The organism is Lentzea jiangxiensis (assembly GCF_900104175.1).
GTDB lineage: Bacteria > Actinomycetota > Actinomycetes > Mycobacteriales > Pseudonocardiaceae > Lentzea > Lentzea jiangxiensis.
On the sequence record NZ_FNIX01000016.1, the window covers coordinates 112,451 to 166,035 of the forward strand.

A 53,585-nucleotide genomic window follows, 5' to 3' on the forward strand; every position below is an offset into this window, starting at 1 on the left:
CGGATCTCCTGCTCACTCACGACGCGACCCTCCCCGAACTGTTGTCGAGCTTGTCCACGATGGTGCGCAGTGTCGCGAGACCGCGCGCCGTCTGGCTTTTGACCGTTCCCTCGGTGCACCCCATCGCCACCGCCACCTCGGCGACCGAGAGGTCTTCGAAATAACGCAGCACGAGCACCGCCCGTTGCCTCGGAGGCACCTGCAGCAACGCGGTGTGCACGAGCTCACGCGCCCACAGCTTCGCGCTGGTGGTGTCCGGGTCCACGGTGGCGTCGGCGGCGTCGGGCAGCTCCCCGTCGCGCTGCTCCGCCCTGCGCCACGGCCTGCGCTTCTCGTCCAGCCACGTGCGCAGCAGCACCTTGCGGGCGTACGCGATCAGGTTGTCGAGGTCCTTGATGCGCTTCCAGGCCATGTACATCTTCATGAGGCTCGACTGCATCAGGTCTTCAGCCGTGTGCCAGTCGCCACAGAACAGATAGGCAGTGCGTCGCAAAGACGCGGCATTGGCTGCCGCGAACTCGCGAAAGCCCTGCTCATCGGCCTTGCGCATGCGATCCCCTCTCGCGTCCTCACCCAGGGGAACGCGTCAGGGGAACGCGAGGTTGCATCACGTGTGACGCGAAAGGGCCGAACGGAGCATCCTCGCCGCGACGCCTCTCGGGTCCGGCTTCAGCTCGATGAACGCGTTCACCATCGTGCCGTCCACGAGCGCGATCAGCTCCTCGACGCGCTCCCTCGCGATGTCGCGGCCGGCGCGGTGGAAGATCTCGGCGATCAGCTCGTGCAGCTCCTTGGACAGCACGTGCATCAACGGGCGCAGGTACGGGCGGCGGCCCGTCGCGACGAGGCGTTCGTAGCGCAGCAGGATCGGCTCGGTGTCGGTGACGTCCTGGCCGACCAGCAGGTCGAGGACGAGCTCGACGAGCACGTCGTCGTCCGCCAGCCGGTCCGAGATCGCCGCCAGGCGCTCCCGGCAGCTCGCCAGCTCGGCGCGGCCGTGGAACTCGACCGCCGCGGTGATCAGCTCGTCGAGCGAGTCGAAGTAGTACGTGGTCGACGCGAGCGGCAGACCTGCGCGTTCGGCGACCGCGCGGTGCCTGACCGCGTCGAACCCGCCCTCCACGAGCAGTTCGGACGCGGCCTCCACGAGAGCCTGCCGCCTGCGCTCACCCTTGGGGGTTGCTGCCGTCATAGTCGCGCCAGGGTACTGGGCGGCAGGTCAGAACCTCGGGGCCAGTGCGTCCGCGAACCGCTTGGCCTGGCCCTTGAGCTCCCCGTCGCCCTGGGTGAACACGTAGAGGTCCTGACCGCGGGCGGTCTTGGCCCTCTCGGTGCCGACGGGACCCTCGAACGGGTCGGGCGTGACGATCGCGGTGATCGTCAGGCCGTCGATCTTGTACGCGGCCGCGCGGGAGGCCGGTGAGCAGGTCACCGCCGGCGGGATCGCGGGAACCGGTGAGACCGAAAGCTCGGCGGCGAGGGCGTCGGCGAGCTCCCGGTCCACACCTGCGCAGCCCTGCACTGCGCGTTCACCAGCGGTGAAGCTGGTGCTTCCCGGCGCTGTCCCGTCCCCCTGCGTGGACGGGGCGTCGCCAGGGAAGTCGTTGTTCGGCGGAGGCTGTGCCTCCATCAGGGTCATCGGCGATTGTGCCGTGTCGGTGCCCTGCTGCCCAGAACCGGCGACGGTCGAATTTCCGCCGTCCTGGCCGTACCAGGAGTTGGCAGCGAGGACGCCGCCGAAACCCAGGACGACGACCAAACTGGTGCCGGCGGCGATCGAGCCGCGCCGGCGCAGCGTGGCTCGGCGCGAGGCCGTCCGGACGTCGCCCGCGTCGAAGGACGCCGGTGGCGCGTCGTGCGCGGCGTCGCGGAACAGGTCCGCGAGCTTCTGCTCGTCCATCTCCTACGTCCTCCTCTCGCCGGTCACGACGCCGGTCGCAGGTCGTCGATGGCGTCGCCCAGAGCTTCTCGCAACGCCGCCAGCCCGCGGGCGGTCTGACTCTTCACAGTTCCTTCCGAGCACTTCAGCGTCTCGGCCGTGGCCGTCACGTCGAGGCCCTCGAGGAACCTCAGCACGAGCACGGCCCGTTGCCGGGGCGGGACTCTGCGCAAACCCTTCATCAACGCCTCGCGCGTCGCGACCGTCTCGCCGACCTCGGTGCCGGTCGCCGGAGCTTCCGGCATCTCGTCGGTGAACTTCTCGCGCCGCCACGGACGGCGCGACTCGTCGATCACCGCGCGCACGACGGTGCGGCGGACGTAGGCGTCGAGGGCCTGCTTGTCCCGGATCTTCCGCCACCTCCTGTGCACCGCCACGAAGGCCGTCTGCGCGAAGTCGTCAGCGCGGTGCCAGTCGCCGCACAGCAGGTATGCCGTTCGGCGCACGGCCTCACGGCGAGCCACGAAGTACTCCGCGAACTCCTGCTCGTCGCGCTGATCCACGCGGACTGCTCTCCGCTCGTTCCTCGAGTTGCACTGACAGGACGGAATCTGTGCCGACAACGGTTGCACGAACCTCGCGGGAGAGCTACATCACCCCCTCCGTCCCCGGCGGGATGTGGTGGGATCGGGGGTGTGACCCCCATTGACCTGCGCTCCGACACCGTCACCCGCCCGGACGACGAGATGCGCCGCGCCATGGCGTCGGCCGAGGTCGGCGACGACGTGCTGGACCACGACCCGACGATGGCGGCGCTGGAGGAGCGCGTCGCGGCGTTGCTCGGCGTGGAGGCGGCGCTGTGGGTCCCGTCCGGCTCGATGGGCAACCTGATCGCCCTGTACCTGCACCTGCAGCGCGGCGACCGGTTCCTGGCGCCGTTGGGCGCGCACGTGCTGGACGCCGAGCTCGGGACCGCCGCGTGGCTGGCCGGCGGGATGCCGCACGCGCTCCACTCGCTGACTCCCGAGGCCGTGGTCGCGGCCGGTGGCGGCGAGTCGCCCTACTACGGACTGCGCACGACGTTGTTGTGCCTGGAGAACACGCACAACGCGGCCGGCGGCACGGTGACGACCGCCGACGGGCACGCCGCCCTGGTGGCGGCGGCGCGGTCCATCGGACTGGCGGTGCACCTGGACGGCGCCCGGCTGTGGAACGCGTCGGTGGCGCTCGGGGTGGAGCTCCGCGAGCTGACCGCGGGGGTCGACACGGTGCAGGTGTGCCTGTCGAAGGCGCTCGGCGCCCCGGTCGGCTCGGTCGTGGCCGGGTCGTCCTCGTTCGTCGTCGAGGCGCGGCGGGTGCGCAAGATGCTTGGTGGCGGGGTGCGGCAGGGAGGCGTGCTGGCCGCCGCCGGGCTGGTCGCGCTGGACCGGATCCCGCGGCTCGCGCAGGACCACGCCAACGCCTCGGCGCTGGCCGCCGGGTTGCGTTCAATCGGCTGGGACGTGCCGGAGCCGGCGACGAACATCGTGCTGGCGTCGGTGCCCGACCTCGACAAGGCGCTGCTGTCGTTGCGCGAGATCGGGGTGCTCGCCAGTCCGATGTCCGGCAAGGTGCGGTTCGTGACGCACGGGGACGTCAGCCAGGCCGACATCACCGAGGTGCTGCGGCGGGTCGGGGAACGCGCCTGATGCGCTGGGTCGTGTTCGACTTCGGCGAGGTCATCAGCCGGCGCAACCCGGCGCTGCCCGCGATCGCCGACCGGCTCGGGGTGCCGCTGACGGACTTCGAGGCCGCGTACTGGAACCGCGACGCCTACGACCGCGGCTGCTCCGACGAGGAGTACTGGACGACGATCGGGTCGTCGCTGGGGCTCACGTTCGACCCCGCCGCCGTGCGGGAGCTGACCGCTCTCGACAACGCCGGGTGGCTCGACGAGCCGGTGGCGGAGACCGTGGCGCTGATCGAGGACCTGGCGGCGCTGGACGTGCCGCTCGCGCTGCTGTCGAACGCGCCGTCGACGTTCGCGAGGCTGGCGGAGGAGGTGCCGTGGTCCGGGCACTTCCGGCACCTGGTGTTCTCCGGCGACCTCGGCTTCGCCAAGCCCGACGCGGCCATCTGGGAGCACACGTCGTCCGTGATCGGGTCTTCGGACGTGATCTTCTTCGACGACCGCGAGTCCAACGTGGAGAGTGCGGCCGCCGCCGGCTGGGACGCCCGGCTGTGGACGTCAGCCCTCGCTGCGCGCGCTCAGCTCCGCACGGAGTTCCGCGATCTCGGCGCGTAGGTTCCGCAGCTCCCGCGCGGTCTCCTGCTCGGCGTCCTCGACGCCGCGCAGCTTCTCCACGAGCCAGCTCGCGATCGTGCCGGTGATGACACCGAGCAGCGCGATGCCGCCGACCATCAGCAGTCCGGCGACCAGCCGCCCCTCACCCGTGACGGGGTAGCGGTCGCCGTAGCCGACCGTCGACATGGTCGTCAGCGTCCACCACAACGCGTCGCCGAACGTGGTGATGCTGGCGTTTTCCGCGTGCCTTTCGGCGTCCAGCACGGCGAGGCTCGCACAAAACGCGACAATGATCGTCACGCCTGCCACGTAAACGCCGACCCGTTGCCTGATCTTGTGCTGGAACTTCTTGTTGAGCAACGTGACGACGGTGATCAACCGCAGAACGCGGAGCTGCCGGACCATCGGCAGAATGACCGCGGCAAGATCGAAAAGATGCGTTCTGAGGAACTCCACCTTGTTCCGCGCCAGCGTCAGCCTCGTGATGAACTCGGCCGCGAACAGGGCCCAGACCAGCCACAACACGATCTCCAACGGCGCGTGCATCGCACCGTGGTCGTCGAACACCTGCCAGGCGTAGGCGGCGAGGAAGAGCAGGGCGAGTGCCGTCAACGGCCACTCGACCTTTCTCTCCCACCGCTCGAGGCGGGCCTCGTTCGCCAGCAACACCGCCCCATGGTGAGCGGTGTGCACGAATTAATCCAGGGTCATCGCTTGGATTTGACCGCGCCGTAAGCCGCGGTGCCCGCGAGGAGTAGTCCCCCAACCACAGCGAGCCAGAAAAGTCCTTTCACCACGGCCCCGACGACGGCCAGCAGGATCCAGACCGCCACCAGCCACCCGATGATCGCCCACATGCGACCTCCCCTCTGCTGCCTGAACGTCGTGCCGCCCGGTTTTGTTGCGACGCGGCTCGCGGTTCCGGATCACAGCCAGGCCTTCAGCCGCCGCAGCGCCTCCTCGACATCCTGCGTGGCCCCGGCGAACGACATCCGCACGAAGTGGTGCCCGTCCACGGGGTCGAAGTCGATGCCGGGCACGATCGCCACGCCCGTGTCGTCCAGGAACCGCCGGCAGAACGCCATCGAGTCGTCCGTCAGGTGCCGCACGTCCGCGTAGACGTAGAACGCCCCGTCCGCCGGCGCGAGCTTGTCGATGCCGAGGTTCGTCAGCCCCTCCAGCAACAGGTCCCGGTTCACCTTGTACCGCTGGAGGTGCAGCGCCGTCTCGGCGTACGAGTCCTCGTGGAACGCCTGCACCGCCGCGTACTGCGCCAACGCCGGCGGACACAGCGTGAAGTTGCCCGTCAGGCAGTCCACGGCCCTGCGCAGCCGCTCCGGCAACAACATCCACCCGAGCCGCCACCCTGTCATCGCGAACGCCTTCGAGAAGGAGTTGACGACGATCGCGTCCCGGCTCGTCTCCCACGCGCACCGCAGCGGCTCGCCGTAGCTGATCCCGTGGTAGATCTCGTCGCTGATCAGCTGGACCCCGTTGCCCGCACACCACCGCGCGATCGGCGCGACGTCGGCCGCCGTCCCGGTCGGGTTGGCCGGACTGGCCACGATCACACCCTTGAGCCCGGGATCCAACATCTCGACCGTGGGCTGGAACCGCGTCTCCGGCCCGCACGGCAACTCGACGACCTCACACCCCAGCGCCTTGAGGATGTTGCGGTAGGCCGGATACCCGGGCCGGGCCAGCGCCACCCGGTCCCCGGCGTCGAAGGCCGCGAGGAACGCCAACGTGAACGCCCCCGACGACCCGGTGGTCACCACCACGTCGTCCGCGGACACGTCGAGGTCGTACTGCCGCCCGTAGTGCCCGGCGATCGCCTGCCGCAGCTCCAGGATGCCGAGCTGCTCGGTGTACCCCAACGCCTGCTCGCCCAACGCCTTGACGGCAGCCTCGCGCACGGGCAGCGGCGCGGGGCTCGACGGCTGCCCGGCGGCCAGGGAGATCACGTCCCCGTGCGTGCGCTGCCTGCGAGCGGCGGCGGACAACACGTCCATGACGTGGAAGGGCGGGACGTCGGCGCGGGCGGCCACGGTCAGCATGCCGCCAGGCTAACTCCCCTGCACGCGGTGAGACCCCCGACCGAGCGCGCCGCCACACCCGGCCACCCGACCACACCGCCTCAGGCCGAGCCGACGTCGATCAAGCCGCGGCAGGCCGAGTCGCCGCAGACCGAGCCGCCGTAGATCAAGTCGCCGCAGATCAAGTCGCCGCAGACCGGGCCGGTGCACTTCGGATCCTGCTGGCGTGCTTCGGGTCCTGCTGGCGTGCTTCGGGTCCTGCCGGAGCCGTCCGGACCACCACGCCCTCGGCCCTTTCACCCCCTCGCCCCGCCCGTCACCTCCGGTCCGCAACCCCCCGCGCTTCCGCATATGCGGGAGAAACAAAACGGCGTTTCAGGACATCGACCACCCGACAGGGTGTGGACAACTGAAACCCGGCACATTTCCGTCACGACCTACCGGACGGAGAAGCGCCGGGTTCCGGACAAAGCTCACCCGATCAAGCGATGGCTAATACCCTTGGTAGCCGCCGCCCTGGGCCATTGCCTTCAGACCGGGGTGACCTTCAAAACCGCCGTAGCGCGAGAACGTGTAGCGGACACCGGCGATGATGTTGTCGATCGGGTTCCAGATGTCGTCGTGGCCGGGCAGCTTGTGCGCGTTGAACGTCGAGTCGATGCACTGCATCAAACCCTTGGAGGGCGTGCCCGCCTGGGCGTTGGAGTCCCAGAGGTTGATGGCGTGCGGGTTGCCGCTCGACTCCTTTTCGATGATCTTCCAGATCTCGTCGATGTTCTCCTCGGTGACGGGGATGCCGTTGGCCTGGAGGATCTTGATGGCCTCGCGGATCCACTCCTCGACGTTGCCGGGAGGCGGGCTGCCCGAGGGCGGGCCACCGCTGGGACCGAGGCCACCCATGCCGCCACCGCCTCCGCCTCCGCCACCACCGCCGGAAGCACCGCCGCCGGAAGCGCCACCACCACCGCCTCCTCCGCCGCCGCCACCGTGGTCAGCAGCGGGCCGGGGTTGCGGCTCCGAGGGTGTGGCGGAAGACGCCTTGGTCGAGTCGTCGGGCGGTGGGGTCGGTGCCCATTCGACCGGCTTGTTCGGGGCCGGGGTGAACGGCTGCGTGTTCGGGTCCGGGACGGACGAGAACTTCGGTGCGAGGGCGCCGGGGCGGCCCTTCAAGGCGCCGGCGGCGGACGACACCGCGTTTTCCGCTTGGGAGACAACGGGGTTGGCGTCGGCCAGGGCTTCGGCGCAGTAGCCGCGGATGATGCTGTCGACGTCCTCCTGCGGCTGGTTGTGCAGCTGCTGGCGGGTCTTTCGGGCGCGGCTCAGGAGGGTTTCGCAGATGCGGCTCATCGAGGACTTCGCGGTTTCCAACGCGTTCGCGGCCGCCTCCAGGTCGGCCGCGGCGCCGTTGAGGGCGTCGGTCATCGAGGTGCCGCACTTCGTCACGTTGCCCATGTAGGCGACGAAGCCGTCGGCGGACGTGCCCTGCCAGGCGCCGTCGAGCTGGCTGACCGACCTCTGGAGGACGTTCGTCTGGTCGCCGCACTTGCCCGCCGCCTGCTTCCAGCGGTTCGCGATGTCGCGCACGGCCTGCGGTTGTGCGGTCTCGACCTTGTCCGCGAGCGCGGCCAGTTCCGCGCCGCCGGGCAACGCCGCGACTTCGTCCATCGCGCTCACGTCACACCGCCCTCATGGAGTTCTTGTTGGCTTCCTCGACGTCGTGGACGGAGGTCTGGATCGCGTCGAGAGCGTTCTCGACCTTGCGCAGCACCTTCTCGGCCGCCTCGAACTCCTGCGCGCCCGCCTGGTCCATCGCGGTCACCGCGCCCGAAACAGCACCGGACGCGCCGAGTTTCCCGAAGATGTCCGGATTGCCGTACTGGTTGGAAAAGCCGTCACCGATCGCGCCGAATTGTCCGGCCTGACTGCTCACGGTCGTTCGGCACTGTTCCATGGCTTCGGTGTTGAACTGCGTCACAGCCACGCGCGCCTACCCCCTCAACGTCTGCTCGATGACCTTAGAACGAAGGGCACCGGGTGGTGCGCCGATTCGCTCTTTCGAGACGGCGGTGCCCGCCCGCCGAGTTCGACGGGCGGGCACCGACGGGGGTTCCGCGTTCAGGCTTCTTGCAACAGTTCCCAGACGGCACTCGCGAGCCGGTGGTTGTCGACGGGCGTGATGGTGCACCACTGACGGCCGTCGCTGCTCGGCTTGAGCTGGCGGAGGTAGCGCCCGTTGTGCGTGTCGTGGAAGGAAACCACGCGTCCGGCGCGCCGTCCGTTGCGCTGCACGCCGAACTGGCCGCGCGTGGACATGCCGTCGAGCATCCCGGCGAGCTCCTGGGCGTCACCGAGGCGCATGCCCTGCCGCTCCAGCATCGTGATCATCCGCTGCGCGTCGAGGCCGACGTTCTTGGCGGCGGCCACCAGTTCGTCGTACGGCATGCTGATCGACCGCCCGAACCCGGCCGGCATCTCACCGGCGACGGACACGGCCGCCTCGGCGAGCGCCGTGCCGCGCGCCTCGATCAGCCACATCTCGTCGCGGTCCTGCACGGCGAGGATCGCCTCGTCGCCGATCGCCGCCGCGAGGCCGCTGATCTGCCGGTCGGCCCAGATCCACAGGTCGATGGACACCTGCGGGTTCGCGAGCAACGCGAACCCGTCGGCGAGCTCCGGCACCACCCGGCCGTTGGCGGCGAGGCCGCGCGCCTCGAGCGACTCCCAGGCCCGCTTCACCACCTCGAACTTCTCGGTGTGGGTGACGGAGGGAATCCGCGTGTCCAGCGCGACGTGCGCGGCCGGGAGGCGTTGCGCCTCCCAGACCACGGCGAACTCCACTGTGGACAGAACCACAGAACCTGGTGCGCTCAACGGACCTACTTGTCCTTCGGGTCTTCGCCGATGACGGACTGAACCACCATGCGGTCGTCACCGAACATCTCGTCGGAGTCGACACCGTACTTGCGCACGTGCTCGCCGTCCTCCTCACCCTCGCCCCTGGCGGCGCTCGCCGCGGGGGACATGAGCGAGCCGGCACCCTTGCCACCGACGGCACCCTTGCCCGGCGCGGCCGCACCGGGGCGGTTCGCCTCGGGCCCGACACCGGCGGCACCGCCGGGCGTCATCGCACCCTTGCCGGCCGCACCGGTCCCACCGGCGCCGGGACCACCGGCGCCACCAGCACCGCCGCCACCGCCCTTGCCGGCACCGATCGTGCTGGGCGCACCCTTCGGCCCGGCGGGCGCGATGGGCGTCTTGGGAGCCTGGCTGGGCCCACGACCACCGCCGACGACCTGAGCCCCGCGCGCACCACCCGTGGTGCCGGCGAGACCGGCAGCCGCAGCCGCCGCGGCCGCCACACCGATCGACGGGACGCCGAAGGGCTTGGGCAGACCGGGGCCGGCCGCGATCGGGCCCTGCGTGCCGGTGCCCGGGAGGACGCCGGTGCTGTTGCCGGGGATGCTGGGGGTGGGGCCGAGCGGGACGCCGGGCGAGCCGGGGCTGCCGGGCGAGCCCGTGAAGCCGGGGCCGCCGGGGCCGCCGCCGGTGATGCCGGGAGTGCCGCCCTGGGGCAGGCCGACCGGAGGTCCGACGGGCGTGGCGACGGCAGCGCTGGCGACCACGATGTCCGGGGCCTGCTGCGGTGCGCGGAAACCGTCCAGCGAGGTCTGGCTGCCGGAGACGTACCCGTTCAGGCTGTCGATTGCCTGCTGCCGTGCCCTGTTGGTCGCCTCGACCTCCTTGGCGTGGTCGGTCTCGACCCCGAAGAATCCGCCGACCTTGTCGCCGAAGTTCTGTTCGGTGTCGCCGCGGAGGGTGTTGGACGGCGGAGTGCTGTGGCGAGCCTGACTGGTGCTCTCACCCTGCTGCGTCATCGCCTGGGAGCTCTGGTTCGTCGCCTGGGTGCTCTGGTCGAGACCGGCGGCGACGACGTCCGTCTTCTGCTTGCGGTTCTCGCCGGCCGCGCCACCCCAGGTGATGTCGAGGTCGTCGAGCTGCTTGCGGATCTCCCGGTCGACCGACTCCAGGGTGTTGGCCAGCGAGCGCAGCGCCTCGGACGCCTGACCGAACCGAGAAGCCATCGAGCTGCTCGACAGTTTGGCGACCTCGTCAGCGAGCTGCTGGTTGGACCAACCGTCGAAGTTCCAGTCAGTCAGCTGTCGATAACCCGACATGACTCCCCCTCACTTCAATGTCTTCAGTGTCGCGAGCGCGAACCCGGCAGCCTTCTCGGCGTTTCCGCACAGGAAGGACTGGTCCTTCTGCTTTTCGGTGGTCGTGGTCGGGATGTAGCTGACCATCAGCTGCTGACCATCGGCAACGTCGACAGCCACAGAGCAGTCGAAGCCCGTGCCGCCCTTCAGCGTGATCTCGATCGCACCGAAATCCGCGATCTTGATGACTTTGCCGTCGGTGTTCCCCGACCCTTCGATCCAGTAGGAAACGCCTTTGTGCGTCACCGCACCTACGGTGTAACCGAATCCGCCATCACCCGAATACCGGCAGGCCGACGACTGCTGGCCTTCCACCAGGTCCGCCATTCTGGGAGTGGCGGTGCTCACGCCGATCTGCTTCATGACGTCCGTCGTGAGCAGCTTGCACACATCCACGGAATCGACCTTCAAGGTCGACGGACGTGCAGGCAAGTCACCCGTGGGATCACTGGCGGATGAGCTGCTGGTCGGCGCAGCGGCCGTGGGATTCCCCTTCTCGACGCCGGGTGTGCAGGCCGAGATCGCCGCCGCGCAGATCAACATGGCGACCAGCTTGGAGCGACGCATCATCACAGTTTCGACCCGAACGTCGCAGTGATCTCCTCTTCGGTGAAACCGTACTGCCGGGCAGACGCCTCCAACTGGTCGGACAGGTTCTTCAAGGCGTCGATGTACGCCGAGATCCGATTGCCGTACGAATCAGCGTGGAACACGAGCCGGTCGTTCCAGGCTTCGACGACGTCCGTAGTGACCTTGTCACCGCCGGCGGTCCTGATCCGCAACAGGTCGACCTTGTCCTGGTACTCATCCGACAGCAGTTTGTACTGGCTGTAGATGATCTTCCCCGCCTTCAGGACGGTGTCCTTCTCGACGTGGAACTTCTGCGTCCCACCGCCGCTGGAAAAGCTCTCCGAGACTCGATCCATGACCGAGTTGGCGGCCTTCAGAGCGCTGACGGCACCGGCCACCGCGCCACCGGCCACTCCCGCGACGGCACCGAGAACGGCATCCGCCCCCGCGTTCTCCTGTGTCACGACGTCCTACCCCCGTACGGTTGGTAACGGTTCGGTCCCGCTTCGCAGGCTACCAACGCCCACGTAAGACGCACCTGTGGTTGGACGAAGACCACCCTTCGTCGGTTCCACGTCACTCCGCGCACGAACCGGGCCGGTGAGGTCCGGGGACCGGCGAGGCGACCGGATCGGGCACGAGAAGTCGGGTGAGGGTGCCGCGAGGCCCATAGCGTTGGGGACGTGCTGGAACGACTCAACGAGGCCATGGCCCGCATCGAGGAGGACCTCGGGCGGGAGGTCGACGTCAAGGGGCTCGCGCGGATCGCGGGGACGAGTGAGTACCACTTCCGACGGATGTTCAGTGCGCTCGCGGGGCTTCCGCTCAGCGAGTACATCAGGCGCCGGCGGCTCACCATGGCGGCGAGCGAGGTCCTCAGTGGACAGGACTCCTTGCTCGACATCGCCGTCCGGTGGGGTTACGGGTCCAACGAGGCCTTCGCGCGGGCCTTCAAGGCCATGCACAAGATCGGGCCGCAGGAGGCCCGGGCCACGAAGAAGGCGTTGCAGTCGCAGCAGATTCTCACGTTCAGGCTGGTTGTCGAGGGGAGTACGAGCATGGAGTACCGGATCGTCGAGAAGGACGCGTTCCAGGTCGTCGGGCGGGGGACGCGGGTGCCGCTGGTGCACGTGGGGATGAACCCCGCGATCGTCGAGTTCGTCAAGGGCATCGGGATGCCGGCGCTCGAGCGGATCAAGGAGCTGGGTGACGGGGAGCCGGCCGGGATGCTGGCGCTCACCTACAACCAGGAGGGGGTCGAGGAGGGTTCGATGCTCGACTACTTCCAGGGCGTGGTGAGCAGCCGGGAGGCGCCGGAGGACCTGGAGACGCTTTCGGTGCCGAAGCACACGTGGGCGGTGTTCAAGGCCGATGGGCCCTATCCCGAGACCATTCAGTACATGTGGCGGGACGTCTACACGCAGTGGTTCCCGTCCAACAACTACGAGAGCGTCGAGGGGCCGTCGATGCTGCACACGCGGATCGACGGCGAACGGGCCGAAGCGGAGTTGTGGATCCCCGTCACCAGCTGAGGACGAGGCGTTCCATCACGTCTCGCAGTTCCAGGACCGAAAGCCAGGAGTCGGGGACCACGGCGACGCCGTCCCTCGCTCCCAGGATGTTTCCGCAGATGGAACCCGTCGAGTCGCTGTCACCCGAGTGGTTCACGGCGAGGCGGATCGCCGAGGGGAAGTCCGGCGCGACCAGCGCGGCGTGCAGGCCGATGGCGAGGGCCTCCTCGCCCACCCAGCCGCCGCCGAGCTCGGACTCGATCTCCTCCGGCGTCAACGGTCCGAGGCCCATCACCTTGTCCAGCAACGAGGTCTGTTCCTCGTGGCCTTCCCAGCGGACCAGTTCGGCACGCGCGACGGCGACGGCCGACGGCAGGTCCGCGCCGGCGAGAAGGGCTTGCACGATCACCGCCAGGGCGCCTGCGGACAGGTAGCCGCTCGGGTGGTGGTGCGTCATGCGGGCCGTGCCCACGGCGAGTTCGAAGACCTCGCGCACGTCCTGCGACCAGACGGCGACGGGGGCGGCGCGCATGACGCCGCCGCAGCCCTTCGAGTCGTTCTTCTCGTTGTGCTTCAACGCGGTGATGCACGTGTGGCCCGGCGCCCGCCTCGAGTGCAGGCGCCGGTCCGCCACGAGCCAGCCGTCGGGAGCGACCTCCGGGCCGCCCTGCGTGTGCAGCCAGCGCCCGTAGGCGGCCCGCACGGTCAGCAGCGGGTCGACGCCGTGCTGCCGGGCGAGCAGGAGGCCTTCGAGGGTGAAGAGCACCATCTGGGTGTCGTCGGTGATCTCCAGCGAGGGCAGGTCGACGACGCCTTCCGGACCGTGCTGGCGGCGGATCACGTCGATCGACGAGAACTCGACCGGCGCTCCGAGGCCGTCGCCGACGGCCCCGCCCAGCACGCATCCCAGCAGGCTCACGGCAGCGTGATCTTGCCGTCGACGGCCTTCGAGGCGATGTCCGAACGGTGGTGCGAGCCGGTGAGGTGGATCTCCGCGATGCGCTTGTAGGCGCGTTCGCGGGCCTTCGCCAGCGACTTGCCGGTGCCCACGACCGACAGCACGCGGCCACCGGACGAGACGACGGCGCCGTCCTCGCGGCGGCGCGTGCCGGCGTGCAGGACGCCCTCGGTCTCGGAGCCGGTGATCACGTCACCGGTGCGCGGCCGGTTCGGGTAGCCCTCGGCGGCCACCACGACGGTCACGGCGTAGCCGTTCTCCCACTCCAGGGCGGGCAGCTCGGAGAGCGTGCCGTTGGCGGCGGCGAGGAACAGCGCGGAGATCGGCGACTTCAGCAGGGCCAGGACGGACTGCGTCTCCGGGTCGCCGAAGCGGCAGTTGAACTCGATGACCTGCACGCCGGACGACGTCAGCGCCAGGCCCGCGTACAGCAGGCCGACGAACGGCGTCTCGCGGGCGCGCAGCTCGTCGACGACGGGCTGGACGCACCGGGAGACGATCTCCTCGACGAGCCCGTCGGGAGCCCACGGCAGCGGCGCGTAGGCGCCCATGCCGCCGGTGTTCGGGCCCGCGTCGCCGTCGCCGACGCGCTTGAAGTCCTGCGCGGGGATCAGCGGCACCACGGACACGCCGTCGGTGACGCAGAACAGCGACACCTCGGGGCCGTCCAGGAAGGACTCCAGCAGCACCGGGTGACCGCCGTCGAGCAGCGTCATCGCGTGCGCGCGGGCGGCGGCCAGGTCGGACGTCACCACGACGCCCTTGCCGGCGGCGAGGCCGTCGTCCTTCACGACCCAGGTCGGGCCGAAGCGCCCCAGGGCCGCGTCGAGGCGCGCCGGGTTGTCCACGACCTCGCTGTGGGCGGTCGGCACCCCCGCGGCGTTCATGACGTCCTTGGCGAACGCCTTGGACCCCTCGATGCAGGCGGCGGCCTTGGACGGGCCGAAGCACGGGATGCCGAGAGCGCGGACCGCGTCAGCGGCCCCGACGACCAGGGGTTGTTCGGGGCCGATGACGACTAGGTCGGCCTTCCACTCCTTCGCGAGGGTGGCGACCGCCGAGGCATCCGCGACGTCGACGCCGTAGATCTCGGCGTGTCCCGCGATACCCGCGTTGCCCGGCGCGCACGCCAAAGCAGTCAGCTGCGGGTCGCGTGACAACGCGAGGACAAGGGCATGCTCACGGGCTCCAGACCCGATGACCAGGACGCGCACGATTCCTGAGCGTAGTTCAGCCGAGCGCCTGCTTCGCCCCAGGGTGCAGCGGGACGGGGTCGGAGGAGGCGGCCTTGGCCTTGTCGATGTCCTTCACGGCCGGGTGAACCTTCTCCAGGTCAGCCTTCTTGTCGAAGATCAGCCTGGTCACCGCGCACGCGTTGTTGGCCGCGAAGTCCTCGCGCACGAGCAGCAGGTTCGGCACCACGATCGTGGGAACCTCGGCCGCGCCGTAGGTCGCGGCCGGGATCGGCGCGGTGTCGTACACCGGGCTGATCTTCTTCATCTCCGGCAGCTGCGGGGTGATGTCGAGGAACTTCACCCTGTCCTTCAGGGACGTGGTGATGTCGGTGATCTGCGGCGTCGGCAGGCCGCCCGACCAGATGAGGCCGTCGATGCTGCCGTCCTTCATGCCGTCCGCGGTCTTGGTGAGGTCGAGGCGCTGCGCCTGCACGTCGGTGTCGATGTTCAGCCCGGCCGACTTGAGCAGGCGTCCCGCGATGACCTCGGTGCCGGACTTGGGCGAGCCGGTCGAGATCCGCTTGCCCTTCATGTCGGCCACGGAGTTGATGCCGGAGTCCGCTCGGACGAGCACCTGCGTGTAGTTCGGGTAGATCCGCGACAACGCCGCGATCTTCTGCTTCTGCCCGTTGAACGCCCCGGTGCCGTTGACGGCGTCCGCGGCGGTGTCCGCCAGCGAGAACGCGATGTCGTACGTGCCGCCGACGAGCTGCTGGATGTTCTGCACGGACGCGCCCGTCTCCGCGGACGACGCCTTGAGCTTCGAGTTGTCGCTGATCAGCTTGGCCAGACCACCGCCGACCACGAAGTACACGCCGCCGGAGTTGCCGGTCGCGATCGTGATCCGGCCGTCGGACGCCTCGCAGGACGCTCCACCGCCGGAGGCGTCCGGTGTGGTGGGTGTGCGCTTGCCGCCACACCCTGAGACCACGAGCGCCAATGCGATCGCACCGATCGCGTACTTACGCAGCTGCATCACGAACCCTCCCACGGGTGACCAGGTGTACCGCGACGGCCACCACGAGGAACCCGGCCCCGATGGCGATCGTCCACGGCTGCAGGTAGAGCAGGAACAACGCGGCCGGCACGCACAGCGCGCGTTCCGGCCAGCGCGCGGGACCGAACAACCAGCCGCCGGTCAGCACGGCGAGGGCGGCGACGCCCAGCGCGGACGCCCCGAACGCCCACACCGAGTCGAGCAGCGGCCCGCGCAGCAGCAGGGCGGAGCCCGCGTCGGTCAGCACGAACGCCAGCGGCACGAGGAACGCCGGCAGCGTGTACTTCCACGTCTGCCACATCGTCTTCATCACGTCGCCGCCGGTCAGGGCCGCCGCGGCGACCGCGGCCAGCGCCGTCGGCGGCGTCACCTCGGACAGCACCGCGTAGTAGAAGATGAACATCGCGGTCTCGGCCGGCTCGACGCCGAGCGTGATCAGCGCCGGCCCGATGACGACCCACGAGATGATGAACGACGCCGTCACGGGCACGGCCAGGCCGAGCACCGACACCGCGACGGCCGCGAACACCGCCGTCAGCATCAGGACCACGACCTCGGACGACGACAGCAGCGACGCCAGGTCGACCAGCGACCCCGCGAGCGCCTGCCCCAGGCCGGTCTTGGTGATGGTCGAGGTGATCACACCGGCCGCCGCGCAGACCGCGATCACGGGGAACGCCGAGCGCACCCCGACCGACAGCGCGTCGGCGATCAGCCGGAGCCAGTCACGCCGGTGGTTGATCAGCGCGAAGAGCGCCGCCACGCCGGTCGCGTAGACGACGGCCTTGTAGACCGGGATGTCCAGCGCGAGGAAGACGATGATGATCCCGAGCGACAGGAAGTGGTACCAGCCGAGCTTGAGCACGTCGAGGAAGCGGGGCGCGTCCACGTCGACCGGCTTCGCGCCGAACCGCCGCGCGTCGGCCTCGACCGCCAGCGCGATGCCGAGGTAGTAGAGCAGCGTCGGGATGATCGCCCAGATCAGCACCGACAGGTACGAGACCTGCAGGTACTCGGCGATGATGAACGCCGCCGCACCCAGCGTGGGCGGCGACAGGATCGCGCCGATGCCGGAGGCCGCGAGCAGTCCGCCCGCGTTCTCCTTGGGGTACCCGGCCTTCTGCAGCATCGGCCACGTCACGGCGCCCAGCGACACCGTGGTCGCCGTGCCCGAGCCCGAGACCGTGCCCAGCAGGAACCCGGCGGTCGCCGCGGTGCGTCCGGGTGCCGTCCGGGACTTCCTGAACGCCGCGAAGCTCACGTCGACGAAGAACTTGCCCGCGCCGGACGCGTTCAGCACGGCGCCGTAGATCGTGAACAGCACGATGTAGGTCGCCGCGACGTCCAGCGGCGTGCCGTAGAAGCCGCTGGCGTCGTTGAAGAAGCCGTTGATGATCTGCGGGAAGTCGACGCCGGAGTGCGCGATCGACCACGCCGGCGGCAGGAACCCGCCGTAGTAGGCGTAGGCGATGAACGCGAGGCACACCAGCGGGAGCACCCAGCCGGTCGTGCGGCGGCACGCCTCCAGGACGAGCACCAGCAGCACCGAGCCCGCGAGGACGTCGAGCGTCGTGAGCTGGCCCTGCCGGTTCAGGAACTCGTCGTAGCCCCCGAACAGCGGGTAGGCGCCCGCCAGGAACGCGAGCCCAGCCAGCGCCCAGTCCCACCAGGGAGGCGTGTGCCCCTTGCCGTAGGCCAGGAACACCAGCGGCAGCGTCACCGCGAGGAAGATGATCAGGTAGTACTGGCTTCCCTTGGCGAACGGGAAGAACACCTGCTTCAGCACGAGTAGCGCGATCAGCAGACCGGCGATCCACAGCGCCCGCTCCCACCGGGGTGAGAGCGAACGCGACGGCATCTCCTCGTCGTGCTCCGCGACGATGCGGGCGAGGTCCGGGTTGGCCACGGACCGACCGTACTGTGGGGCCGATCACAGGCGTAGAGGATCATTCCAAAGGAACTGCAAAGAGTCCCGGCGACCGTCCACACGGCACGCGCGGGACAGCGCTCCCGCCATTGCGCAGAATGAGCGGCATGGTCGGGCCTGAACTGCTGCTGCTGTTGCTCGGTGCGCTGGTCGTCACGTCCGTCGCACGACGCCTGAACTGGTCGGCGCCACTGGTGCTGGTCGCGGTCGGGCTCGTGGTCTCGTTCATACCGGGCGTGCCGGAGTTCGAGCTGGACCCGCACCTCATCCTGCTGGTGGTGCTGCCGCCGCTGCTCTACAGCGCGGCGCTCGACAGCTCCTACCTGAACATCCGCGCGAACCTGCGGCCCATCGGCCTGCTCGCGGTCGGGCTGGTGCTGTTCACGACGCTCGTCGTCGGCGTCACGGCCAAGCTGGTCTTCCCGGAGATGCCGTTCGCGGCCGCGCTGGTGCTGGGTGCCGTGGTGGCGCCGCCGGACGCCGTGGCGGCGGTGGCGATCGGGCGCAAGCTCGGCCTGCAGCGCCGGGCGATGACGTTGCTGGTCGGCGAGAGCCTGATCAACGACGCCACCGCGCTGACGGCGTTCAAGGTCGCGGTGGCGGCCGCGGCGGGCGCCGCCATGCACCCCGTCGAGGGCGTCGGCCTGTTCCTCCTGGTCACCGCCGGCGGTATCGCGGTCGGACTGGTCGTCGGCGTGGTGGTCAGGTTCCTGCGCAGGCGGCTCTGCGAGGGCGTGCTGGAGAGCGCGCTGGGGCTGCTCGTGCCGTTCGGCGCGTACCTGCTCGCCGAGGAGGTAGCGCACGTCTCGGGCGTGCTCGCGGTCGTCGTCGCGGGCCTCTACATCGGCCACCACTCGCCGCGCGGCAAGTACTCGACGCGGTTGCAGGACGCCGCGGTCTGGAAGGCGCTGGACGCGTTGCTGGAGGCGTTCGTCTTCGCGCTGATCGGCCTGCAGGTGTCCGCGATCATCCGCGACGTCGACCTGGACGCCGCCCTGCTGCTCGGGGCCGGCGCGGTGCTGCTCGCGACGGTCCTGGCCCGGTTCGCCTGGATGTACCCGGCCACGTACGTCCCCAGGTACCTGTCGAAGCGGTTGCGCGAGCGCGAACGCCCACCGCACCTCGGGCAGGTGACGGTGATCGCGTGGGCCGGCATGCGCGGTGTCGTGACGCTGGCCGCGGCGGCCGCGATCCCGGAGGACGTCCCCGGCCGTGACGTCATCCTGTTCTGCGCGTTCGTGGTCACGGTCGCGACCCTGCTGTTGCAGGGCCTCACGCTGCCGTGGGTCATCGACAAGATCGGTTTCGAGGGCGACGACGCGCGCCAGGACGCCCTGGCCGAGGCGCAGGTGCAGCACCGGGCGGCGCAGGCGGCGGTCACGAGGCTCGACCAGGAGACCGAGGACGTGCCCGACCACGTGCGCGACCAGCTGCGCTCCCTCGCCGAGCACCGGGGCAACGCGGCCTGGGAGCGGCTCGGGCGCCAGGAGCAGGAGAGCCCGGCGGCCGCGTACCGCAGGCTGCGCCGGGTGATGCTCGGCGCCGAACGTGACGAGTTCGTCAGGGCCCGCGACGCCGGGGAGATCGACGACGAGGTGCTGTTCCGGGTGCTGCGCGAGCTGGACCTGGAGGAAGCCGCACTGTCCCGTGAGTAACCGTTCACCTGCATTTCGTGTTGCGATGCTTGGGTGCGCTTCCAACACGGAATGGGAGGTCGAACGATGCATCGGAGAGGTCTGGCTGCCGTAGTACTCGTGTTCGCGGGTGCGGTGGTGGCGTCCCTGCCCTCCGCGTCGGCACACGACGACAAGGGCCCGATCGTCATCGGGCACCGCGGCGCGTCGGCGTACCGGCCCGAGCACACGCTCGCGGCGTACGAGCTCGCCGCGCGGATGGGTGCCGACTTCATCGAGCCGGACCTGGTGCCCACCAGGGACGGCCAGCTGGTCGCCCGGCACGAGAACGAGATCGGGGGCACGACGAACGTCGACACCAAGCCCGAGTTCGCCGACCGCAGGAAGACCAAGACCATCGACGGCGCGGCGGTCACCGGCTGGTTCACCGAGGACTTCACGCTCGCCGAGCTGAAGACGTTGCGCGCCAAGGAACGCATTCCGGCGATCCGCCCGCGCAACACCCTCTACGACGGCCGCTTCGAGGTGCCGACGCTGCAGGAGGTCGTCGACCTGTCGAAGCGCCTGTCGCGCGAGCTGCGCCGCGACATCGGCATCTACCCGGAGACCAAGCACCCGACGTACTTCCAGTCGATCGGTCTCGCGCTGGAGCCGAAGCTCGTCGACGTGCTGAACCGCAACGGCCTCAACCGCCGCGGCGCCAAGGTCTACGTGCAGTCCTTCGAGGTCGCGAACCTCAAGGAGCTCAACAGGTCGCTGCGCGTCCCGATCGTGCAGCTGGTCAACGCCTCCGGCGCGCCGTACGACTTCGTCAAGGCCGGCGACAAGCGCACCTACGCCGACCTGGTCACCCCGGCCGGCCTGCGCGAGATCCGGTCGTACGCGGACGGCGTCGGCCTCGCCAAGGACGTCATGGTCCCGCGGGACGCCAACGGCTTCCTGAAGGCGCCGACCACGGTGGTCAAGGACGCGCACAGGGCCGGTTTGACCGTGCACGCCTGGACGTTCCGCAACGAGAACTCGTTCCTGCCCGCGGACTTCCGGTCCTCGACCGACCCGGCCGCGTACGGCCGGGCCTTCGAGGAGTACGAGCTGTTCTTCGCGCAGGGCGTCGACGGCGTGTTCGCGGACAACCCCGACACGGCCGTCGAGGCCAAGGTCAAGCGGTAGCGAGTGCGAGCGTGCGGTCCTCGCCGAGCAACCCGCGTTGCTCCAGCAGGGGCCGCACGCCCTCACCGAACCAGTACGCCTCTTCGAGATGCGGGTAGCCGGACAGCACGAACTCCTCGATGCCGATCGAGTGGTACTCCTCGATCAGGTCGGCGACCTCGGCGTGCGAGCCCACCAACGCCGTTCCGGCACCACCGCGCACGAGTCCGACGCCCGCCCACAGGTTCGGGTAGACCTCCAGCCCGCGCACGCCACGGCTGAGGTCGCCGCCGTGCAGTGCCAGCATCCGTTGCTGGCCAACGGACTCCGACGCGCCCAGCTGTTCCTGGGCCTTGGCCACCGCGGCCGGGTCCAGCGCGTCCAGCAGCTTCGCGGCCGACGCCCACGCCTCCGCCGAGGTGTCCCGGCTGATCGTGTGCAGCCGGATGCCGAACCGGATGGGCCGGTCCGTCAGCGCCCGCACCCGCGCGATCTTCTCGGCCACGTCGGCCGGCGGTTCGCCCCAGGTCAGGTACACGTCGGCCCGTGCGGCGGCCACCGGCAGGGCCGCGTCCGACGAGCCGCCGAAGTAGATCGGCGGCACCGGGTCCGGTGCGGCCAGCACCGTGGCGTCCCGCACCTGGTAGTGCTTGCCCTGGAACGTGTACGGCCTGCCGGTCCAGACACCGCGCACGACCTGGAGGAACTCGTCGGTGCGCTCGTAGCGCTGGTCCTTGCCGAGCCAGTCGCCGAACCGCTGCTGCTCGATCGAGTCACCACCGGTCACGACGTTCAGCAGCAGACGCCCGCGCGAGATCCGCTGGTAGGTCGAGGCCATCTGCGCCGCCAGGGTCGGGGACAGCACGCCCGGCCGGAACGCCACGAGGAACTTCAGGGTCTTCGTCTGCGCGATCAGCGCCGACGTGGTCAGCCACGCGTCCTCGCACCACGTGCCGGTCGGCGTGAGCACACCGGTGAACCCGACCTGCTCGGCCGTCCGCGCGATCTGCGCGAGGTAGTCGATGTCCGGCTCGCGGCGGGCTCCGGCGGCCGGTGCGCGGTTGGCGTGGAAGTGCTCCACCACCGTGCGGCCGTCGCCGGAGGTCGGCAGGAACCAGTGCAGCGTGATGCTCATGCGAGATCTCCCTGGAACCTCGTGTCGACGAATTTCGCGAAGTCGACCTTGCCCGGCAACGTCTTCTCGTCGGTGAACACGTCCGCGAGCTCCTGCTCCGACCTGATCAGGGTGTCGTCGATCTTCACCGGGAGGTCGCCGTTGCGGTTCACGGCGGTCAGGGCGACCTCGTACTTCAGCCCGGTCTCCGCCGCCCACGCCCTCGCCCACTCCTCGCGGTGCGTGTCGGCCCACTTCTGGGCCTTGTAGTAGCGGATCAGGTACTCCTTGAGCGCCGCGTTCTTCCCCTTGTCCTCCAACGCCTTGCGGCCCGCGACCTGGAACCCGTAGCCGTTGGCCTTACCGCGGCCGTCGGTCAGCACGCGGGCCTTGGCCTCGGCCTGCGCCTGTGCCGTGTAGGGGTCCCAGACCGCCCACGCGTCGACCTTGCCCTGCGTGAACGCGCCGTACGCGTCCGAGGGCTGCAGGAAGTTCAGCGTCACGTCCTTGGTCGTCAACCCGTTGGCGCGCAGGGTGAGCAGCACCTGGCCGTGCGCCGAACTGCCCTTGGCGACCGCGATGTTCCTGCCCCTGAGGTCGGTGACCTCCCGCAGCGGCGAGTTCTCCGGCACCAGGATCGCGTCGGCCTCGACCTGGCCCTTGGACGCGGCGACGGCGGCGATCTTGGCGTTCGCGGCGGCGGCGAAGATCGGGGGTGTGTTGCCCACACCCCCGACGTCGATGGCCCCGGCGGACGCCGCTTCGAGCAGCGGCGGGCCGGAGGTGAACGTGGACCACTCGAGCTCGTGCGGGAAGTCGTTCAGCAGTCCGGCGGCGGTGAGCAGCGCCTTCGCGCCGCCCTTCTGGTCGCCGACCTTGAGGACGACCTCACCCGCGGGCGTGTCCGCGGCCTGCCCACCGGTCGAGCACCCGGTGGCGAAGACGATCGCGGCGAGCAGGCCGAGGAGCTTTCGGCTAGGCGGCTTCTTCAACTTCCACTCCCAGGTCAGCGAGCACGCGGGTGCGTTGCTCCACGACGGAGGCCCGGCGGCGCGGGCGGGGCAGGTCGACGTGGTGCGTGGCGACGATCCGGCCCTCGTCGAGCACGAGGATCCGGTCGGCCAGCAGCAACGCCTCGTCGACGTCGTGCGTCACGAGCAGCACGGCGGGCTTGTGCCTCGTCCACAGGTCTTCCACGAGGTGGTGCATGGCGAGCCTGGTCAGCGCGTCCAGGGCGCCGAACGGTTCGTCCAGCAGCAGCACGTCCGGCTCGCGCACCAGTGCCCTGGCGAGCGAGACCCGCTGGGCCTCGCCGCCGGACAACGTCAGCGGCCACGCGTCGGCGTGGCCGGGCAGCCGCACCTCCTGCAGCGCCCTGAGGGCGACCGCGCGGCCGTCCGGCCTGTGCAGGCCCAGCGCGATGTTCCGCCAGACCTTGCGCCACGGCAGCAGGCGCGGCTGCTGGAACGCGATCGACACCTTGCCCGGCACCCGCGCCGCGCCCCGCACCTCGCGGTCCAGGCCGGCGAGGATCCTCAGCAACGTCGACTTGCCGCAGCCGCTGCGCCCGAGCAGGGCCACGAACTCGCCGGGCTCGACCTCGAGGTCGATGCCGTCCAGCACGGTCCGCGCGCCGAAAGCCTTGTGCAGCCCGCGAACGCTCACCGCTTTTGCCACCGCAGGACCTTCCTCTCCAGCAGCCGCACCAGGGCGTCCGTCGTCAGGCCGAGCAGCGCGTACACCACGAGGCCGACGACCACGACGTCGGTGCGGAGGAACTCACGGGCGTTGTTGATCAGGAAGCCGAGACCGGCGTCGGCGTTGACCTGCTCGCCGACGATCAGCGACAGCCACGCGGTGCCGAGCGCGATCCGCAGTCCCACCAGGGTTTGCGGCACCGCGGACGGCAGCACGACGTGCACGACCCGTTCGAAGCGGCTGTACCCGAGCACGCGGGCGGCCTCGACCAGGCCCGGATCGGTCTGCCGGATGCCCGCGTGCAGGTTGAGGTAGAGCGGGAACGCCACACCGGCCGCGACGAGCGCCAGCTTGGGTTCCTCACCGATGCCGAACCACAGGATGAACAACGGGATCAGGCCGAGGTGCGGCAGCGTCCGCAGCATCTGCACCGGCGGGTCGAGCAAAGTCTCGCCCCACCGGGAAAGGCCCGAGACAAGGCCCAGGGCGACCCCGGTGAAACCGCCTATAAGAAATCCGAAGAACACGCGCGTGATGGACACCGCGAATGCTTCACCCAATTGGCCGTCGGCGATCAGCTCACCGGCGGTTTCGGCGACGGTGAGCGGAGACGCGAGCTTGTCGGGCGAGAGCACACCCGTTGAGCTGGCCAGTTGCCACAGCAGAACCAGCGCGACGGGGCTGATCCAGCGCAGCGGCAGCGTCAGCTTCCGCGTCGGCGCAGTCGTCGCGGATTTCGGCCGAGCGGCCACTTCCGCCGTGGACGAGGTCATGGGCGGAAGTACAGGCGAGCCCGCGAAACGAGTCAACGACGCCCAAATCGTGAAAATGCGTCGCACAGCGAGATGTTCCCCGCACGGACATATTTCCCGCCAACGGCTGAGTGACAGGGACGGCCGCAACGATCACCATGCAGGCATGCAAGAGGGGGACAGACCAGGGGTGCCTTCGGGCACCACGCTGAGGTTCGCGTCGCTGGTGCTGCTGGCGGTCGCGACGACGTTGCAGATCTTCGGCCTGTACGCGTCGGTGTGGCGGTCGCCGACCACGCTCGACTTCGCGCGGTGCCAGGTGCGGTCGGGGCTCTACCTGACCTCGACCCTGTGGGTCGATCCCGACGAGTCCAAATGGGACGGTTACCGGGAGTGCATGGCGACGTTCCTGGGCAGCAGGGCCGTCTGGCTCGCGGGCGGGCTGGTGCTGCTCTTCGCCGTGGCCCTGCTGGTCTACGCGCTGCGGCCGGCGGTGTTGCGCTACCGCAGGAACCTGGCGCCCGTTCCCGAGGAGCTGGTCGAGCCGCTCGCCGCGCTGGTCGCGGAGGCCGGCCTCGCGAAGGCGCCGACGTTCCTGCTCGACCGGGCGAACACCCGCACCGGCGGTGTCGCGTTCGGCACGCACCGCCGCAAGTACGTGGCGCTCAACCTCGGCATGATGGCGTTGCGGCGCATCGAACCCGAGTCGTTCCGCGCGATCGTCCTGCACGAGCTGGCGCACGTCCGCAACGACGTCACGATCACCTACGCCACGCTGGCGATCTGGCGCGCCTTCGTCCTCGTGGTGCTGACGCCGTACGTGGTCACGCTGTTCGCACCGCTGCCGAAGTATCACGCCACCTTCACCCAGCTCTGGCACCTGGCCGTGCTCGTGCTGCTGGTGTTCGCCGCCCGCGTCGCCGTGCTGCGGGCACGGGAGAAGCACGCCGACGCGCTGGTGGTGCGCTGGACCGGCAACGCGGACCCGTACCGGGTGCTGCTGCCCGCGGAAAGGTTGCGGCGCTGGTTCGGGCACCACCCGGCCCCGGCCGGCCGTCTCGCCGTGATGCGCGACCCCAGGTCGTTGCTGCGGCCCGGCTTCTTCGAGACGCTCGGCAGCGCGCTCGCCGTGCAGATCGCCTGGTGGCACGCGGTCGGTGGCCTGCGCGAGCTGACCTGGTACCGCGATGGCAACGAGTCGTTCCTGGTCATGAGGATCGCCTGGGCGGTGGCGGTGGCCGTGCTCGTCTGCCTGGTCGCCTGGCGCGGTGCGGCTTTCGGTCCCCGGCGCGGCACGTTCGCGCTGCCCGGTCTGGCCGTGGGCCTCGGCCTGGCGCTCGGCGACGTGCTGGACGCGCAGAACGTCCTCCCCGTCACGCCGCACCGCGTCATCGCCTCGCTCGCGCTGGTGGCCACCGCGACCCTCGTGACGATCTGGGCCGGGCACTGCGCGACGCTCGTGCGAACCCGGTGGCACGCCTGGCTCCTCGGGCTGTCGGCGGTCGCCGTCGTGCACACGCTGCTGGGCTGGTTCCCCGAGATCCGCGTGGCGCACGCGGTGTGGCGCGACAGCATCGCGCCGGTGCTGGACCCGCTCGACGACACCGTGACGAAGGCCGTGGTGCTCCCGTTCCTGCTGAACTCCCACCGCGTGCTGACGGTGGCGGTGCTCGGCCTGCTGTGGCTCGTGCCGCTGGTGCTGCGCCGGGAGTTCCCCCGGACCGCCGCGCTGGCCGGGGGCGTCGGCGGTCTGCTCGCGGCCGGGGCGGTGGCGTTGCTCGGCTCGGCCGGGACGCCCCTCACCGCCACGGCCTGGCAGGTCGTCGCGGTCGTCGGCGTGCAGCTCGTCGTGGTGGCGGCGGCACGCGTGGACCGGGTGGGCGCGTTGCTGACGGCGTGGCTCATCGGGCTGACCGGGACGGCGGCCATCTGGCTCACCCGCCTCGACGGGTCCGAAGTGGACAGCGTGCTCGCGATGCGCCCGCACCAGGTCCTGCCGCTCCTCGGAACGGTCGCGGCACTCCTCGCGGGTGGCTACGGCCTGCGCAGGGGTTACGAGCGCTCACGGCCCGTCTGGGCGGTCGCGATCGCTGCCCTGGGCGTGGCGGTGTCGGTGTGGCAGCCGGCTCCGGACCAGGACGTGGTGGCGTTGCAGCCGCCGGCGCCCGCGGAGGCGCGGGTGGACACCGACGAGGCCGTGAACACGTGGATGCACGGCGGCGGCTGGGAGCGGCTGACCACCGTGATCAAGGCCAACGACCAGGTGTTCGCCGGTGTGCGGGCGGCGGACCCGGCCGCGATCGCGGCCGGGTGCCAGGCGCTCGGTCCGGTGCTGCGGGCGGAGTTCCCGCAGCCGCCGGACGCGCAGATCGCCACGAGCTGGTCGGAGGGGTTGCGGGCGTTGGAGAACGGCACCCGCTCGTGCCTCGTCGTCTTCCGCGACGGAGGCCCGGACGACGGCTCGATGACGAAGGAGTTCCTGAAGGGCATCGAGCAGCTGCAACGCACGCAGGCCGCGCTGCTCGACGCCCAGGAGCGAGCTCTCAGCTGAGCACGTCGTGGCGCACGATCGTCTGGTCGCGGCCGGGGCCGACGCCGATCGCCGAGACGCGGGCGCCGATGATGCCCTCCAGGTACTCGACGTACGCCTTGGCGTTCGCGGGCAGCTCGTCGAACGAGCGGCAGTGCGAGATGTCCTCGAACCAGCCCGGCAGCTCCTCGTATACCGGGACGGCGTGGTGCACGTCGGTCTGCGTCATCGGCATCTCGTCGACGCGGCGTCCGTCCACTTCGTACGCGACGCAGACCGGCACCTTCTCCAGCCCGGACAGCACGTCGAGCTTGGTGAGGAAGTAGTCGGTGATGCCGTTGACGCGGCTGGCGTAGCGGGCGATCACGGCGTCGAACCAGCCGGTGCGGCGGCTGCGGCCGGTGGTGACGCCGAACTCGCCGCCCTGCTTGCGCAGGTACTCGCCCATGTCGTCGTCGAGCTCCGTCGGGAAAGGACCGGAGCCGACGCGGGTCGTGTAGGCCTTCAGGATGCCGATCACGGTGCTGATGCGGGTCGGGCCGACGCCCGAGCCGACGGTCGCGCCACCCGAGGTCGGGTTCGACGACGTGACGAACGGGTAGGTGCCGTGGTCGACGTCGAGCAGGGTGCCCTGCGAGCCCTCCAGCACGACGATCTCGCCGCGGTCGAGCGCCTGGTTGAGCAGCAGGCGGGTGTCGGCGATGCGGTGCACGAAGTGCTGGCCGTGCTCCAGCACCTGGTCGACGACCTGGTCGGCGTCGAGCGCCTTGCGGTTGTAGACCTTGACCAGCACCTGGTTCTTGAAGTCCAGGGCCGCCTCGACCTTCTGGCGCAGGATCTTCTCGTCCAGCAGGTCCTGCACGCGGACGCCGACGCGGGCGAGCTTGTCCTGGTAGGCGGGCCCGATGCCGCGCCCGGTCGTGCCGATCTTCGCCTTGCCCAGGTAGCGCTCGGTCACCTTGTCGATGGCCACGTGGTACGGCATGATCAAGTGCGCGTCCGACGAGATCAGCAGGCCGCTGGTGTCGACGCCCTTCTCCTCCAGGCCCGCGAGCTCGGTGAGCAGCACGCCGGGGTCGACGACGACACCGTTGCCGATCACGTTCTTCACACCGGGCGTGAGGATGCCGGAGGGGATCAGGTGGAGGGCGAACTTCTGGCCGTCCGGGAGGACCACGGTGTGACCCGCGTTGTTGCCACCCTGGTAGCGGACGATCCACTGGACACGCTCACCGAGGATGTCGGTGGCCTTGCCCTTGCCCTCATCGCCCCACTGGGCACCGATCAGCACGACGGCCGGCATGTGAAACTCCAAGCGCTTGGACTGGTTCGAGCGAATGCCGGTAAGTGAGGGTAGACCAGGAGATGACCGTGCGCGGAATCGTGTTGGCCTGCGGAAACACGCAGTTGCCGATGATCGCTCAACGTGACGACGTCCACACCGTCCCGGCGCGTCCCGGCAAGGACCACGTCGACGCCCACCTGGATGCCGAACGGCTCGTCGTCGCGGGCACCGACGCCGACCTCGCGGCGGTCGCGTTGCGGTTGCTGCGCAAGGAGAAGCTCGGCTCGGTTGCCCTCGGTTACGTCCCGGTCGGCGAGTCGGCCGTCGCGGCGCTCTGGGGCCTGTCGACCGACCCCGGCCGGGCCCTCGACATCGCCCTGAACGGTGACGTCGACCCCGTCCCGCTGGTCCGCGACGACGTCGGCGGCGTGCTGATGGGCCTCGGCGTGTTGTCACCGGTTCGTGGCGTTGGTTACAGCGACGCGGACAACGTGCTGCGCGGGCAGGCGTCCCGGATCGAGTGCACGCCCGACACGGAGGGCGGCCTCGGCCTGACGATCAGGATCATCAACAAGCGCCTGTTCGGCTCGAAGGTGAGCGAGAGCCGCCCGCGCGCGTTCCAGCTCGGCTGCCTCCCCACGACCGCCGTCCTCGACGGGCACAAGCACCCGAGGCCGGTCGACAAGTGGACCTGGTACCGCCACACCGAGGACTTGAGGCTCGTCCGAGGCGTCTAGCCGTGCGCTTGTCATTCATCTGAGTGTCACTCGAAGGCATTGCCTAATTTCAGATTGTGACCAAGGGTGGTCCCGATCACTTTCCACGAGGAAGGTCGGGACGATGTCAAAAGTTAACCGAGCCTTGGGTGTCCTGGTTGCCACCGCGGCCCTCACCTTCGGTTCCGTTTCCCCTGCGCTCGCGACACCGCCGAACATCCCCACCGCCGCCACCGCCAAGTCGGAGCTGGCCGGCCTCACGGTCCGCGCCGACGGCTCGATGACGGGCTACTCCCGCGACAAGTTCCCCCACTGGACCACCCAGTCGGGCACCTGCAACACCCGCGAGGCCGTGCTGAAGCGCGACGGCACCAACGTCGTGACGGACTCGAGCTGCGCCGCCACCTCGGGCCGCTGGTACTCGCCCTACGACGGCGCGACCTGGACCGCGGCGTCCGATGTGGACATCGACCACATCGTGCCGCTGGCCGCGGCCTGGCGTTCGGGGGCGGCCTCCTGGACCACCGCCCAACGCCAGGCGTTCGCCAACGACATGTCCGGCCCGCAGCTCATCGCCGTGACGGACAACGTGAACCAGGCCAAGGGCGACCAGACCCCGGCCACCTGGAAGCCGCCGCTGTCGTCGTACTGGTGCACCTACGCCAAGATGTGGGTACACACCAAGTACCGCTGGAACCTCAGCGTGAACTCGGCGGAGAAGACCGAACTGACGGGCATGCTCGGAAGGTGCTGATGGCGTCCCTCTCCACGCTCTTCGTGGCGGGCCCCGGTGGCGTGATGACCGACGAGGTCGGCGTCGTCACCGGCGACCTGGAGCTGTGCACCGACCTCTCCGACGACGGGAAGCTGCGCGCACTGGTCCGCTACGAGGGCGCGGAGGAGTGGTACGCCATCACGGGCGCTTCGTGCGTCCTGGCCGATCCTCGCGACCACGAGCAGGTGCACTCCCTTCTGCACGGGCTCCTGCACCGCCCGGAGGGCTGAGGGGCGGCAACGCCTCCATCGCCTCACCCCGGCTGAGCCCCGTCGCCTGCAGCAGGTCCACCGCGACACTGCGGATCTGCGCCAGTACGACCTTGGACGAGAACCCGTCCCCACCGAGACGTCGCGCGGTCAGCTCCCGCGCGGCGTCCCGCACGGCCTGCCGGGTCGCCTTCGGCTCCCTGCCCTTCTCCAGCTCGCCCTTCAGGCAGTCCAGGGCGTCCGCGTAGTCCACGAGCACCTGCGGCACCCCGTCCGGAATCCGCTCATCGGCCTTCAACGCCGCCATCGACCGCCGAGCCAGCACCCGCGTGTTCCGGATCGCGTAGTCCACCGGCCCGGCAGCGGTCTGGTACCGGCTCAGCTCGTCCTTGGACCGCCACCGGATGGGCGCGATCTTCGCGATCTCACTCCCGGTCTGCAACGCGGACTTGTAGTCGTCGATCGTCGTCTGGCTGGTCCGCAACTCGGCCAGCACCCCGGCGGCCTTGACGGCGTCCTTCTCCTCCAACGCCGCCGCGAGGTTCCTCAGCGCACCGCTCAACGTGCTCGTCAACACCTTGAGCTGCCGCTGCGCCACCGTGATCGGGTTGGCGGGGATGAGCGCCGCCACCGCCAGCCCGACGAGCCCCCCGGTCAACGCGTCGATCATCCGGTCGAACCCGCCACCGGCACTGGGCGGCAACAGCGTCGCCACCAGCACAGCGGACGACCCGGCCTGCAACGCGATGACCGTCCCACCGTCCAGCAACACCGCCGTCGACATCGCCAGCGCCACGACCAACGCGATCTGCCAGGGCCCACTGCCGATCCACCCGATCAGCGCGTCCCCCACACCGACCCCGACCGAGACACCCACCACGAGCTCACCAACACGCCGCAACCGCTGCCCCAACGACACCCCGAGGCAGACAACAGCGGCAATGGGCGCGAAAAAGGGGTGCTCATGCCCGATGAGCGCGGTCGCCACCGTCCAGGCCAACCCGGCGGACAGAGCACATTGGACGATCGGCAAAGCAGCCGCGCGCCACCGCGTCAGCCCACGCCCGACGGTTTCCCTGACCGCGCCCACACCCACCCCGACCTGGTTCGCCACTGTTGCCCGCCGCCAGTCTCGAACCAACGGCCACCAGCCACAACCTGCGGGGACACATTCCCTTGCCCCAGGGCAAGCAACCTCACACCACGACGCCGAGGGCGAGCCGCACTCCAGCGCGAGGCCGAAGGCGAGCCGCTTTGCTCTTGGCTTTTCAGGCGGCCGTCCCGGCCCACCCCACAACGGACGTAACACAGGGGACGCCTCAGCCGGCGCAAACGCGAGCTGGCGCAGGCGTCCCCCGCTCTCAGGACCCCTCGCAGCACAACCTGCTCAAGGGGTCCGGCACCGAGCGGAACCTCAGCCGAGACCCAACGCGGCAGGCGCCTCGGGGTCGGAGTCGGCGAGGAACTTCGCGCACCTCTCGAACTCCTCGTCCTCCCCGATCTCCCGGGCAGCCCGGGCCAGGGCGGCCAGCGCCCTCAGGAAGCCCTGGTTGGGCCGGTGCGCCCACGGCACGGGCCCGAAGCCCTTCCAGCCGGATCGCCGCAGCTGGTCCAACCCGCGGTGGTAGCCGGTCCGGGCATACGCGTAGGCCGCCACCGGGTCACCGGCGTGCAGCGCGCGCTCAGCCAACAAAGCCCAAGCCTCGGAGAAGTCCGGGTACGCCCGGACGATCTTGCCGGGATCAGTCCCGCCATCAGCAGCAGCCTGCGCCTCAGGGCGCTCGGGAAGACGGGTCGGTTCGGGCCCGAGGAGGTTCTCACGCATACGCCCCATCGTGCCGCATCCTCGTCGACGGGCTAGACGAACATCCTCAGGACGGTCGCCACCACGGCCAGCATCAGCACGGTGACGAGCACCCCGGCGACGATCCGCTGGCTCCTGGTGGCCTTGTAGCTGTCGGTCGAGTCACTGCTCATGGCCGTGCACCTTGCCGATCGGCACCACAGGAGTTCAACTCCGTTCACTCCATCGTGCACACGAATCGGAAACATCAGGGTAAAACCAGGGCCGTTCGGCCTTCCTGGGCACCAGGGCTGTGCTCATGATGTTCGGATGATCCAGGGGGCAAGGCAGTTCCGGGACCGCTACTGGGAGCGCGGCACACCGGGCAGGGGAACACCGGCGGTGCTCACGAAGCAGCTCTACCAGCTGTGGCTCTTGGGCCTGCTGCTCAAGCTGATCGGGTCGTCGTGGGACGTCTCGTGGCACTTCAAGTGGCTGCGCGACGACCTGGCGCCGCCGCACCTGATCAACACGGTCGGCACGGTGATCGTGGTCGGCCTGACGCTGTTCCACACGTTCACCGGGTACGGCGCCGACAAGCCGACGTTGCGGCTCATGCAGGTCGGGTGCGGGATCTTCCTGGTCGCGCTGCCGATCGACGTCATCAACCACCGCGTCAACGGGCTCGACATCACGAGCTGGAGCGGGTCGCACGCGCTGCTGTACCTGGGGACGGCGGTCATGCTGGCCGGCGCCATCCGCGGGTGGATGAAGTTCTTCCCCGAGGGCCGCGCCAGGACGTTCGGACTCGTCGCGCTGTGGTGCTTCTTCCTGGAGAACGTCTGGTTCCCCAACCAGCACCAGGAGTACGGCGTGCGCGCGTTGCAGGCGTACGACAGCGGCCTGCCCGAGGCCGAGCCGATCTTGCTGCAGTTCGCGGCCGACCAGCTCGGCGTCCCGGTCGGGCGCGAGGCGGTCGTGAACTTCGCGCTGCCCATCGCGGACTGGGTGTACCCGGTGTGGGGCCTGGTGGCGGCGGCGATCGTGCTGGTCGTCGCGCGGCGGACGATCGACAGGCCGTGGGCGGCCACGGCGGTGGTGGGTGGTTACGTCGCTTACCGGTGCCTGATCTGGCCGTTGCTCGCGGGCATCGACTTCCCGAAGTCCGCCGTGCCGCTGTTCCTGGTGCTCGTCGGGCTCGCGATCGACGCGGTGCACGCCGTCGAGATGCCCACGCCCGCCAGGGCCGTGCTGGGGTCGGCGGCCGTCACGACGGTCGGGTACGCCGGCATCTGGTTCCAGCAGGAGCACCTGTGGGGGCCGCCCATCTCGTTCTCGTCGGCGGCGGTCACGGCCGTGCTGCTGGCGGTGCTGTGGACGGCCGGGGACCTGGCGGTCCGGCGGCCGCGGCTGGTCGCGTCACGCCTCGAGCTGGGCTGACAGCCTGCTGGTGATCCGGCCGAAGAGGTCGGCCAGCGGCTCGCCGACGTCCCGCCCGAACTCGGTCAGCCCGTAGGTGACCTGGGGCGGGGTCGTCGGCTCCACCCTGCGCCAGATCAGGCCGTCGTCGACGAGCCCTCGCAGGGTCTGCGACAGCATCTTCTCGCTGATGCCGCGGATGCTGTCGCGCAGCTCGAAGAACCTGAGGTCGTCCGCCTGCAGGGCGATCAGCACCCAGATGCCCCAGCGGCTGGTGACGTGGTCGACCATCTCGCGCGCCGGGCAGTTGGTGTGAAACACGTCATACCGACCGGTCCTCTCGTCCCGCGTGAACTGAGCTCCGACCGCCATGTCCGGAGCTTACCCCGAGGTACGTCCTTACGAAATGTAAGCCCGGTTCCTAACGTCGCCTCCACCAACGACGAAGGAGCTGGACATGATCGTGGTGACCGGGGCGACGGGCAACATCGGCCGGCCGCTGACCAGGGCACTGGCTGAGGCGGGCGAGCAGGTGGTGGCGGTGTCGCGGAACGCCGCCGAGGTGCCGGAGGGCGTGCGACACGTCCAGGCCGACCTCTCCCGGCCGGACACCCTCCCGCTGGACGGCGCGAAGGCGTTGTTCCTCCTGCTGTCCGGGGACCTGCACGCCGTGGGGGCCAGTCCCGTCCGACTCGTCGAACGGGCCGTCGCGCACGGGGTGGGCCGGGTGGTGCTGTTGTCGTCGCTGGGCGTGCGGACCAGGCCGTTCGGCACGACGCGGATCGAGCTGCGCGGGCTGGAGGACGCGCTGCGCGGGTCCGGCCTCGACTGGGCGGTCCTGCGGCCGGGTGGGTTCGCGTCCAACGCGCTGTGGTGGGCCGAGGCGGTGCGCGCCCAGCGCACCGTCGCGGCGCCGTTCGGGGACACCGGCCTGCCGATCATCGACCCGGCGGACATCGCCGAGGTCGCGGCCACCGCCCTGCTCAGCGACAGGAACGGCGTCCTGGAGCTCACCGGGCCCGAGGTCATCACGCCTCGGCAGCAGGCGGAGGCGATCGCGGACGCGCTCGGCGAACCCGTGCGGTTCCACGAGCTCACCCGCGCCGAGGCCAAGGCGGGACTGGAACGGCTGATGCCGGGCGAGCTCGCCGACGACACGCTGGACATCCTGGGTTCGCCCACGCCGGACGAGGTGGCGGTGAGCCCGGACGTCGAGAAGGTCCTCGGCCGCGCCCCGCGCACGTTCGCCGACTGGGTCGCCCGGCACGTCGAGGCGTTCCGCTGACGGGAAAGGCCCCCGGCGGACACCGGGGGCCTTCGTCCGAAGCCGTGGATCAGCCCGCGATCATGCGGCCCGACGACTTGAGGTGCTCGCACGCCTGGGCGATGCGGGCGGCCATGGCCTGCTCGGCGGCCTTGAGGTAGCTGCGCGGGTCGTAGGTCTTCTTGTTGCCGACCTCGCCGTCGATCTTCAGCACACCGTCGTAGTTCGAGAACATGTGCGCCGCGATCGGACGGGTGAACGCGTACTGCGTGTCCGTGTCGATGTTCATCTTGATGACGCCGTACGACACGGCCTCGTGGATCTCCTCGAGCAGCGAGCCGGAGCCGCCGTGGAAGACCAGGTCGAACGGCTTGGAGCCGGCGGCGAGGCCGAGCTTCTCCGCCACGACGTCCTGGCCCTGCTTGAGGATCTCCGGGCGCAGCTTCACGTTGCCCGGCTTGTAGACGCCGTGCACGTTGCCGAAGGTCGCGGCCAGCAGGTAGCGGCCCTTCTCGCCGGTGCCGAGGGCCTCGACGGTCTTCAGGTAGTCCTCGGGCGTCGTGTAGAGCTTGTCGTTGATCTCGTTGTCGACGCCGTCCTCCTCGCCACCGACGACGCCGACCTCGATCTCGAGGACGAGCTTGGCCTTGGCCGAGAGGTCGAGCAGCTCGGAGGCGATCTGGAGGTTCTCCTCCAGCGGTACCGCGGAGCCGTCCCACATGTGCGACTGGAAGAGCGGGTTGCCGCCCTTGTCCACCCGCTCCTGGCTGATGGCGATCAGCGGACGCACGTAGCCCTCGAGCTTGTCCTTCGGGCAGTGGTCGGTGTGCAGCGCGATGTTCACCGGGTACTTCGCGGCCACGACGTGCGCGAACTCGGCGAGCGCGACGGCGCCGGTCACCATGTCCTTGACCTTGGTGCCCGAGGCGAACTCGGCACCGCCGGTCGAGACCTGGATGATGCCGTCGCTCTCAGCCTCGGCGAAGCCGCGCAGAGCCGCGTTGAGCGTCTCCGACGACGTGACGTTGATGGCGGGGTAGGCGAACTCGTTCGCCTTGGCCCGGTCCAGCATCTCCGCGTAGACCTCGGGAGTTGCGATGGGCATCGGTGGTCCTCCTCAGGCGCCCTGAACGGGTGTCAGCCCGCATCCTACGAGGCGGTGTCAGGGGGCCACCGCAGTGGCCGTCCTCACAGAATGATCGATCAAGTACCAGCTGACCAGCCGGTCTGCACTACTCGCCAGTACAGGGACACTGGAGGACATGGCAACCGCTGAGTGGAACGGCAAGATCATCGCCTCCAGCGACGACACGGTCGTCGTCGAGGGCAACCACTACTTCCCGCTGGAGTCCGTCGACCGGGACGTCCTGAAGCCGACCGACCACACCTCGCACTGCCCGTGGAAGGGCAACGCGAACTACTACTCGCTGGTGGTCGACGGCGCCGAGAACACCAACGCGGCCTGGTACTACGCGGAGCCCGAGGAGGCAGCCGCGGAGATCAGGGGCCGCGTGGCGTTCTGGAAGGGCGTCGAGATCACCGCCTGAGCCCGAGGGCCCCGGCCAGTTCCGCGTAGTGGCCGTTCAGCGACTGGACGGCCACGTGGTCGGCGCCCGCCTCGACGTGGGCGTGCAGCTTGGCGGCCACCTGGTCCGGGCTGCCGTGCGCCACGAGGGCGTCGATCAGGCGGTCCGAGCCCTTCACGTCCTGTTCGGAGAACCCGTAGCGGCGCCAGTTGTCCACGTAGTTGGTGAGGGTGAAGTAGAGCGCCAGCTGCTCGCGGGCGATGGCCCGTGCGGCCTCGGGGTCCTCCTCGACGACGACGGTGACCTCCGGCGCGAGGAGCTTGTCGCCGAGCGCCCTGCGCGCCTCGGCGGTGTGCTCGACCGGCACCAGGTACGGGTGGGCGCCCGCGGTGCGGTCGGCGGCGAGTCGCAGCACCCTCGGGCCGAGCGCGGCGAGGACCAGCCTGTCAGCCGGCACGTCGAGGCGGTCGAGGTAGCCCACGAGCTTGGCGTAGGGCTTCTCGTAGGCCTGGTCGAGCTGGCGGTGGCCGACGCCGACGCCGAGCAGGAACCGGTCGCTCGCGAGCCGGTGGAACTCGGCGGAGACCTGCTCCGGCTCGGTCTGCCAGACGTTCGTGATGCCGGTGGCGATCGTGATCGAGCTCGTGGCGTCGAGCGCCTGCCCGACGAGGGCGATGTCGGGCGAGGTCCCGATCCAGAACGTGCCGTAGCCGAGCTCCTCCAGCCGTGCGATCTCGTCGATCTTCGAAGCCCACTCGAAGTGCGAGCCCCAGACACCGAACGTTCCCAGCATGCGAACCCCGTTCGTCGTGGCGGACTACCTTGCGCAGTATGCCGATCTTGAGCACGACAGACCTGGACGTCTCACGCCTGTGCCTGGGCGGCAACGTGTTCGGCTGGACCGCCGACGAGGACCGGTCGTTCGCCGTGCTCGACGCCTACGCCGAGGCGGGCGGGAACTTCGTCGACACCGCCGACTCGTACTCGGCCTGGGCCGACGGCAACTCCGGCGGCGAGTCGGAGACCATCATCGGCCGGTGGCTGGCCGGGCGCGACCGCGACCAGGTCGTGGTCGCCACGAAGGTCGGCATGCTCGCCGGGTTCGGCAACCAGAAGCGCGACACGGTCCTGAGCAGCGCCGAACGGTCGTTGAAAAGGCTCGGCGTCGACCACATCGACCTCTACTACAACCACCGCGACGACCCCGGCACCCCGCTCGAGGAGACGCTGGCCGCGTACGACCGGCTCGTCCGCGAGGGCAAGGTCCGCTACGTCGCCGCGTCCAACTTCTCCGCCGAGCGGCTGGCGGAGGCCCTGGCGGTCCAGGAGCGCGAGGGCTTCGCGAAGTTCGTGGCGCTGCAGCCCGAGTACAACCTGGTCAGCCGCGCGAAGTTCGAGGGCGGCCTGCGGGACGTGGTGACCGGGCACGGTCTCGCCACCGTGCCGTACTGGTCGCTCGCGAAGGGCTTCCTGACCGGCAAGTACCGGCCGGGCGTGGAGGTCGGCAGCGTCCGGGCGAAGGCCGCCTCCGCCCACCTCGACGAACACGGCCTGCAGGTGCTGGAGGTCCTCGACGAACTGGCCGAGACGCACGGGACCACGGTGGCCGCGGTCGCCCTGGCGTGGCTCGCCCAGCAGCCGACGGTGGCCGCGCCGATCGCGTCCGCGCGGACGCCGGAGCAGCTCAGCGACCTGCTGCCGCTGCTGACCCTCGAACTGACGCAGGCCGAGGTGGACCGCCTGAGCGCAATTTAACTTGCCAGTAGCTTACCGGGAGTAGGTTGCGTTACCGTGACGGCATGGACGTCACGGGCAAGGTGGTACTGATCACCGGCGCGGCCAGGGGCATCGGCGCCGAGGTGGCGAGGCAGCTGGCCGCGCGCGGGGCTCGTCTCGCGCTCGTCGGGCTGGAGAAGGCCCAGCTCGAAGAGGTCGCGGGGGAGACCGGCGGCAAGGCGTGGGAAGTCGACGTCACGGACTGGGACGCGCTCGAACGCGTCATGAACGAGGTCGCCGAGCACTTCGGCGGCATCGACGTCGTGGTCGCGAACGCGGGCATCGCCGCCACGGGTTTCGTGCGGTCGATGGACCCCAAGGCGTTCGAGCGGGTCATCGAGGTCAACCTGCTCGGCGTGTGGCGCACGGTGCGCACGGCGCTGCCGCACCTGATCCGCAGCCGCGGCTACTGCCTGGTCGTGTCGTCGCTCGCCGCGATCGTGCACATCCCCGGCAACGCGGCCTACTCGGCGGCCAAGGCGGGCTGCGAGGCGTTCGCGGACAGCCTGCGCGCCGAGGTCCGCCACCTGGGCGTGGACGTCGGTACCGCGTACTTCTCGTGGATCTCCACGGACATGGTCAACAGCGCCGACGAGCACCCGGTCTTCGGCAAGCTGCGCCAGGGCATGCCGGGTCTCGCCGGCAAGAAGTACCCGGTCCGCGACGTCGGCAGGGCCGTGGTCAGGGGCATCGGGAAGCGGGCGAAGGCGGTCCACGTCCCCGGCTGGGTCGGCGCCCTGAAGTACTTCCGCGCGTTCACGCCGGTGGTCGTGGACCGCCAGGCGGTCGCGGAGGTGGCCGACGCCGACCGGCAGATGGCCCGGCAGGACACGTCGGGCCTGGTCGGGCCGGGCGGTCAGGCCGCTAGTCGGTGAGCCAGGAGCCCAGCAGCGCGTTCCACGGGCGGACGTCCCACTTCGTGACGACGTTCGCGGGCGAGTAGGGGTCGGCGGCGATGACCTCCCGCAGGGCGGCTTCGTCGGCTGCCTCGTAGATGATCAACGCGCCGGTGTCGTCCGCGTACGGGCCTGCGGCCAGGACCACGCCCTTCTCGGCGAGGGAGGCGATGTACTCGCGGTGCGCCGGGCGCACCGCGAGGCGCTTCTCGCTGTCGGGACCGAACACCAATTCGACTGCAAAGCGGGCCATGCCACCACCGTAGTGAAGCTGACCGGTACCGTCCTACCCCGTGGTTGGCGAAGAAACCCCGCGCACCGTGCAGGACACCCTGACCAACCTGCGAATCAAGGACGGCGTCGCAGGACCTCCCGCAGGGCCGCTCACGCTCGAAGACCTCTACAAGCAGCACCGCATGCGCCTGGTCAGGCTCGCGCTGCTGCTCGTGGACGAGCCCGCGACGGCCGAGGACGTGGTCCAGGAGGCCTTCACCGGCCTGCACCGCAACTGGAAGGGCCTGCGCGACGCGCAGGCGGCCGTCGGCTACCTCCGCACCGCCGTGGTCAACGGCTCGCGCAGCGTGCTGCGCCGGCGCAAGACCGCCCGCGACTACACCCCGCCGCACGTGGCGAACGCCCGTTCGGCCGAATCCCTCGCGATGCTGACCGCCGAGCACCAGGCCGTCGTCAAGGCGTTGCAGCAGCTGCCGCCGCGCCAGCGCGAGGTGCTCGTGCTGCGGTACTACGGCGACCTGTCGGAGGCGGAGATCGCCGAGGCCACCGGCATCTCGAAGGGCACCGTGAAGTCGACGGCCTCGCGGGCGCTCGACGCGCTGCAGAAGATCATGGCCGGCTAGGTCGGCCGCACTCCTCGACGGGCGCGCACCGGGCCGGACGACGCCTGCTCGACGCGCGCAGACGGTCGCGAACCCGTACCGTCCGAGTAGTAAGCAAACTTCACCGTTTCCCCAGCTGAAGCCGTTTCACCCGTTGCGGGCGGTTCCAGCTCGCAGGAGCGCGCGCCCAAATCGGTACTTGGTATAGACCAATAGGCCTCTCATGCCGCAGGATCAGTCCCCGTGGCACGCAGACACGTGGTCGCCGTCGACATCGGTGGCACCGAAACCAAGGCGGCGCTCGTCACCGGGACCTCGGAGGCGGTGGCGGCGCAGAAGCACGCCCGCCGCGCGACCCCCGGCGAGCTGGAGCCCCTCCTCGACGTCATCGCCGAGCTCGTCGCCGAACTGAGCAACGCCTCCGAGCACGAGGTCGACGCCGTGGGGGTCGTGGCGCCGGGCATCGTGGACGAGGCCAACGGCGTCGGCGTGTACACGACGAACCTGCCGTGGAGCCGGTTCCCGTTCAGCACCGTCCTCACCGAACGGCTCGGGGTCCCCGTCGCGTTCGGTCACGACGTGCGCGCCGCGGGTCTGGCCGAGTGCCGCATGGGGGCCGCGAAGGACCTGCGCAACGCGGTGATCATGCCCATCGGCACCGGGATCGCCGGTGCGCTGCTGCTGGACGGCAAGATCTTCAGCGGCGCGGGCTACGCGGGTGAGATCGGGCATGTGGACGTCGGCCACGGCGTCCCTTGCGCGTGTGGCCAGATCGGCTGCGTGGAGACGGTGGCGTCCTCCGCGGCGATCGCCCGCCGGTACACCGCACGTACCGGCACCCCCGTCCACGGTGCCGCCGAGGTCGCACGCAGGGTGAGGGACGGGGAGCAGGACGCCGTCGCCGTGTGGCACGAGGCCGTGGACGCGCTCGCCAGGGGCATCCTGGTACTGGCGACGCTGCTCGGACCGGAGGCCGTGGTGCTCGGCGGCGGGCTCGCGCTGGCAGGAGATCTGCTGGTTGAGCCGCTGGGGGAAAGGCTGGACGGCCTGATCGCCTTCCAGCGCCGACCGGAGCTGCGGCTCGCGGCGCTCGGCGACGAGGCGGGCTTCCTCGGCGCTGCGCTGCTGGCCATCGACACGCTGGAGGCGTGATGAGCACGTGGGGTGGACCGGTCGACGTGACCCTGACCGGTGGTCGGGTCGTCACACCGGGAGGGGTGCTCGAGAACGGCTGGGTGAGCGTCCGCGACGGCAGGATCGCCGGGGTCGGTGAGAGCGCCGCGCCCGACGGCCCGACGACCGACGTCGCCGGCGGCACGGTCGTGCCGGGGTTCGTCGACATCCACTGCCACGGCGGTGGCGGTGACGCGTTCACCAGCAGCGACCCGGTGAAGATCCGCAAGGCGGCCGCCGCCCACCGCAGGCACGGCACCACGACGTTGCTGGCCTCGCTGGTCTCGCGGCCGGTCCCGGAGCTGGCCGACCAGGTGTCCGCGCTGGCCGAGCTGGTGCAGGAGGGCGTCGTCGCGGGCATCCACCTGGAGGGCCCGTTCCTGTCCGCCGCCCGCTGCGGCGCGCACGACCCGGCGATCCTCTGCCCGCCGGAGCAGACGGCCGTGACGAAGCTGCTCGACGCGGGCAAGGGCACCGTCCGCATGATCACCGTCGCCCCCGAGCTCGAAGGCGCGGTCCGGGCCGTGCACCAGCTCGTCGACAACGACGTCATCGCCGCCATCGGCCACACCGACGCCACCGAGGCCCAGGTCCGACCGGCCGTCGACGCCGGCGCGTCCGTGGCGACGCACCTCTTCAACGGCATGCGCCCGCTGCACCACCGCGAGCCCGGCCCGATCGGCGCCCTGCTGGACGACGAACGCGTGACCGTCGAGCTGATCTGCGACCTCGTGCACCTGCACCCGACCGCCGTCCGCCTGGCCGCGCGCCACGCGGGCCCGGAGCGCACGATCCTGATCACCGACGCCATCGCGGCCGCCGGTGTCGGCGACGGCGTGTACGACGTCGGGGGCCTGGAGGTGCGCGTCGTCGACGGAGTGCCGACGTTGGCGGGAGGCGCCGCGCTGGCCGGCAGCACCCTGACGATGGACGTGGCGTTCCGCAACGCCGTCAACGCCTGCGGCCTGACCCTCGTCGAAGCGGCGTACGCCACCGCGACCCGCGGCGCCGAGCTCCTCGGCCTCGACACCGGCAAGCTGCAGGCGGGCTGTGCGGCCGACCTCGTCGTGCTGGATGCAGAATTGAAGACGAGGGACGTGATGGTCAGGGGCGAGTGGGTCAAGGACTAGGTGGATGGCGGACGATCCGGAGCGACTGGTGACCGACGCGCTGCGGGCGCAGGCGACCAGCACGAATGCCGGATTTGTCGCACCTGTCCAGATCGCTGAGGAGCGCCCCGCACCCATGCCCGCGTGGTGGGTGCTGGGCCTCGCCCTGCTGTTGGGCCTGGCAGCGGGCACGGTGGCGGCAGTGATCACGCTGAGCTGACCTGTACCGTTGTCGCCGTGACGATTGCATTGGGCCCTGACTGGCTGGACCCCACCGTGCTGCTGAACGGGCTCGGCCCGTACATGCTCATCGGTCTGTGCCTCATCATCTTCGCGGAATGCGGGCTCCTGGTCGGTTTCTTCCTGCCCGGCGACTCGCTGCTGTTCACGGCGGGTCTCTTCGTCGCGGCGGGCACCATCGACACCCCGCTCTGGCTCGTCTGCGTGCTGCTGACGATCTGCGCCTTCGTCGGCAACGTCGTCGGCTACTACATCGGCGCGAAGGCCGGTCCGGCGCTGTTCGCCAAGCCGGAGTCGAAGATCTTCAAGAAGGAGTACGTCGACAAGACGCAGGAGTTCTTCGACAAGTACGGCGCCCGCGCCATCGTCCTGGCCCGCTTCGTGCCGATCGTCCGCACGTTCATCACGGCCATGGCGGGCGTCGGCAGGATGGACCCGAAGAAGTACTTCACGTACTCCGCCATCGGTGGCGTCGCGTGGGCCGCGGGCCTGACGGTGCTCGGCTACTTCCTCGGCCAGGTGTCCTTCATCAAGGACAACCTCGAGATCACGCTGCTCGCCATCGTGTTCCTGTCGATCGTGCCGATCATCATCGAGGTGATCAAGGCGCGCAGGGAGAAGAAGTCGCTCATCGAGGAAGAGGCCGACGACATCACCCAGGTCATGGAGGCGACGCTCCACGACGACTCGACGCAGGTCATCCCGCGCGTCGACCGCTGACCCGAGAGCCCGCCCGCAGCACGGGCGGGCTTTTCTCCTGCCAGGTTAAAATACAGTGCTGTACTGTATTTGTATGGTCATCATCGCGGGGGCGGGTCCGACCGGCATGGCGCTGGCGTGCGGGCTCAGGCAGTGCGGAGTGGACGTGCGCGTCGTGGACGCGGCCGACGGCCCGGCCACCACGTCGAGGGCGATGGGTCTGCAACCCGGTGGAGCCGAGGTGCTGGCGAGGCTGGGCGCCCTGGGAGACCTGGCGGAGAAGGCGGTGCGCCTGCGAGCGATGCGCATCAACGGCAAGAAAGCGCTCGACCTGACGGCCCTGCGCGACGCCGGTCAGCTGGTCGTCTCGCAGGCCCGCGTCGAGGAACGCCTGCGCACCCGGCTGTCGGAACTGGGCGTCGAGGTCGAGTGGAGCACACCGATCGAGTCCGTCCCGGCCGACGACTGGCTGGTCGGCTGCGACGGTGCCCACTCGGCCGTGCGCAGGAGGGCGGGCATCCCGTTCGAGGGCTCGCAGGTGATGGAGAACTTCCTGCTGCGGGACGTCCACGCCACCTGGGACCTGGACCGGGAGTCGATCCACGTCCACACCGACGGCCCGTCGATGACGACGATCTTCCCGCTCCCCGGCGGGCAGTGGCGGGTGATGTCACCGAACGGCGGCCGCTGGACGCCGGGCCCGGTCGACCACGTCGAGTGGGAGTCGACGTTCCGCATCCACCGCCGGCAGGCCGCGACCTACCGGCGCGGCGAGGTCTTCCTGGCGGGCGACGCGGCCCACATCCACAGCCCGGTGGGCGGCCAGGGCATGAACACCGGCCTCGGCGACGCGGAGAACCTGGCCTGGAAGCTGGCGCTGGTGGTCCGGAACCGGGCCTCGGAGCGCCTGCTCGACACCTACGAGGCGGAACGGCGGCCGATCGGCGCGCGGGTCCTCGCCTCGACCACGCCGGCGACGAGGCTGGTGCTGGGCCCCGGCCTGCTGACGCGCACGGTCCGCGACCGGCTGCTGTGGCCGTTGCTCGCCGCCGCGCCCGTCCAGCGCCGGCTGGTCAGGTTCACCTCGCAGCTCGACCTGAGGTACAGCGGGCCGCTCGCCACGGGGAGACGCGGCGGCGAGCGCGTCCCGGCGTTCGCGCGCGTCGGCAGGTGGGTGCTGGCGGGGCCACCGGCGTGCCTGGAGGTGGCACGGGAGCGGCTGGGGGACGTCGTGCACCATGAACGCGCCGGTGACACGCTGCTGGTGCGTCCGGACGCGCACCTGGCGTGGCGCGGTCCGTCTTCCCCCGAGAGGCTTTCCGCGTGGCTGAACGAAGTGCTGGGCGTCCCCGCGACCCCGAGGCGGACACCGCGATCCTGACCGCGGCCTTCGAGCTGTTCCTGGAACGCGGTCTCGACGGCACCTCGATCGAGCAGGTCGCCAAGCGCGCGGGCGTGACGCGGGCGACGGTCTACCGCCGGTTCGCCACCAAGGAGGACCTGCTGTTCAGCGTGATCGAGCTGCCGCGCACCGTCGCGGCACTCGATCCCGAACGCATGGCGGTCGCACCGCCCGAGGAGACGCTCAAGGGCTGGGCGGCGCTGCTGTCGAACGGGCAGTCCGTGCAGCTGCTGCGCCGCATCATCGGCACCTCGGCGGACAACTTCGAGCTGATGCGGCGGTACTGGGAGCTGTTCATCGCGCCGCGGCGAGCGGTGCTCAAGGACGTGGTGCGTTCCGGTTTCCCGCCCGGCACGGACCTCGACGTCGTCGTGGACATGGCCGCGGGCGCGCTCTTCTACCGCGCGCTGACCCGTCCGGAGCACAACACCCCGGAAGAACTGGAGACCTACCTCCACAAGGTGTTGCTCCAGCTCGGATACCACCTCTAGGCCACCAGCGACCCGGACCGCGAAGGTCGTCGGTGCGCACCGGGTGCCCGGGCTCGAAAGGACTTGAGCCTCCCGCAACGTCAGGGTGTTGGTTGAACGGCATGACTGACACCACTCGACGTGAAGTGCTGGGATGGCTGGCCGGACTCGGTGTGGCGGCGGGCGCGGGCCTGCTCGCACCGGGCCGGGCGGACGCCTCCGCCGGCGTCACCGCGCTGCGCGGCGTCACGCTCGTCGACTCGGCCGGGGTCCGCTCCGGCACCACGATCGTCCTGGCGGGCGACGAGGTCGTCGCCGTCGGTTCGCGCGACCTGCCGTTGCCCCGCGGCTGCGCGGTGCTGGACCTCGCGGGCAGGTACGTGATCCCCGGCCTGTGGGACATGCACGTGCACGGCGCGTTCCTGGACCGCATCACGTTGCCGCTGTGCCTGGTCAACGGCGTGACGGGCATCCGGGAGATGTGGGGCTTCCCGCCGATCTACGAGCTGCGCGGGCGGATCGAGCGCGGCGAGGTGCTCGGTCCCCGCCTGGTCGTCGGCAGCTCGATCATCGACGGCCCGCACTCGACGCTGCCCGGCGCCCTGATCGCCGGCACGCCGGACGAGGGCCGCCAGGCCGTGCGCGACGCGCAGGCGCAGGGCGCGGACTTCGTGAAGGTCTACTCGTACCTCGACCGCCCGACGCTCGCGGCCATCGCCGACGAGTGCGCGCGGCAGGCCATCACGTTCGCGGGCCACTGCTCGAACCACGTGGCACTGGGCGACGCGAGCGACCTGGGTCAGCGCACCTTCGAGCACGTGTACGGCCTCCCCCTCGCCACCAGCACGCGGGAGGCCCAGCTGCGTCAGGCGATCGCGGACCTGCCCCTCGACCCGGCGAACTCCTTCGCGTGGTTCAAGCAGGTGCTGGAGCTCGAACGCCAGGCCACCCTCTCGCACAGCCGGGGCAAGGCCGTGCGACTGGCGAACCGCCTGCGGCGCAACGGTTCCGCGCTGTGCCCGACGCTGGTCGCCATGCGGGTGTACTCCAGTCCCGCGGACGCGTTCTCCGACGACGCGCGGATGAAGTACATGCCCGCCTTCTACCGCGACTACTGGCGCGACAGCTTGGAGAACTGGGCACCGGTGACCCCGCGGGAGATCCGGGACCAGGCCGAGTTCTTCCGGCGCCGCCAGGACCAGGTCGCCGAGATGCACGCCCACGGCGTCGAGGTCCTGGTCGGCACGGACGCCGGCAACCCGTACTCGTTCTCCGGCTTCTCGGTGCACGACGAGCTGCACCTGCTGGTGGAGGCCGGTCTCTCGCCAGGGGACGCGTTGAAGTCCGGCACCCGCAACGCCGCCGTGCAGCCCGGTGCGCCCGCGAACCTCGTCGTGCTCGACGGCGACCCGCTGGCCGACATCCGCAACACGCGGCGGATCCACACCGTGCTGACGCGCGGGCGGGTGCTCGGACCGGCGGAGAGGCAGCGGATGCTCGACGAGGTGGAGAAGGCGGCGCGGGAACCGATGCCGCCGGCTGTGACCACCTGTTGCTAGAGCGAGAACATCGAGCCCGGGTTGAACAGGTTCTCCGGGTCCAGCGCCCGTTTGACCTCGCGGTGGACCCGGAGCCCGACCGGACCGATCTCCTTCGCCAGCCACTCGCGCTTGATCTTGCCGACGCCGTGCTCGCCGGTGATGGTGCCGCCGAGCGACAGACCGAGCGCGAGGATGTCGTCGAACGCCTTCCGTGCCCGGGCGAACTGGTCGGCGTCGGTGGGGTCGTAGACGATCGTCGGGTGCATGTTGCCGTCGCCCGCGTGGCCGACGACGGCGATCTTCAGCCCGACCTCCTCCGCGATGTCCTCGCAGCCCTGGATGAGCTCGGCGATGCGGGTGCGGGGCACGCACACGTCGTCGGTCAGCCACGAGCCGTAGATCTCCAGCGCGGTCAGCACGGCCCGGCGCGCGGTCAGCAGGTCGCGGCCCTCGTTGACGTCGTGGGTCGCGTGGACGAGCTCGGCCTCGTCGCAGATGGCCTCGATCTGCTGCAGTTCGTGCCGGGCCTGCTCGCCGCCTGAGTCGGACTGGCAGATCAGCAGCGCCGCGCAGCCGGGTCCGGCGCCGATCTCGGTCCTCAGGTACTGCTCGACGGCCTCGATCGAGGTGCGGTCCATGATCTCCATCAACGACGGCACCAGGCCCTCGCGGACGATGCGGCTCACGGCGGCGCCCGCGGTGGCGGTGCTGCCGAACGCGGCGACGAGCGTGGCCGGGGCCTGCGGGAGGGGTCGCAGCGCCAGGGTGGCCTGCGTGATCACGCCGAGCGTGCCCTCGGAGCCGATGAAGAGCTTCGCGAGGTCGTAGCCCGCGACGCCCTTGACCGTGCGGCGGCCGGTGCGCAGCACCTCGCCGTCGGCCAGCACCACCTCGAGGCCCAGCACCGAGTCGGTGGTCACGCCGTACTTCACGCAGCACAGGCCGCCCGCGTTGGTGGAGAGGTTGCCGCCGATCGTGCACCAGTCGTAGCTGCTCGGGTCCGGTGGGTAGAACAGGCCGTTCTTCTCGACGGCGCCGCGCAGGTCGAGGTTGACGACGCCGGGCTCGACCACGGCGAGGCGGTTGTCGGCGTCGATCTCGACGATCGCGTTCATCTTGGTCGTGACCAGCACGACGCAGCCCTCGATCGCGTTCGCGGCGCCCGAGAGGCCGCTGCCGGCGCCGCGCGGGACGATCGGGACGCGGTGGCGCGCGCACGCCCGCACCACGGCCTGGACCTGCTCGGTGCTCACCGGGAACACCACGGCCAACGGACTGCCGTACGGCGCCAACGGCATCATGTCGCGCTGGTAGCTCGCGGTGACGTCGGCGTCGGTCAGGACGCCCTGGTCACCCACTGCGGTGCGGAGTTCAGCGAGCAACGTCTCCATGCGCTCCACGCTAGTGCGCGCGGCACCGGAGCGACTGGTTCACTCGGAGGTGATCCCACCAGGAAGAGGTTCACGCCGTGATTCAGCGCGCTCAACCCGGATTTCGCCGACGCGTCAACGCGCCGTCGCCCTGCCGCCGCCACGGCACGACGTAGGCTGGCTCACCGTGGCGCATGCTTTCGCCTCGCTGGAGACCGCGGGTCCGGTGGCCGTGTGGGTCATCGTGCTGAGCTTCATCTTCGTCGAGTGCGCATTCATCTTCGGGCTGTTCCTGCCCGGTGACTCGCTGCTGTTCGCCGCCGGTGTCGTGCTGGCCACGCACAACAGCGAGCTGTCGGCCTGGGCGCTGTCCTTCGTGGCCCTCGTCGTGGCCGTCGTCGGCAACCAGGTCGGGTACTACATTGGCCGCGGTACCGGCACGCGCGTGCTCGCGCGCAAGGGCGGCAAGGTGCTGAACCGGCAGAACCTGCAACGCGCGGGCGAGTTCCTCGACCGCCGCGGGTTCTGGGCCGTCGTGCTGGCCCGCTGGATCCCGTGGATCCGCACGCTGGCGCCGATGATCGCCGGTGCCGCGCGCATGGACGTCCGCCGGTTCACCCTGGCCACGACCATCGGTGCGATCGCCTGGGTGCCGACGCTCGTGCTCGCCGGCTACTACGGCGCGGGCGTCCTGCAGTCGCTCCCGTGGCTCGAGACGGCGGCGATCGTCGTCAGCGTCGGGTTCTTCCTCGGCGGCACCGGCTGGGGCCTCTGGCGCTACCGCCAGGAGATGCGCAAGCCGATCGACGAGGCCGGCGAGGACCTGGAGCACATCAGCCACCCGCACGCGGGCTGAGTCAGAGCACCTCGGTGATCAGCAGGTCCGCCGCACCCTTGGACGAGTTCACCATCAGCGCGTTGACGTGGTCCGTGCCGTGCAGCACGCGCTCCTCCGCCTCCGACAGGGTGCGCCCGTACCGGAGGTGGCGATCGATCAGCCGCTGCACGCGCACGTCCTCGTCGATGAACAGGAACCACGCCTCGTCGAGGATGATCCGCACGCGCTTCCACTTGTCGTAGTTGAGCAGCAGGTAGTTGCCCTCGGTGACGACGAGCGGGACGTCCGGGTGCACCGGCACGGCACACGCGACCGGTTCCTCGATCTCGCGGCGGAACTGCGGCGCGTAGATCATGTCCGGCCCGCACGCCTTGATCCGGCCGAGCAGGTCGACGTAGCCGGGGATGTCGAACGTGTCGGGCGCACCCTTGCGCTCGACCAGCCGCAGCCGTTCGAGCTCGCTCTGCGCGAGGTGGAAGCCGTCCATCTCGACGAGCACCGCCTGGCCGTCGAGCGCCTCGACGAGCCGTCGCGCGAGTGTCGACTTGCCCGAACCGGGTGCCCCGCCGATGCCGAGGATCTTCCGCTCTCCCTGATCCGTGAGCACCCGAGCCCGCTCTAGCAGCTCGTCGAACCTGACCTGCTGTCCTGCCACCGCGCCAGCTCCTCAACCCAGTCCCCGACCGCACCGACGCGAACGGCGGCCGCCTCCGACGCGAAGCCGATGGCTGCCACCGGGTCCGCCCCTGACGCGAGCGCGTAGGCGTACGCGCCGTGCCAGACGTCGCCGGCACCGTTCGTGTCCTTCACCTCCGCCGCGGGCACGGGCACCTCGCCGGCCGAGCCGTTCCGCGACCAGGTCACCGGCTTCGCACCCTGCGTGCGAATGACCAGCGGCACCCCGTAGGAGTGCACCTCGGCCTCGGACCGCTCGAACCCCGACGCACAGGCGACGACGTCCACCAGCGGCAACAGGTGATCGAGGACAGGTTTCCAGCTCCCGGCGTCGAGCACCACAGGCAATCCGAGAGCTTTCGCCCGCCGGGCGGCGGGAATCACCAGGCCGTCGTGGTGCCCGTCCAAGAGGACCACGTCCGCGACGGCCAGCAGTTCGGACAAATCGGGCGCCTTGACGGGCACCGACGCGTTGCGGGAAACGACCGTGCGCTCCCCATCAGCGTCTCTGACGACGACCATGCTCACGGGCGTCGTACCGGGCACGGCGGTCACGTGGACCGGATCCAAGGAAGCCCGCACGAATTCACCCAGTGCGTCGCCACCCAACGCGGTGAGCAACGAGGCCCTGCCGCCCAGCGCGGCGACGGCGCGGGCCGCGTTGGCCGCGGGACCGCCCGGTGACAGCACCGCGCCGAGCGAGCGGACCTTCTGCCCGGGCTCCGGGAAGGCGTCCACCCGTTGGGTCACGTCGAGAGTTGTGAGCCCGACACACAGCACGGCTGCCATCAGGGCTTCCTCCAAACGGGTAAGGTCCGAGCCATGGTCACCATGCGGGATGTCGCGGCTCTCGCGGGGGTCTCCATCACCACGGTGTCACACGTGATCAACGAGACGAGACCGGTCGCCGGGGACACGCGCGAGCGCGTCCAGAAGGCGATCGACGAGACCGGGTACACGGGCGACGCCATCGCGCGATCGCTGGTCATGGGCGGCACGAAGTCGCTCGGGCTCGCCGTGTCGCTGGTCTCCCACCCGTACTTCGCCGAACTGATCGCCGCCATCGAGTCGGAAGCGACCCGCAGCGGCTACTCGCTCGTGCTGATCGACACGAGAGACACCCCCGAGTCCGAGCAGACCGCGGTGAGGATGCTGCGCTCGCGGAGAGTCGACGGGTTGCTGCTGACGCCGTCGGCCGGCGCCGGGAGTCTGGTGCTGCCCGAACTCAAGCGGCTCGAGATCCCGACGGTGCTGGTGGACCGGCTGACCGTGGCGCAGGACATCGACCAGGTCGGCCCGGAGAACGTGCAGGCCACGTCGGGGCTGGTCAAGCACCTCGCCGAGCTGGGCCACCGCCGGATCGGCATCGTCTGCGGCAAGTCGGGCGTGGCGACGACCGAGGAGCGCGTCCTCGGCTACCGCCTCGGTCTCGGCCGTGCCGGGCTGAAGTGGGACGAGGCCCTGGTCTCGCAGAGCGGCTGGCTCGCGCCGCTGCTCGACCAGGAGGACCCGGCGACGGCCGTCGTCGCGGCAGACCACCTCGTCACAGTCGGCATGCTGCACGAGGCCCGCGCCCGCGGCCTGAAGCTCGGCACCGACCTGGCGGTCGTCGCCTACGACGAGGTCGAGTGGGCGACGTTGATCGAGCCGCCGCTCACGACGCTGGCCCAGCCGGTCGAGGAGATCGGGCGGACCGCCGTGAAGCTGCTCCTGTCCCGGATCGCCGACCCCGAGAGGGCCCCGGAGACCATCCGGCTCTCGCCCTCGCTCCTGCACCGCCAGTCCTGCGGGTGCTGATCCCGGGACTCGTCCCGGTGACCTGGAGTTCGTGGCCGACGACTCGCGGGAGCAGTTCCACGAGAACGCCAAGGCGCCGTTGAGCTGCATCAGGCCGTAGCGACGTCCAGGCCGCTCCGTTCGAGCAGGGCGGCCGCCTCCAGGCACATCCAGGCGCCGAGCTGGACGGACAGGTCGCGCCCCTCCTTCTCCTCCGCCTGTTCGGTCCACTCGGGACCGAAGAGCGGCCCGCTGATGGCCATCGTGCGGTTGAGCCACGCGGCCTCCGCCGACTGGACCACCAGTTCCCTGGCCAGGTCCGCGGTCTCGTGCCGGTCGGGGTCGAGATCGGGGATCGTCAGCGCCGCCTGGGCGAGGTAGCGGGCGAGGATGCCTGCGAACAGACCGCCGTCCCCGCCGCCCTGGCCCCTGATGACGCCGTTGGTCGCCAGGTCGTCGTGCACGGCGGTGATCGTGCGGGCGGCCTTGTCGAGCCACTTGCCCGCCTGGCCGTGCTTGGCCAGCTCGACGCACGCTCCGATGAGCACCCCTTGGCAGTACGTGTAAATGTTCTTCTCGTACTCGCGGATCTCGCCGTTGGGGTGCACGTGCAGGCCGTCCCACGCGAGGCCGCTGCCGGGGTCGACCAGGTTCTCCTCGACCCAGTCCACGATGGACCGCGCGCGGGCGAGGTCGGCGCGTTCGTTCTGGCGGGCCAGGAAGATCGCGGCGGGACCGTTGGCCGGGACGTTCTTGAAGTCGTCGTCGCGCTTCCACCAGATGCCGCCGCCGGCGTGGTCGGTCCAGCCGTCGCGCAGGCGTTCGGCGATCGCGTTCACCGCCTTCGGCTTCGCGATCCCGACATCGTGCTGGACGCGTTGCAGGGCGAGACCGAGCCACGCCACGTCGTCGTAGAAATCGTTGGTCCAGCCCAGGACGTTGCGCACCCGGACGCCGCGGACGAGCTTGCCGATGGCCGTTCTGCGCAGCTCGCTCGGCGAGCGCAGGTACCCGTCGACCATGCAGTCCAGCAGGTGGGCCTGCCACCAGTAGTTGAAGCTCGTGTGGATCTTGTCCTTGAAGAGCGGGGGCCACGCCCGCGCCCCGAGGAGCGTGCCCGGCACACCCCAGACACGCCGCAGGTGCCTGGAGTACACCGCGCGCTCCGCGACGCCCGCGCGCGCTGCCAGCAATTTCGCGATCACCACTTGGCCATCGTGAGGGCTTGATCGGTCAAGAAGCTCGATGAACCGCCCAGTGGTACAGGCCCATGGCCACAGAAGTTGTCAGGTTGTAACTGCTGACCTTCGCGCGCATCGGCAGCCGGACGGTCCGGGAGGCCTTCGCCCTGACCTCGTCGGAGATGCCGTGGCGCTCCGAGCCGAACGCCAGCACGGCGTCGTCCGGGATGGGGCCTTCCAGCAGGTCACCGTCGGCGTCGAAGGCGATCAGCTCGCCCTCGAAGTCGAGGCTCGTGACCTTGGCTACCGGCAGCGCGTAGTGCAGGCCGGCGGAGCCGCGCAGGACGTTCGGGTGCCACGGGTCGACGTCGCCGGTGGAGAGCACGCCTCCGGCGTCGAGGCCCGCCGCCACCCGGATCGCGGCACCGAAGTTGCCGAGGTTGCGCGGGTTGTCGAGCAGGACGACCGGGGCGTGCCGGTCGAACGGCAGCTCGGGCCGCTCGGCGAACCCGGCCACGCCCGTCGGGTGCGTGCGGCCGACGCGCAGCTTGAAGTGGTTCTGGTCGACCTCGGTGGCGGCGGCGAACCGCTCGCGCAGGTCGGGAGCGTGCGTCTCGGCGAGGCCGACCGCGGCGGCGAGGTCCGTGGTGATCAACGGGTGCACGTCGGCGCCGAAGCGCAGCGCGTGCTTAACAGCGTGAAAGCCTTCGAGCAGCACGGTGGCCAGCATAGAAGCCGGCCCACGAGACGATCACGATCGTCCCGAGCACCAGCTGGACCAGCATCGACGCGCTCTGCGGGTACCAGACTCCGTCGATGTAGTGGTCGATGAACCCGGTCTCGAGCACCGGCATCCCCGCCATCGCCCGGAGGTCGTTCTCCCACACCGTGAGGGGACACACAGTCGGCGTGACGACGCTGAGGACCGCCCACGCGCCCAGCGCCAGGTGCGGGTAGATCACCCACCGCCACCGCCAGGCCAGAAAACCGCCCGCGAGCAGGAACGCCAGCACCGTGAAGTGCAGCACCACGACCGCTTCGGCCAGGAATCCGGCCATTCTCACCACCCCGCCCTCCAGACTAGGACGGGGTGGCTCGAAGCGCTCTCGACAAAACCTCAGGCGAGCCCGAGGTCGTTCAGGTCGAGCAGGTAGCGGTACTGCAGCCCCTCGGCCTCGATGGCCTCCTTGGCGCCCGTGCCGCGGTCGACGACCGTGGCCACGCCGATGACCTCGGCCCCGTGCTCGCGCAGCGCCGTGACGGCCGTGAGCACCGAACCGCCCGTGGTGGAGGTGTCCTCGACCGCGAGCACCCGCTGACCGCGCACGTCGATGCCCTCGATCTGCCGCTGCATGCCGTGGGCCTTGCTCGCCTTGCGCACGACGAACGCGTCGAGCACGTCACCGTCGTTCGCGGCGGAGTGCATCATCGCGTAGGCCACGGGGTCCGCACCGAGCGTCAGGCCACCGACGGCGACGAAGTCCCAGTCGGACGTGAGCTGGCGCAGCAGCTTGCCGATCAACGGGGACGCCGCGTGGTGCAGCGTCGCGCGGCGCAGATCGACGTAGTAGTCGGCTTCCTTGCCGCTGGAGAGGGTCACCTTGCCGTGCACCACGGCCAATTCGCTCACCAGACGAGCGAGTTCCGACTTAGCGTTCGCGTCCAAGACCACTTCAGTTCGCACGGGTCGTCAGCTTCGCACATACGCGCGCCCGTTGCCTCGTACGCTGCGTCACCGCGCACGGGCAACCGGCCCGGTCAGGTGCGTCCGCGCCCACCCGCGAACCGCGACGCCATCTTGCGCACGACCGCCCTCGGGATCAGCTTCGCCGCCGTCACGATGGCCTTGTACTGCCCGCCGGGGATCGACAGCGGCTTGCCGCGGCGCAGGTCGCGCAGCGCCTCGTGCACGAGCTTGTCCGCGTCGACGTAGAGCCAGTTCGGCGTCTTCGACATGTCGATCGCGGCGCGCTTGTGGAACTCCGTGCGCACGAAGCCGGGGCACAGCGCCATGACCCGCACGCCGGTGCCCTCGGTCGCGAGGTTCATGCCCTCGGAGAACATCGTCACCCACGCCTTGTCGGCGCTGTAGCTCGTGCCGCGGCCGGGCAGGAAGCCGGCGACGCTCGACACGTTGA

At 70.1% G+C, this 53,585-nt stretch carries 61 protein-coding genes (2 of these 61 running past the window's edge); 24 read left to right on the forward strand and 37 right to left on the reverse strand.

Annotation, left to right across the window (positions count from 1 at the left end):
• The 5 genes in view from BLQ91_RS30620 to BLQ91_RS30640 are tightly spaced (at most 57 nt apart) and all read right to left on the reverse strand, a layout consistent with a single transcriptional unit that may run on beyond the window.
• A protein-coding gene (locus BLQ91_RS30620; RefSeq protein ID WP_090102436.1) for a hypothetical protein crosses the window boundary here: on the reverse strand, positions 1-20 show its 5' portion. It extends 742 nt beyond the left edge of the window; 20 of the gene's 762 nt are visible here — the first part of the coding sequence; its start codon is at positions 18-20; its stop codon lies beyond the left edge, outside the window.
• Positions 17-550, reverse strand: a complete 534-nt coding sequence (locus BLQ91_RS30625) for a SigE family RNA polymerase sigma factor (protein WP_090102438.1) — start codon at positions 548-550, stop codon at positions 17-19. The genes BLQ91_RS30620 and BLQ91_RS30625 overlap by 4 nt, the downstream gene beginning before the upstream one ends.
• Before the next feature lie 57 nt (positions 551-607).
• Positions 608-1,192 carry a TetR/AcrR family transcriptional regulator gene (locus BLQ91_RS30630; protein ID WP_090102440.1) on the reverse strand — a complete coding sequence of 195 codons (585 nt, stop codon included), beginning with the start codon at positions 1,190-1,192 and terminating at the stop codon, positions 608-610.
• 27 nt (positions 1,193-1,219) lie between these two features.
• Positions 1,220-1,900 (reverse strand): hypothetical protein, encoded by a 681-nt coding sequence (locus tag BLQ91_RS30635; protein ID WP_090102442.1) that lies wholly within the window; start codon positions 1,898-1,900, stop codon positions 1,220-1,222.
• A 23-nt stretch (positions 1,901-1,923) separates the two neighbouring features.
• Positions 1,924-2,442, reverse strand: a complete 519-nt coding sequence (locus tag BLQ91_RS30640; RefSeq protein WP_090102444.1) for a SigE family RNA polymerase sigma factor — start codon at positions 2,440-2,442, stop codon at positions 1,924-1,926.
• Positions 2,443-2,625: 183 nt separating this feature from the next.
• Between BLQ91_RS30640 and BLQ91_RS30645 the strand changes: the two genes are divergently transcribed.
• Entirely contained in the window at positions 2,626-3,567 is a 942-nt protein-coding gene (locus tag BLQ91_RS30645; protein ID WP_425412563.1) for a threonine aldolase family protein, read from the forward strand.
• Entirely contained in the window at positions 3,567-4,163 is a 597-nt protein-coding gene (locus tag BLQ91_RS30650) for an HAD-IA family hydrolase (RefSeq protein WP_176960034.1), read from the forward strand. The genes BLQ91_RS30645 and BLQ91_RS30650 overlap by 1 nt, the downstream gene beginning before the upstream one ends.
• On the opposite strand, the gene BLQ91_RS30655 is transcribed toward BLQ91_RS30650, so the two are convergent.
• The 9 genes from BLQ91_RS30655 to BLQ91_RS30690 all read right to left on the reverse strand — a co-directional run bounded on the left by BLQ91_RS30655 (position 4,107) and on the right by BLQ91_RS30690 (position 11,396).
• Positions 4,107-4,832: a potassium channel family protein gene (locus BLQ91_RS30655; protein ID WP_090102446.1), complete on the reverse strand. Its 726-nt coding sequence runs from the start codon at positions 4,830-4,832 to the stop codon at positions 4,107-4,109. The genes BLQ91_RS30650 and BLQ91_RS30655 overlap by 57 nt on opposite strands.
• 38 nt (positions 4,833-4,870) lie before the next feature.
• Positions 4,871-5,020 (reverse strand): hypothetical protein, encoded by a 150-nt coding sequence (locus BLQ91_RS41695; RefSeq protein WP_176960035.1) that lies wholly within the window; start codon positions 5,018-5,020, stop codon positions 4,871-4,873.
• Positions 5,021-5,089: 69 nt separating this feature from the next.
• On the reverse strand, positions 5,090-6,220 hold the full coding sequence (locus tag BLQ91_RS30660) for a pyridoxal phosphate-dependent aminotransferase (RefSeq protein ID WP_090102448.1): 1,131 nt from the start codon (positions 6,218-6,220) through the stop codon (positions 5,090-5,092).
• Positions 6,221-6,691: 471 nt separating this feature from the next.
• Complete coding sequence (locus BLQ91_RS30665; protein ID WP_090102584.1) at positions 6,692-7,864, reverse strand: transglycosylase SLT domain-containing protein; 1,173 nt, start codon at positions 7,862-7,864, stop codon at positions 6,692-6,694.
• A 10-nt stretch (positions 7,865-7,874) separates the two neighbouring features.
• Positions 7,875-8,180, reverse strand: coding sequence for a hypothetical protein (locus BLQ91_RS30670; RefSeq protein WP_143022891.1), 306 nt, complete (start codon positions 8,178-8,180; stop codon positions 7,875-7,877).
• Between the two features lie 134 nt (positions 8,181-8,314).
• On the reverse strand, positions 8,315-9,052 hold the full coding sequence (locus tag BLQ91_RS30675) for an ESX secretion-associated protein EspG (protein WP_245733917.1): 738 nt from the start codon (positions 9,050-9,052) through the stop codon (positions 8,315-8,317).
• A 23-nt stretch (positions 9,053-9,075) separates the two neighbouring features.
• Positions 9,076-10,374, reverse strand: coding sequence for a PPE domain-containing protein (locus BLQ91_RS30680; RefSeq protein ID WP_090102455.1), 1,299 nt, complete (start codon positions 10,372-10,374; stop codon positions 9,076-9,078).
• 9 nt (positions 10,375-10,383) lie between these two features.
• Complete coding sequence (locus tag BLQ91_RS30685) at positions 10,384-10,980, reverse strand: DUF3558 domain-containing protein (protein ID WP_176960036.1); 597 nt, start codon at positions 10,978-10,980, stop codon at positions 10,384-10,386.
• A 2-nt stretch (positions 10,981-10,982) separates the two neighbouring features.
• On the reverse strand, positions 10,983-11,396 hold the full coding sequence (locus BLQ91_RS30690) for a hypothetical protein (protein WP_143022892.1): 414 nt from the start codon (positions 11,394-11,396) through the stop codon (positions 10,983-10,985).
• 270 nt (positions 11,397-11,666) lie between these two features.
• Here BLQ91_RS30690 and BLQ91_RS30695 point away from each other — a divergent pair, with 270 nt between their 5' ends.
• Positions 11,667-12,515, forward strand: coding sequence for an AraC family transcriptional regulator (locus tag BLQ91_RS30695; protein ID WP_090102462.1), 849 nt, complete (start codon positions 11,667-11,669; stop codon positions 12,513-12,515).
• Here the strand turns inward: BLQ91_RS30695 and BLQ91_RS30700 are convergent.
• From BLQ91_RS30700 to BLQ91_RS30715, 4 genes are read right to left on the reverse strand one after another with little or no spacing between them, the layout of a single operon-like run.
• Positions 12,505-13,413: an ADP-ribosylglycohydrolase family protein gene (locus BLQ91_RS30700; RefSeq protein ID WP_090102464.1), complete on the reverse strand. Its 909-nt coding sequence runs from the start codon at positions 13,411-13,413 to the stop codon at positions 12,505-12,507. The two genes, BLQ91_RS30695 and BLQ91_RS30700, sit on opposite strands and share 11 nt — an antisense overlap.
• Positions 13,410-14,666, reverse strand: a complete 1,257-nt coding sequence (gene purD, locus BLQ91_RS30705; protein ID WP_090102466.1) for a phosphoribosylamine--glycine ligase — start codon at positions 14,664-14,666, stop codon at positions 13,410-13,412. Before purD ends, BLQ91_RS30700 begins: the two co-directional genes overlap by 4 nt.
• A gap of 16 nt (positions 14,667-14,682) precedes the next feature.
• Positions 14,683-15,663, reverse strand: a complete 981-nt coding sequence (locus BLQ91_RS30710; protein WP_090102586.1) for a TAXI family TRAP transporter solute-binding subunit — start codon at positions 15,661-15,663, stop codon at positions 14,683-14,685.
• Entirely contained in the window at positions 15,650-17,542 is a 1,893-nt protein-coding gene (locus tag BLQ91_RS30715) for a TRAP transporter permease (protein WP_090102587.1), read from the reverse strand. Before BLQ91_RS30715 ends, BLQ91_RS30710 begins: the two co-directional genes overlap by 14 nt.
• Before the next feature lie 176 nt (positions 17,543-17,718).
• Between BLQ91_RS30715 and BLQ91_RS30720 the strand changes: the two genes are divergently transcribed.
• Together BLQ91_RS30720 and BLQ91_RS30725 are read left to right on the forward strand one after the other, a co-directional pair.
• A complete protein-coding gene (locus tag BLQ91_RS30720) occupies positions 17,719-19,266 on the forward strand; it encodes a Na+/H+ antiporter (RefSeq protein ID WP_176960037.1) in 1,548 nt (515 codons plus the stop codon).
• A 66-nt stretch (positions 19,267-19,332) separates the two neighbouring features.
• Entirely contained in the window at positions 19,333-20,415 is a 1,083-nt protein-coding gene (locus tag BLQ91_RS30725; protein WP_245733918.1) for a glycerophosphodiester phosphodiesterase, read from the forward strand.
• Here BLQ91_RS30725 and BLQ91_RS30730 read toward each other — a convergent pair.
• The 4 genes from BLQ91_RS30730 to BLQ91_RS30745 are packed head-to-tail and all read right to left on the reverse strand — an operon-like array spanning position 20,405 to position 23,979.
• Positions 20,405-21,529 (reverse strand): LLM class flavin-dependent oxidoreductase, encoded by a 1,125-nt coding sequence (locus tag BLQ91_RS30730; protein WP_090102472.1) that lies wholly within the window; start codon positions 21,527-21,529, stop codon positions 20,405-20,407. The genes BLQ91_RS30725 and BLQ91_RS30730 overlap by 11 nt on opposite strands.
• Positions 21,526-22,500, reverse strand: a complete 975-nt coding sequence (locus tag BLQ91_RS30735) for an ABC transporter substrate-binding protein (RefSeq protein WP_090102475.1) — start codon at positions 22,498-22,500, stop codon at positions 21,526-21,528. Before BLQ91_RS30735 ends, BLQ91_RS30730 begins: the two co-directional genes overlap by 4 nt.
• Positions 22,484-23,185, reverse strand: a complete 702-nt coding sequence (locus tag BLQ91_RS30740) for an ABC transporter ATP-binding protein (protein ID WP_090102477.1) — start codon at positions 23,183-23,185, stop codon at positions 22,484-22,486. Before BLQ91_RS30740 ends, BLQ91_RS30735 begins: the two co-directional genes overlap by 17 nt.
• Positions 23,170-23,979 (reverse strand): ABC transporter permease, encoded by an 810-nt coding sequence (locus BLQ91_RS30745; protein ID WP_090102479.1) that lies wholly within the window; start codon positions 23,977-23,979, stop codon positions 23,170-23,172. Before BLQ91_RS30745 ends, BLQ91_RS30740 begins: the two co-directional genes overlap by 16 nt.
• A gap of 145 nt (positions 23,980-24,124) precedes the next feature.
• Between BLQ91_RS30745 and BLQ91_RS30750 the strand changes: the two genes are divergently transcribed.
• Positions 24,125-26,509: a M48 family metalloprotease gene (locus BLQ91_RS30750; protein ID WP_176960038.1), complete on the forward strand. Its 2,385-nt coding sequence runs from the start codon at positions 24,125-24,127 to the stop codon at positions 26,507-26,509.
• Here BLQ91_RS30750 and BLQ91_RS30755 read toward each other — a convergent pair.
• A complete protein-coding gene (locus BLQ91_RS30755) occupies positions 26,502-27,791 on the reverse strand; it encodes an adenylosuccinate synthase (RefSeq protein WP_090102484.1) in 1,290 nt (429 codons plus the stop codon). The two genes, BLQ91_RS30750 and BLQ91_RS30755, sit on opposite strands and share 8 nt — an antisense overlap.
• A 110-nt stretch (positions 27,792-27,901) precedes the next feature.
• Here BLQ91_RS30755 and BLQ91_RS30760 point away from each other — a divergent pair, with 110 nt between their 5' ends.
• The 3 genes from BLQ91_RS30760 to BLQ91_RS30770 all read left to right on the forward strand — a co-directional run bounded on the left by BLQ91_RS30760 (position 27,902) and on the right by BLQ91_RS30770 (position 29,494).
• Complete coding sequence (locus tag BLQ91_RS30760) at positions 27,902-28,510, forward strand: hypothetical protein (RefSeq protein WP_090102589.1); 609 nt, start codon at positions 27,902-27,904, stop codon at positions 28,508-28,510.
• A gap of 103 nt (positions 28,511-28,613) precedes the next feature.
• On the forward strand, positions 28,614-29,243 hold the full coding sequence (locus BLQ91_RS30765; RefSeq protein ID WP_090102486.1) for an HNH endonuclease family protein: 630 nt from the start codon (positions 28,614-28,616) through the stop codon (positions 29,241-29,243).
• Entirely contained in the window at positions 29,243-29,494 is a 252-nt protein-coding gene (locus tag BLQ91_RS30770; protein WP_090102594.1) for a hypothetical protein, read from the forward strand. The genes BLQ91_RS30765 and BLQ91_RS30770 overlap by 1 nt, the downstream gene beginning before the upstream one ends.
• Here the strand turns inward: BLQ91_RS30770 and BLQ91_RS30775 are convergent.
• On the reverse strand, positions 29,403-30,587 hold the full coding sequence (locus BLQ91_RS30775) for an FUSC family protein (RefSeq protein ID WP_342670676.1): 1,185 nt from the start codon (positions 30,585-30,587) through the stop codon (positions 29,403-29,405). The two genes, BLQ91_RS30770 and BLQ91_RS30775, sit on opposite strands and share 92 nt — an antisense overlap.
• 300 nt (positions 30,588-30,887) lie before the next feature.
• Positions 30,888-31,298, reverse strand: coding sequence for a DUF3151 domain-containing protein (locus BLQ91_RS30780; RefSeq protein WP_090102596.1), 411 nt, complete (start codon positions 31,296-31,298; stop codon positions 30,888-30,890).
• Between the two features lie 288 nt (positions 31,299-31,586).
• Between BLQ91_RS30780 and BLQ91_RS30785 the strand changes: the two genes are divergently transcribed.
• A complete protein-coding gene (locus BLQ91_RS30785; RefSeq protein WP_090102489.1) occupies positions 31,587-32,696 on the forward strand; it encodes a hypothetical protein in 1,110 nt (369 codons plus the stop codon).
• Here BLQ91_RS30785 and BLQ91_RS30790 read toward each other — a convergent pair.
• Positions 32,676-33,047 (reverse strand): winged helix-turn-helix transcriptional regulator, encoded by a 372-nt coding sequence (locus BLQ91_RS30790; protein WP_090102490.1) that lies wholly within the window; start codon positions 33,045-33,047, stop codon positions 32,676-32,678. The genes BLQ91_RS30785 and BLQ91_RS30790 overlap by 21 nt on opposite strands.
• 85 nt (positions 33,048-33,132) lie before the next feature.
• On the opposite strand from BLQ91_RS30790, the gene BLQ91_RS30795 reads away from it, so the two are divergent.
• On the forward strand, positions 33,133-33,960 hold the full coding sequence (locus BLQ91_RS30795; RefSeq protein WP_090102492.1) for an NAD(P)H-binding protein: 828 nt from the start codon (positions 33,133-33,135) through the stop codon (positions 33,958-33,960).
• Positions 33,961-34,009: 49 nt separating this feature from the next.
• On the opposite strand, the gene fbaA is transcribed toward BLQ91_RS30795, so the two are convergent.
• Complete coding sequence (gene fbaA / locus BLQ91_RS30800) at positions 34,010-35,044, reverse strand: class II fructose-bisphosphate aldolase (RefSeq protein WP_090102494.1); 1,035 nt, start codon at positions 35,042-35,044, stop codon at positions 34,010-34,012.
• A 157-nt stretch (positions 35,045-35,201) separates the two neighbouring features.
• Here fbaA and BLQ91_RS30805 point away from each other — a divergent pair, with 157 nt between their 5' ends.
• Positions 35,202-35,486, forward strand: a complete 285-nt coding sequence (locus BLQ91_RS30805; RefSeq protein WP_090102496.1) for a DUF427 domain-containing protein — start codon at positions 35,202-35,204, stop codon at positions 35,484-35,486.
• Here BLQ91_RS30805 and BLQ91_RS30810 read toward each other — a convergent pair.
• The gene (locus tag BLQ91_RS30810) at positions 35,476-36,258 is read right to left on the reverse strand and encodes a TIGR03620 family F420-dependent LLM class oxidoreductase (protein ID WP_090102497.1); all 783 of its coding nucleotides are present in this window, start codon (positions 36,256-36,258) and stop codon (positions 35,476-35,478) included. The genes BLQ91_RS30805 and BLQ91_RS30810 overlap by 11 nt on opposite strands.
• A gap of 38 nt (positions 36,259-36,296) precedes the next feature.
• Between BLQ91_RS30810 and BLQ91_RS30815 the strand changes: the two genes are divergently transcribed.
• The gene (locus BLQ91_RS30815; protein ID WP_176960039.1) at positions 36,297-37,220 is read left to right on the forward strand and encodes an aldo/keto reductase; all 924 of its coding nucleotides are present in this window, start codon (positions 36,297-36,299) and stop codon (positions 37,218-37,220) included.
• A 44-nt stretch (positions 37,221-37,264) separates the two neighbouring features.
• Positions 37,265-38,116 (forward strand): SDR family oxidoreductase, encoded by an 852-nt coding sequence (locus BLQ91_RS30820; protein ID WP_090102501.1) that lies wholly within the window; start codon positions 37,265-37,267, stop codon positions 38,114-38,116.
• Here BLQ91_RS30820 and BLQ91_RS30825 read toward each other — a convergent pair.
• Positions 38,106-38,390 (reverse strand): YciI family protein, encoded by a 285-nt coding sequence (locus BLQ91_RS30825; RefSeq protein WP_090102503.1) that lies wholly within the window; start codon positions 38,388-38,390, stop codon positions 38,106-38,108. The two genes, BLQ91_RS30820 and BLQ91_RS30825, sit on opposite strands and share 11 nt — an antisense overlap.
• 40 nt (positions 38,391-38,430) lie before the next feature.
• Here BLQ91_RS30825 and BLQ91_RS30830 point away from each other — a divergent pair, with 40 nt between their 5' ends.
• From BLQ91_RS30830 to BLQ91_RS30870, 8 genes are all read left to right on the forward strand, one after another.
• The gene (locus BLQ91_RS30830; protein ID WP_089948576.1) at positions 38,431-38,994 is read left to right on the forward strand and encodes a SigE family RNA polymerase sigma factor; all 564 of its coding nucleotides are present in this window, start codon (positions 38,431-38,433) and stop codon (positions 38,992-38,994) included.
• Positions 38,995-39,216: 222 nt separating this feature from the next.
• Positions 39,217-40,125, forward strand: coding sequence for an ROK family protein (locus tag BLQ91_RS30835; protein WP_245733919.1), 909 nt, complete (start codon positions 39,217-39,219; stop codon positions 40,123-40,125).
• Positions 40,125-41,276: an N-acetylglucosamine-6-phosphate deacetylase gene (gene nagA / locus BLQ91_RS30840; protein ID WP_090102507.1), complete on the forward strand. Its 1,152-nt coding sequence runs from the start codon at positions 40,125-40,127 to the stop codon at positions 41,274-41,276. Before BLQ91_RS30835 ends, nagA begins: the two co-directional genes overlap by 1 nt.
• A 4-nt stretch (positions 41,277-41,280) precedes the next feature.
• On the forward strand, positions 41,281-41,475 hold the full coding sequence (locus BLQ91_RS30845) for a hypothetical protein (protein ID WP_090102509.1): 195 nt from the start codon (positions 41,281-41,283) through the stop codon (positions 41,473-41,475).
• Positions 41,476-41,498: 23 nt separating this feature from the next.
• Entirely contained in the window at positions 41,499-42,215 is a 717-nt protein-coding gene (locus tag BLQ91_RS30850; RefSeq protein ID WP_245733926.1) for a DedA family protein, read from the forward strand.
• Positions 42,216-42,288: 73 nt separating this feature from the next.
• On the forward strand, positions 42,289-43,575 hold the full coding sequence (locus BLQ91_RS30855) for an FAD-dependent oxidoreductase (protein ID WP_090102511.1): 1,287 nt from the start codon (positions 42,289-42,291) through the stop codon (positions 43,573-43,575).
• The gene (locus BLQ91_RS43460) at positions 43,518-44,087 is read left to right on the forward strand and encodes a TetR/AcrR family transcriptional regulator (protein ID WP_176960040.1); all 570 of its coding nucleotides are present in this window, start codon (positions 43,518-43,520) and stop codon (positions 44,085-44,087) included. Before BLQ91_RS30855 ends, BLQ91_RS43460 begins: the two co-directional genes overlap by 58 nt.
• A 101-nt stretch (positions 44,088-44,188) precedes the next feature.
• Positions 44,189-45,625 carry an amidohydrolase family protein gene (locus tag BLQ91_RS30870; protein WP_090102513.1) on the forward strand — a complete coding sequence of 479 codons (1,437 nt, stop codon included), beginning with the start codon at positions 44,189-44,191 and terminating at the stop codon, positions 45,623-45,625.
• Here BLQ91_RS30870 and BLQ91_RS30875 read toward each other — a convergent pair.
• Complete coding sequence (locus BLQ91_RS30875; protein ID WP_090102515.1) at positions 45,622-46,998, reverse strand: FAD-binding oxidoreductase; 1,377 nt, start codon at positions 46,996-46,998, stop codon at positions 45,622-45,624. The genes BLQ91_RS30870 and BLQ91_RS30875 overlap by 4 nt on opposite strands.
• A 166-nt stretch (positions 46,999-47,164) precedes the next feature.
• Between BLQ91_RS30875 and BLQ91_RS30880 the strand changes: the two genes are divergently transcribed.
• Positions 47,165-47,833, forward strand: a complete 669-nt coding sequence (locus BLQ91_RS30880; RefSeq protein ID WP_245733920.1) for a DedA family protein — start codon at positions 47,165-47,167, stop codon at positions 47,831-47,833.
• A 1-nt stretch (position 47,834) separates the two neighbouring features.
• Here the strand turns inward: BLQ91_RS30880 and BLQ91_RS30885 are convergent, their stop codons facing one another.
• Both BLQ91_RS30885 and BLQ91_RS30890 read right to left on the reverse strand, forming a co-directional pair.
• On the reverse strand, positions 47,835-48,470 hold the full coding sequence (locus tag BLQ91_RS30885; RefSeq protein WP_090102519.1) for a nucleoside/nucleotide kinase family protein: 636 nt from the start codon (positions 48,468-48,470) through the stop codon (positions 47,835-47,837).
• On the reverse strand, positions 48,434-49,279 hold the full coding sequence (locus BLQ91_RS30890; RefSeq protein ID WP_090102602.1) for a PfkB family carbohydrate kinase: 846 nt from the start codon (positions 49,277-49,279) through the stop codon (positions 48,434-48,436). Before BLQ91_RS30890 ends, BLQ91_RS30885 begins: the two co-directional genes overlap by 37 nt.
• Positions 49,280-49,312: 33 nt before the next feature.
• Between BLQ91_RS30890 and BLQ91_RS30895 the strand changes: the two genes are divergently transcribed.
• On the forward strand, positions 49,313-50,287 hold the full coding sequence (locus BLQ91_RS30895; RefSeq protein WP_090102521.1) for a LacI family DNA-binding transcriptional regulator: 975 nt from the start codon (positions 49,313-49,315) through the stop codon (positions 50,285-50,287).
• 89 nt (positions 50,288-50,376) lie between these two features.
• On the opposite strand, the gene BLQ91_RS30900 is transcribed toward BLQ91_RS30895, so the two are convergent.
• The 5 genes from BLQ91_RS30900 to BLQ91_RS30920 form a co-directional block, all read right to left on the reverse strand.
• A complete protein-coding gene (locus BLQ91_RS30900) occupies positions 50,377-51,474 on the reverse strand; it encodes a glycoside hydrolase family 76 protein (RefSeq protein WP_090102523.1) in 1,098 nt (365 codons plus the stop codon).
• 25 nt (positions 51,475-51,499) lie between these two features.
• Positions 51,500-52,165 carry a TrmH family RNA methyltransferase gene (locus BLQ91_RS30905; RefSeq protein WP_245733921.1) on the reverse strand — a complete coding sequence of 222 codons (666 nt, stop codon included), beginning with the start codon at positions 52,163-52,165 and terminating at the stop codon, positions 51,500-51,502.
• Positions 52,137-52,505 carry a DUF2784 domain-containing protein gene (locus BLQ91_RS30910; protein WP_090102527.1) on the reverse strand — a complete coding sequence of 123 codons (369 nt, stop codon included), beginning with the start codon at positions 52,503-52,505 and terminating at the stop codon, positions 52,137-52,139. The genes BLQ91_RS30905 and BLQ91_RS30910 overlap by 29 nt, the downstream gene beginning before the upstream one ends.
• A 59-nt stretch (positions 52,506-52,564) precedes the next feature.
• Positions 52,565-53,113 carry an orotate phosphoribosyltransferase gene (pyrE, locus tag BLQ91_RS30915; RefSeq protein WP_176960041.1) on the reverse strand — a complete coding sequence of 183 codons (549 nt, stop codon included), beginning with the start codon at positions 53,111-53,113 and terminating at the stop codon, positions 52,565-52,567.
• A gap of 92 nt (positions 53,114-53,205) precedes the next feature.
• Positions 53,206-53,585, reverse strand: the final stretch of a protein-coding gene (locus BLQ91_RS30920; RefSeq protein ID WP_090102532.1) for an SDR family NAD(P)-dependent oxidoreductase. The gene runs 394 nt beyond the window's last position; 380 of the gene's 774 nt are visible here — the last part of the coding sequence; its start codon lies beyond the right edge, outside the window — the gene reads right to left on this strand; the stop codon is at positions 53,206-53,208.

What these genes read in the sequence shown, in the direction of transcription:
- BLQ91_RS30665 (WP_090102584.1), bottom strand. Translation starts at nt 7,864, where the DNA reads ATGGACGAAGTCGCGGCGTTGCCCGGCGGCGCGGAACTGGCCGCGCTC.
- BLQ91_RS30770 (WP_090102594.1), top strand. Translation starts at nt 29,243, where the DNA reads ATGGCGTCCCTCTCCACGCTCTTCGTGGCGGGCCCCGGTGGCGTGATG.
- BLQ91_RS30715 (WP_090102587.1), bottom strand. Translation starts at nt 17,542, where the DNA reads ATGCCGTCGCGTTCGCTCTCACCCCGGTGGGAGCGGGCGCTGTGGATC.
- BLQ91_RS30725 (WP_245733918.1), top strand. Translation starts at nt 19,333, where the DNA reads ATGCATCGGAGAGGTCTGGCTGCCGTAGTACTCGTGTTCGCGGGTGCG.
- BLQ91_RS30845 (WP_090102509.1), top strand. Translation starts at nt 41,281, where the DNA reads ATGGCGGACGATCCGGAGCGACTGGTGACCGACGCGCTGCGGGCGCAG.
- fbaA (WP_090102494.1), bottom strand. Translation starts at nt 35,044, where the DNA reads ATGCCCATCGCAACTCCCGAGGTCTACGCGGAGATGCTGGACCGGGCC.
- BLQ91_RS30810 (WP_090102497.1), bottom strand. Translation starts at nt 36,258, where the DNA reads ATGCTGGGAACGTTCGGTGTCTGGGGCTCGCACTTCGAGTGGGCTTCG.
- BLQ91_RS30645 (WP_425412563.1), top strand. Translation starts at nt 2,626, where the DNA reads ATGCGCCGCGCCATGGCGTCGGCCGAGGTCGGCGACGACGTGCTGGAC.
- BLQ91_RS30805 (WP_090102496.1), top strand. Translation starts at nt 35,202, where the DNA reads ATGGCAACCGCTGAGTGGAACGGCAAGATCATCGCCTCCAGCGACGAC.
- BLQ91_RS30745 (WP_090102479.1), bottom strand. Translation starts at nt 23,979, where the DNA reads ATGACCTCGTCCACGGCGGAAGTGGCCGCTCGGCCGAAATCCGCGACG.
- BLQ91_RS30760 (WP_090102589.1), top strand. Translation starts at nt 27,902, where the DNA reads ATGATCGCTCAACGTGACGACGTCCACACCGTCCCGGCGCGTCCCGGC.
- BLQ91_RS30720 (WP_176960037.1), top strand. Translation starts at nt 17,719, where the DNA reads ATGGTCGGGCCTGAACTGCTGCTGCTGTTGCTCGGTGCGCTGGTCGTC.
- BLQ91_RS30910 (WP_090102527.1), bottom strand. Translation starts at nt 52,505, where the DNA reads ATGGCCGGATTCCTGGCCGAAGCGGTCGTGGTGCTGCACTTCACGGTG.
- BLQ91_RS30890 (WP_090102602.1), bottom strand. Translation starts at nt 49,279, where the DNA reads ATGGCAGCCGTGCTGTGTGTCGGGCTCACAACTCTCGACGTGACCCAA.
- BLQ91_RS30630 (WP_090102440.1), bottom strand. Translation starts at nt 1,192, where the DNA reads ATGACGGCAGCAACCCCCAAGGGTGAGCGCAGGCGGCAGGCTCTCGTG.
- BLQ91_RS30650 (WP_176960034.1), top strand. Translation starts at nt 3,567, where the DNA reads ATGCGCTGGGTCGTGTTCGACTTCGGCGAGGTCATCAGCCGGCGCAAC.
- BLQ91_RS30780 (WP_090102596.1), bottom strand. Translation starts at nt 31,298, where the DNA reads ATGCGTGAGAACCTCCTCGGGCCCGAACCGACCCGTCTTCCCGAGCGC.
- BLQ91_RS30795 (WP_090102492.1), top strand. Translation starts at nt 33,133, where the DNA reads ATGATCGTGGTGACCGGGGCGACGGGCAACATCGGCCGGCCGCTGACC.
- BLQ91_RS30685 (WP_176960036.1), bottom strand. Translation starts at nt 10,980, where the DNA reads ATGCGTCGCTCCAAGCTGGTCGCCATGTTGATCTGCGCGGCGGCGATC.
- BLQ91_RS30625 (WP_090102438.1), bottom strand. Translation starts at nt 550, where the DNA reads ATGCGCAAGGCCGATGAGCAGGGCTTTCGCGAGTTCGCGGCAGCCAAT.
- BLQ91_RS30660 (WP_090102448.1), bottom strand. Translation starts at nt 6,220, where the DNA reads ATGCTGACCGTGGCCGCCCGCGCCGACGTCCCGCCCTTCCACGTCATG.
- BLQ91_RS30855 (WP_090102511.1), top strand. Translation starts at nt 42,289, where the DNA reads ATGGTCATCATCGCGGGGGCGGGTCCGACCGGCATGGCGCTGGCGTGC.
- BLQ91_RS30710 (WP_090102586.1), bottom strand. Translation starts at nt 15,663, where the DNA reads ATGCAGCTGCGTAAGTACGCGATCGGTGCGATCGCATTGGCGCTCGTG.
- BLQ91_RS30750 (WP_176960038.1), top strand. Translation starts at nt 24,125, where the DNA reads ATGCAAGAGGGGGACAGACCAGGGGTGCCTTCGGGCACCACGCTGAGG.
- BLQ91_RS30635 (WP_090102442.1), bottom strand. Translation starts at nt 1,900, where the DNA reads ATGGACGAGCAGAAGCTCGCGGACCTGTTCCGCGACGCCGCGCACGAC.
- BLQ91_RS30680 (WP_090102455.1), bottom strand. Translation starts at nt 10,374, where the DNA reads ATGTCGGGTTATCGACAGCTGACTGACTGGAACTTCGACGGTTGGTCC.
- BLQ91_RS30785 (WP_090102489.1), top strand. Translation starts at nt 31,587, where the DNA reads ATGATCCAGGGGGCAAGGCAGTTCCGGGACCGCTACTGGGAGCGCGGC.
- BLQ91_RS30825 (WP_090102503.1), bottom strand. Translation starts at nt 38,390, where the DNA reads ATGGCCCGCTTTGCAGTCGAATTGGTGTTCGGTCCCGACAGCGAGAAG.
- nagA (WP_090102507.1), top strand. Translation starts at nt 40,125, where the DNA reads ATGAGCACGTGGGGTGGACCGGTCGACGTGACCCTGACCGGTGGTCGG.
- BLQ91_RS30870 (WP_090102513.1), top strand. Translation starts at nt 44,189, where the DNA reads ATGACTGACACCACTCGACGTGAAGTGCTGGGATGGCTGGCCGGACTC.
- BLQ91_RS30820 (WP_090102501.1), top strand. Translation starts at nt 37,265, where the DNA reads ATGGACGTCACGGGCAAGGTGGTACTGATCACCGGCGCGGCCAGGGGC.
- BLQ91_RS30730 (WP_090102472.1), bottom strand. Translation starts at nt 21,529, where the DNA reads ATGAGCATCACGCTGCACTGGTTCCTGCCGACCTCCGGCGACGGCCGC.
- BLQ91_RS30875 (WP_090102515.1), bottom strand. Translation starts at nt 46,998, where the DNA reads ATGGAGACGTTGCTCGCTGAACTCCGCACCGCAGTGGGTGACCAGGGC.
- BLQ91_RS30790 (WP_090102490.1), bottom strand. Translation starts at nt 33,047, where the DNA reads ATGGCGGTCGGAGCTCAGTTCACGCGGGACGAGAGGACCGGTCGGTAT.
- BLQ91_RS30895 (WP_090102521.1), top strand. Translation starts at nt 49,313, where the DNA reads ATGGTCACCATGCGGGATGTCGCGGCTCTCGCGGGGGTCTCCATCACC.
- BLQ91_RS30815 (WP_176960039.1), top strand. Translation starts at nt 36,297, where the DNA reads ATGCCGATCTTGAGCACGACAGACCTGGACGTCTCACGCCTGTGCCTG.
- BLQ91_RS30765 (WP_090102486.1), top strand. Translation starts at nt 28,614, where the DNA reads ATGTCAAAAGTTAACCGAGCCTTGGGTGTCCTGGTTGCCACCGCGGCC.
- BLQ91_RS30755 (WP_090102484.1), bottom strand. Translation starts at nt 27,791, where the DNA reads ATGCCGGCCGTCGTGCTGATCGGTGCCCAGTGGGGCGATGAGGGCAAG.
- BLQ91_RS41695 (WP_176960035.1), bottom strand. Translation starts at nt 5,020, where the DNA reads ATGTGGGCGATCATCGGGTGGCTGGTGGCGGTCTGGATCCTGCTGGCC.